The sequence below is a fragment of the Chryseobacterium sp. Mn2064 genome (assembly GCF_049319685.1).
GTDB lineage: Bacteria > Bacteroidota > Bacteroidia > Flavobacteriales > Weeksellaceae > Chryseobacterium.
In genome coordinates this window covers 1211096-1268766 of record NZ_JBMOUE010000001.1, presented here as the reverse complement: position 1 = coordinate 1268766, position 57671 = coordinate 1211096, and the positions used below count along the sequence as shown (strand labels likewise).

General features: G+C 35.6%; 56 protein-coding genes (2 of these 56 running past the window's edge). 28 read left to right on the top strand and 28 right to left on the bottom strand.

The features are described 5' to 3' along the window. The 3 genes from ACL9RH_RS05505 to ACL9RH_RS05495 form a co-directional block, all read right to left on the bottom strand. A protein-coding gene (locus tag ACL9RH_RS05505; RefSeq protein ID WP_422692336.1) for a sialate O-acetylesterase crosses the window boundary here: on the bottom strand, window positions 1-595 show its 5' portion. It extends 254 nt beyond the left edge of the window; the window shows 595 of its 849 coding nt (coding positions 1-595); it begins with the start codon at window positions 593-595; its stop codon lies off the left edge, out of view. Then, on the bottom strand, window positions 592-1161 hold the full coding sequence (locus tag ACL9RH_RS05500) for a TetR/AcrR family transcriptional regulator (protein WP_422692335.1): 570 nt from the start codon (window positions 1159-1161) through the stop codon (window positions 592-594). The genes ACL9RH_RS05505 and ACL9RH_RS05500 overlap by 4 nt, the downstream gene beginning before the upstream one ends. Window positions 1162-1369: 208 nt before the next feature. Next, window positions 1370-2551 carry a pseudouridine synthase gene (locus tag ACL9RH_RS05495; RefSeq protein ID WP_422692334.1) on the bottom strand — a complete coding sequence of 394 codons (1182 nt, stop codon included), beginning with the start codon at window positions 2549-2551 and terminating at the stop codon, window positions 1370-1372. A 102-nt stretch (window positions 2552-2653) separates the two neighbouring features. On the opposite strand from ACL9RH_RS05495, the gene aroB reads away from it, so the two are divergent. The 5 genes from aroB (at window position 2654) to ACL9RH_RS05470 (ending at window position 7958) form a co-directional block, all read left to right on the top strand. Continuing rightward, window positions 2654-3700, top strand: coding sequence for a 3-dehydroquinate synthase (aroB, locus tag ACL9RH_RS05490; RefSeq protein WP_422692333.1), 1047 nt, complete (start codon window positions 2654-2656; stop codon window positions 3698-3700). A 277-nt stretch (window positions 3701-3977) separates the two neighbouring features. Then, window positions 3978-4625 (top strand): porin family protein, encoded by a 648-nt coding sequence (locus ACL9RH_RS05485; RefSeq protein ID WP_422692332.1) that lies wholly within the window; start codon window positions 3978-3980, stop codon window positions 4623-4625. Window positions 4626-4848: 223 nt separating this feature from the next. Next, the gene (locus ACL9RH_RS05480; protein ID WP_422692331.1) at window positions 4849-5463 is read left to right on the top strand and encodes a porin family protein; all 615 of its coding nucleotides are present in this window, start codon (window positions 4849-4851) and stop codon (window positions 5461-5463) included. 274 nt (window positions 5464-5737) lie between these two features. After that, window positions 5738-6328, top strand: a complete 591-nt coding sequence (locus tag ACL9RH_RS05475) for a porin family protein (protein WP_422692330.1) — start codon at window positions 5738-5740, stop codon at window positions 6326-6328. Between the two features lie 919 nt (window positions 6329-7247). Next, entirely contained in the window at window positions 7248-7958 is a 711-nt protein-coding gene (locus tag ACL9RH_RS05470; RefSeq protein ID WP_422692329.1) for a porin family protein, read from the top strand. A gap of 82 nt (window positions 7959-8040) precedes the next feature. Here ACL9RH_RS05470 and purF read toward each other — a convergent pair whose 3' ends face one another. From purF to ACL9RH_RS05445, 5 genes are all read right to left on the bottom strand, one after another. After that, window positions 8041-9540 carry an amidophosphoribosyltransferase gene (gene purF, locus ACL9RH_RS05465; protein ID WP_422692328.1) on the bottom strand — a complete coding sequence of 500 codons (1500 nt, stop codon included), beginning with the start codon at window positions 9538-9540 and terminating at the stop codon, window positions 8041-8043. A gap of 134 nt (window positions 9541-9674) precedes the next feature. Further along, window positions 9675-10397 carry a phosphoribosylaminoimidazolesuccinocarboxamide synthase gene (gene purC / locus ACL9RH_RS05460; protein WP_422692327.1) on the bottom strand — a complete coding sequence of 241 codons (723 nt, stop codon included), beginning with the start codon at window positions 10395-10397 and terminating at the stop codon, window positions 9675-9677. Between the two features lie 36 nt (window positions 10398-10433). Then, window positions 10434-11129: a DUF3307 domain-containing protein gene (locus ACL9RH_RS05455; protein ID WP_422692326.1), complete on the bottom strand. Its 696-nt coding sequence runs from the start codon at window positions 11127-11129 to the stop codon at window positions 10434-10436. Between the two features lie 2 nt (window positions 11130-11131). Then, window positions 11132-11737 carry a SatD family protein gene (locus ACL9RH_RS05450; protein ID WP_422692325.1) on the bottom strand — a complete coding sequence of 202 codons (606 nt, stop codon included), beginning with the start codon at window positions 11735-11737 and terminating at the stop codon, window positions 11132-11134. 432 nt (window positions 11738-12169) lie between these two features. Then, window positions 12170-14044, bottom strand: a complete 1875-nt coding sequence (locus ACL9RH_RS05445) for an endonuclease (protein ID WP_422692324.1) — start codon at window positions 14042-14044, stop codon at window positions 12170-12172. A gap of 192 nt (window positions 14045-14236) precedes the next feature. Here ACL9RH_RS05445 and ACL9RH_RS05440 point away from each other — a divergent pair, with 192 nt between their 5' ends. From ACL9RH_RS05440 to ACL9RH_RS05395, 10 genes are all read left to right on the top strand, one after another. Continuing rightward, window positions 14237-15376: an acyl-CoA dehydrogenase family protein gene (locus tag ACL9RH_RS05440; protein ID WP_422692323.1), complete on the top strand. Its 1140-nt coding sequence runs from the start codon at window positions 14237-14239 to the stop codon at window positions 15374-15376. Between the two features lie 25 nt (window positions 15377-15401). After that, complete coding sequence (locus ACL9RH_RS05435) at window positions 15402-15899, top strand: DinB family protein (RefSeq protein WP_422692322.1); 498 nt, start codon at window positions 15402-15404, stop codon at window positions 15897-15899. 206 nt (window positions 15900-16105) lie between these two features. Continuing rightward, on the top strand, window positions 16106-19039 hold the full coding sequence (locus tag ACL9RH_RS05430; RefSeq protein WP_422692321.1) for a reprolysin-like metallopeptidase: 2934 nt from the start codon (window positions 16106-16108) through the stop codon (window positions 19037-19039). Between the two features lie 585 nt (window positions 19040-19624). Beyond that, a complete protein-coding gene (locus ACL9RH_RS05425) occupies window positions 19625-20341 on the top strand; it encodes a hypothetical protein (RefSeq protein WP_422692320.1) in 717 nt (238 codons plus the stop codon). 11 nt (window positions 20342-20352) lie between these two features. Further along, window positions 20353-20763: a hypothetical protein gene (locus tag ACL9RH_RS05420; protein ID WP_422692319.1), complete on the top strand. Its 411-nt coding sequence runs from the start codon at window positions 20353-20355 to the stop codon at window positions 20761-20763. Between the two features lie 115 nt (window positions 20764-20878). Further along, complete coding sequence (locus ACL9RH_RS05415) at window positions 20879-21616, top strand: energy transducer TonB (RefSeq protein ID WP_422692318.1); 738 nt, start codon at window positions 20879-20881, stop codon at window positions 21614-21616. Window positions 21617-21714: 98 nt separating this feature from the next. Further along, on the top strand, window positions 21715-22182 hold the full coding sequence (locus ACL9RH_RS05410; RefSeq protein WP_103292548.1) for a nucleoside triphosphate pyrophosphohydrolase family protein: 468 nt from the start codon (window positions 21715-21717) through the stop codon (window positions 22180-22182). Between the two features lie 6 nt (window positions 22183-22188). Further along, window positions 22189-22752 (top strand): TlpA family protein disulfide reductase, encoded by a 564-nt coding sequence (locus tag ACL9RH_RS05405; RefSeq protein ID WP_422692317.1) that lies wholly within the window; start codon window positions 22189-22191, stop codon window positions 22750-22752. 3 nt (window positions 22753-22755) lie between these two features. Next, a complete protein-coding gene (locus tag ACL9RH_RS05400; RefSeq protein ID WP_422692316.1) occupies window positions 22756-23361 on the top strand; it encodes a DUF4230 domain-containing protein in 606 nt (201 codons plus the stop codon). 83 nt (window positions 23362-23444) lie between these two features. Then, a complete protein-coding gene (locus tag ACL9RH_RS05395; RefSeq protein ID WP_422692315.1) occupies window positions 23445-23633 on the top strand; it encodes a hypothetical protein in 189 nt (62 codons plus the stop codon). Window positions 23634-23727: 94 nt separating this feature from the next. Here ACL9RH_RS05395 and leuB read toward each other — a convergent pair whose 3' ends face one another. From leuB to ACL9RH_RS05375, 4 genes are all read right to left on the bottom strand, one after another. Then, entirely contained in the window at window positions 23728-24852 is a 1125-nt protein-coding gene (gene leuB, locus ACL9RH_RS05390) for a 3-isopropylmalate dehydrogenase (RefSeq protein ID WP_422692314.1), read from the bottom strand. Beyond that, window positions 24833-25441, bottom strand: a complete 609-nt coding sequence (gene leuD / locus ACL9RH_RS05385) for a 3-isopropylmalate dehydratase small subunit (RefSeq protein ID WP_422692313.1) — start codon at window positions 25439-25441, stop codon at window positions 24833-24835. The genes leuB and leuD overlap by 20 nt, the downstream gene beginning before the upstream one ends. Before the next feature lie 214 nt (window positions 25442-25655). Next, window positions 25656-27044: a 3-isopropylmalate dehydratase large subunit gene (gene leuC / locus ACL9RH_RS05380; protein ID WP_422692312.1), complete on the bottom strand. Its 1389-nt coding sequence runs from the start codon at window positions 27042-27044 to the stop codon at window positions 25656-25658. 32 nt (window positions 27045-27076) lie between these two features. Next, window positions 27077-28240, bottom strand: a complete 1164-nt coding sequence (locus tag ACL9RH_RS05375; RefSeq protein ID WP_422692311.1) for a 2-isopropylmalate synthase — start codon at window positions 28238-28240, stop codon at window positions 27077-27079. A gap of 148 nt (window positions 28241-28388) precedes the next feature. On the opposite strand from ACL9RH_RS05375, the gene ACL9RH_RS05370 reads away from it, so the two are divergent. Together ACL9RH_RS05370 and ACL9RH_RS05365 are read left to right on the top strand one after the other, a co-directional pair. Beyond that, the gene (locus ACL9RH_RS05370; RefSeq protein WP_422692310.1) at window positions 28389-29933 is read left to right on the top strand and encodes a hypothetical protein; all 1545 of its coding nucleotides are present in this window, start codon (window positions 28389-28391) and stop codon (window positions 29931-29933) included. 196 nt (window positions 29934-30129) lie between these two features. Further along, the gene (locus ACL9RH_RS05365; RefSeq protein WP_422692309.1) at window positions 30130-31539 is read left to right on the top strand and encodes a hypothetical protein; all 1410 of its coding nucleotides are present in this window, start codon (window positions 30130-30132) and stop codon (window positions 31537-31539) included. Between the two features lie 311 nt (window positions 31540-31850). Here the strand turns inward: ACL9RH_RS05365 and ACL9RH_RS05360 are convergent, their stop codons facing one another. Both ACL9RH_RS05360 and ACL9RH_RS05355 read right to left on the bottom strand, forming a co-directional pair. Next, entirely contained in the window at window positions 31851-32420 is a 570-nt protein-coding gene (locus tag ACL9RH_RS05360; RefSeq protein ID WP_422692308.1) for a DUF4932 domain-containing protein, read from the bottom strand. A gap of 18 nt (window positions 32421-32438) precedes the next feature. Beyond that, entirely contained in the window at window positions 32439-33038 is a 600-nt protein-coding gene (locus ACL9RH_RS05355) for a hypothetical protein (protein WP_422692307.1), read from the bottom strand. A 92-nt stretch (window positions 33039-33130) separates the two neighbouring features. On the opposite strand from ACL9RH_RS05355, the gene thrS reads away from it, so the two are divergent. Continuing rightward, the gene (gene thrS / locus ACL9RH_RS05350) at window positions 33131-35050 is read left to right on the top strand and encodes a threonine--tRNA ligase (protein WP_422692306.1); all 1920 of its coding nucleotides are present in this window, start codon (window positions 33131-33133) and stop codon (window positions 35048-35050) included. Window positions 35051-35200: 150 nt separating this feature from the next. Beyond that, a complete protein-coding gene (gene infC / locus ACL9RH_RS05345; RefSeq protein ID WP_027372223.1) occupies window positions 35201-35701 on the top strand; it encodes a translation initiation factor IF-3 in 501 nt (166 codons plus the stop codon). 99 nt (window positions 35702-35800) lie between these two features. Here the strand turns inward: infC and ACL9RH_RS05340 are convergent, their stop codons facing one another. After that, the gene (locus ACL9RH_RS05340; protein ID WP_422692305.1) at window positions 35801-36361 is read right to left on the bottom strand and encodes a hypothetical protein; all 561 of its coding nucleotides are present in this window, start codon (window positions 36359-36361) and stop codon (window positions 35801-35803) included. Between the two features lie 158 nt (window positions 36362-36519). Between ACL9RH_RS05340 and ACL9RH_RS05335 the strand changes: the two genes are divergently transcribed. Continuing rightward, entirely contained in the window at window positions 36520-37599 is a 1080-nt protein-coding gene (locus ACL9RH_RS05335) for a resolvase (RefSeq protein WP_422692304.1), read from the top strand. Between the two features lie 159 nt (window positions 37600-37758). After that, entirely contained in the window at window positions 37759-38253 is a 495-nt protein-coding gene (locus tag ACL9RH_RS05330; RefSeq protein ID WP_422692303.1) for a hypothetical protein, read from the top strand. Window positions 38254-38335: 82 nt separating this feature from the next. On the opposite strand, the gene ACL9RH_RS05325 is transcribed toward ACL9RH_RS05330, so the two are convergent. The 4 genes from ACL9RH_RS05325 to ACL9RH_RS05310 form a co-directional block, all read right to left on the bottom strand. After that, a complete protein-coding gene (locus tag ACL9RH_RS05325) occupies window positions 38336-38965 on the bottom strand; it encodes a response regulator (protein WP_422692302.1) in 630 nt (209 codons plus the stop codon). Window position 38966: 1 nt separating this feature from the next. After that, window positions 38967-41177, bottom strand: coding sequence for a tetratricopeptide repeat-containing sensor histidine kinase (locus ACL9RH_RS05320; protein WP_422692301.1), 2211 nt, complete (start codon window positions 41175-41177; stop codon window positions 38967-38969). Window positions 41178-41378: 201 nt separating this feature from the next. Further along, complete coding sequence (locus ACL9RH_RS05315; RefSeq protein ID WP_422692300.1) at window positions 41379-41831, bottom strand: SMI1/KNR4 family protein; 453 nt, start codon at window positions 41829-41831, stop codon at window positions 41379-41381. A gap of 72 nt (window positions 41832-41903) precedes the next feature. After that, the gene (locus tag ACL9RH_RS05310; protein WP_422692299.1) at window positions 41904-43385 is read right to left on the bottom strand and encodes a hypothetical protein; all 1482 of its coding nucleotides are present in this window, start codon (window positions 43383-43385) and stop codon (window positions 41904-41906) included. A 246-nt stretch (window positions 43386-43631) separates the two neighbouring features. On the opposite strand from ACL9RH_RS05310, the gene ACL9RH_RS05305 reads away from it, so the two are divergent. From ACL9RH_RS05305 to ACL9RH_RS05275, 7 genes are all read left to right on the top strand, one after another. Then, complete coding sequence (locus ACL9RH_RS05305) at window positions 43632-44453, top strand: alpha/beta fold hydrolase (protein WP_422692298.1); 822 nt, start codon at window positions 43632-43634, stop codon at window positions 44451-44453. Between the two features lie 188 nt (window positions 44454-44641). Continuing rightward, the gene (locus ACL9RH_RS05300) at window positions 44642-45217 is read left to right on the top strand and encodes a hypothetical protein (protein WP_422692297.1); all 576 of its coding nucleotides are present in this window, start codon (window positions 44642-44644) and stop codon (window positions 45215-45217) included. A gap of 129 nt (window positions 45218-45346) precedes the next feature. Further along, window positions 45347-45544 carry a 50S ribosomal protein L35 gene (gene rpmI, locus ACL9RH_RS05295; protein ID WP_034694453.1) on the top strand — a complete coding sequence of 66 codons (198 nt, stop codon included), beginning with the start codon at window positions 45347-45349 and terminating at the stop codon, window positions 45542-45544. Between the two features lie 122 nt (window positions 45545-45666). Further along, the gene (gene rplT, locus ACL9RH_RS05290) at window positions 45667-46011 is read left to right on the top strand and encodes a 50S ribosomal protein L20 (protein ID WP_034694451.1); all 345 of its coding nucleotides are present in this window, start codon (window positions 45667-45669) and stop codon (window positions 46009-46011) included. A gap of 249 nt (window positions 46012-46260) precedes the next feature. After that, window positions 46261-47439: a M28 family peptidase gene (locus ACL9RH_RS05285; RefSeq protein WP_422692296.1), complete on the top strand. Its 1179-nt coding sequence runs from the start codon at window positions 46261-46263 to the stop codon at window positions 47437-47439. A 61-nt stretch (window positions 47440-47500) separates the two neighbouring features. Further along, window positions 47501-48679, top strand: coding sequence for a M28 family peptidase (locus ACL9RH_RS05280; RefSeq protein WP_422692295.1), 1179 nt, complete (start codon window positions 47501-47503; stop codon window positions 48677-48679). Window positions 48680-48863: 184 nt separating this feature from the next. Then, a complete protein-coding gene (locus ACL9RH_RS05275) occupies window positions 48864-50042 on the top strand; it encodes a M28 family peptidase (protein WP_422692294.1) in 1179 nt (392 codons plus the stop codon). 153 nt (window positions 50043-50195) lie between these two features. Here ACL9RH_RS05275 and ACL9RH_RS05270 read toward each other — a convergent pair whose 3' ends face one another. The 9 genes from ACL9RH_RS05270 to hisG form a co-directional block, all read right to left on the bottom strand. Further along, window positions 50196-51227, bottom strand: a complete 1032-nt coding sequence (locus ACL9RH_RS05270) for an RNA ligase family protein (protein WP_422692293.1) — start codon at window positions 51225-51227, stop codon at window positions 50196-50198. A 106-nt stretch (window positions 51228-51333) separates the two neighbouring features. Continuing rightward, window positions 51334-51921 carry a bifunctional phosphoribosyl-AMP cyclohydrolase/phosphoribosyl-ATP diphosphatase HisIE gene (gene hisIE / locus ACL9RH_RS05265; RefSeq protein WP_422692292.1) on the bottom strand — a complete coding sequence of 196 codons (588 nt, stop codon included), beginning with the start codon at window positions 51919-51921 and terminating at the stop codon, window positions 51334-51336. After that, window positions 51918-52670, bottom strand: a complete 753-nt coding sequence (gene hisF / locus ACL9RH_RS05260) for an imidazole glycerol phosphate synthase subunit HisF (protein WP_422692291.1) — start codon at window positions 52668-52670, stop codon at window positions 51918-51920. The genes hisIE and hisF overlap by 4 nt, the downstream gene beginning before the upstream one ends. Then, window positions 52663-53385 (bottom strand): 1-(5-phosphoribosyl)-5-[(5-phosphoribosylamino)methylideneamino]imidazole-4-carboxamide isomerase, encoded by a 723-nt coding sequence (hisA, locus tag ACL9RH_RS05255; RefSeq protein ID WP_422692655.1) that lies wholly within the window; start codon window positions 53383-53385, stop codon window positions 52663-52665. The genes hisF and hisA overlap by 8 nt, the downstream gene beginning before the upstream one ends. After that, on the bottom strand, window positions 53385-53966 hold the full coding sequence (gene hisH, locus ACL9RH_RS05250; protein WP_422692290.1) for an imidazole glycerol phosphate synthase subunit HisH: 582 nt from the start codon (window positions 53964-53966) through the stop codon (window positions 53385-53387). The genes hisA and hisH overlap by 1 nt, the downstream gene beginning before the upstream one ends. Window positions 53967-53968: 2 nt before the next feature. Further along, on the bottom strand, window positions 53969-55063 hold the full coding sequence (gene hisB / locus ACL9RH_RS05245) for a bifunctional histidinol-phosphatase/imidazoleglycerol-phosphate dehydratase HisB (protein WP_422692289.1): 1095 nt from the start codon (window positions 55061-55063) through the stop codon (window positions 53969-53971). Next, entirely contained in the window at window positions 55060-56091 is a 1032-nt protein-coding gene (gene hisC / locus ACL9RH_RS05240) for a histidinol-phosphate transaminase (RefSeq protein WP_422692288.1), read from the bottom strand. Before hisC ends, hisB begins: the two co-directional genes overlap by 4 nt. Further along, window positions 56081-57370: a histidinol dehydrogenase gene (hisD, locus tag ACL9RH_RS05235; RefSeq protein ID WP_422692287.1), complete on the bottom strand. Its 1290-nt coding sequence runs from the start codon at window positions 57368-57370 to the stop codon at window positions 56081-56083. Before hisD ends, hisC begins: the two co-directional genes overlap by 11 nt. A 26-nt stretch (window positions 57371-57396) precedes the next feature. After that, window positions 57397-57671: the 3' portion of an ATP phosphoribosyltransferase gene (gene hisG, locus ACL9RH_RS05230; RefSeq protein ID WP_422692286.1), read on the bottom strand. Its footprint extends 583 nt past the window's final position; only the last 275 of its 858 coding nucleotides appear in the window; the start codon falls outside the window, past its right edge; it ends in the stop codon at window positions 57397-57399.

Sequence of the window (57671 nt, the reverse complement as noted above, 5' to 3'; positions counted from 1 at the left end):
GTCCTTTCGCGGTAACAAAATAACAGTTCGCATGGGCTTTTGCAAATTCTTCCAGTGCCCGATTCACCAGAGGGTATGAAGTAAAATATTTCCCGAAGATTCCACTGGATAGAAAATCTCCTAAGCCACCTATTATAAGAGGAACTTCCGGAATATTAAGCTCCTGGCGCAAGGTTTCCGTTATTACAGAAAATTTTTCGCTATATCTCTCGGCTTTTTCCGGAGAACAGTCATTTTCCCCCTGATGCCAGAGAATGCCTGTAATCCGGCTTGTTCGTTGTGCCAACTTTGCCTGTGATATAGCATTTTCAAATAAAGCACCTCCTACCGCCCAATCATCAAGGCTGGTTCCTCCGTCAGCACAGGGAATCAATCCTATTTCGTCTTGTTGATGGTCTAGTCTCCAGGAGGCAGCAAATGAAGCGGCAAGTCCCACACCGGCATTGGAACGGTCAAAATTAATTGGCTCAGACATAATCTGCCATAATCCGTTTCTTTGCATTTTAATATGTTCATCGTAGATAGCCGGAACTTCTTTGGCGTAACCCCTACCAGCCATATTGGACTGGCCTATCATTAAAAAGGAATGTATCATTTTTTATTTTCTTGTATACCAATACTTCTGCTGAATGAATACCAGGCCAGTTTTTTCACTTCATTCTGAGCAATATCTCCGGATCTGAACGCCGTAATCGTTGCAGTGATCACACTTGTGAAAAGAATTCTTATCCAGGGTAATGGAAGCTGATTACTGATCACTTGCTGCTTTTGTAATTCCTGAATGGCATCAAATAATTGATTTCTTCTTTTTAAATAGACCTCACTTTGACTGTTTTCGTCAATTGTTGAAGAAAATTTAACATGATCATTAAGTTTAATAAGGAAAGCATACTTTGTTCCGCTGTCAATTCCTGCATATAATAAATGCTCAAGCTGTATTAAAGGATCTTCTGAGCTGTCACAAACTTTAAGAGTGGCAGATTCCCATGCTTCCATCATATTCCTGTTACATTCTTCCAGCAGTTCATTCCGACTTTTAAAATATCGGTGAATCGTTCTTCTGTTAATACTGCAACTTACCGCAATATCTTCAAATGTTGCTGAAAAATTCTCGTTCAAAACGGATATTGCCGCATCAATAATTTTCTGCTTGGTATTCATATCTTTTTTATTGACTCAAATATACGACAATTGTCTCAACTTTGAGACAATTTAATTTTTAAATAATAAATCCATGTAAAATGAAACCGCATTTTTATCCTATTAATACAACAAAAAAGCGCAGAAACAATTTCTGCGCTTTCTATTCTTTACCATAAAATGATTTCAATCAAAACCCTGAATCTGAAATTCAAAGGTTGTCATTGTTCTAAAGCATTTTAAGGTTGTTTACTTCCAGTTCTGAAAGGATTCTCCAGTGTCCTCTTTTGATGTTCTTCTTCGTTAATCCGGCAAACATTACTCTGTCTAAAGATTCTACCTCGTATCCTAATCTTTGGAATATTCTTCTGATCACACGGTTCCATCCGATATGGATTTCAATTCCAATCTCATTCTTCGGTTTTCCTTCGATATATGAAATCTGATCAACAACCGCTACTCCTTCATCAAGACGAATTCCTTCCGCAATAAGACGCAAATCTTCACCTGTAAGTTTCTTATCCAGTGTTACGTGGTAAATCTTTTTAGCATCGAAAGAAGGGTGAGTAAGTTTTTTCGTCATATGGCCGTCATTCGTCAACAAGATAACTCCTGTTGTTGAACGATCCAGTCTTCCTACTGGGAAAAGTCTGTAAGGAGAAGCATTGGCTACAAGATCCATTACAGTTTTTCTGGCTTTGTCATCCTTAGTAGTAGAAATATAACCTTTTGGCTTGTTCAAAAGTACATATACAGGTTTTTCCGGTGTAATGCTTTGTCCGTCAAACACTACTCTATCTGTTTTTTGTACCTGATAACCCATTTCGGTTACTACTTTTCCGTTTACCTCTACAAGTCCCTGAGTGATCAGCTCATCAGCTTCTCTTCTGCTGCAGATCCCTGAGTTGGCAATATACTTATTCAAACGGATGCTGTCTTTGTGGACATCCTTTTCGATTTTGTTCAGCCTTCTTTTCTGTACAAAAGATTTTGCTCTGTCATCATTTCTTTCTTCGCCGTTGGATGGTCTTCTACCATATTTTAGGCTGCCTCTTTCGTACTTATCTCTTGTATCAAAATTTTTTCCACCTCTTTTAGGTTTTCCAAAAGATTTTCTCTCAAAGCTCTCACTTTTGTTCGTAATGTATGGCTTACGTTCAGATCTTGAGCCAAAATCTTCATTCGAGTTTTCAGAACTTTCTGTATTTCTCTTAAAAGGTTTCTTTTCAAATTTTGAGTTGGACCCTTGATGTTCCGGGCCTTTTCTTCCTCCGTCTTTAGAGAAAGGTTTTTTAAAAGGTTTTGATCCTGAAGAATTTCCAGATCTGGAAGCACGAGAATCATCAGAACTTTTCTTGGTTGAAATTCTTGGTCTCTTTGGTCTGTCTGAATTATTATTATCTCTGCTCATTCTAAAAATTTCTGCAAAGATAGTAATTTAGTTATGAGTTAAAAATTAAGAATCATAACTTTGCAATATAGTTTATGTTTTTAACTTTATATATCAACTAAGATGATAACAATATTAAATGATAATTTTTCTCAGCTTAACGACTTTCTTCACGAAAAATCATTCAGTAAGATTTTTATACTGGTAGATGAGAATACTCATGAATACTGTCTTCCTGTTCTTTTAGGAAACATGGAAACAGATCTTGGGTTCGAAATTCTGGAGATTGAAGCCGGAGAGGAGATGAAGAATATCCAGACAGCCAATCAGCTGTGGGAAATTCTTACGGAAATGCAGGCAGACAGAAAAGCATTGGTTATCAACCTTGGTGGCGGCGTAATTACGGATATGGGAGGCTTTGTTGCTTCTACTTATAAGAGAGGAATAAAGTTCATCAATATCCCAACTACCCTTTTATCGATGTGTGATGCTTCTATAGGAGGCAAAACGGGGATTGATCTGATGCATTATAAAAATATGGTGGGAACTTTCGCTTTCCCGGAGCAAATTTTTATTTATCCTAAGTTCCTGGAAACATTACCTTTTAAAGAATTAAGAAGTGGCTTTGCAGAAATGCTGAAACATGGGCTTATTGCAGATAAAGCGCATTGGGAGCAGCTGATCCAGATTTCAAAGCTTGACGTAGCTTCTGTTACCCCACATATCCAGACTTCTATGGATATCAAACAGGAAGTTGTAGACAAAGACTTCCATGAGCAGAATATAAGAAAAACATTAAATTTTGGACATACAATAGGACATTCTGTTGAAAGCTTATGTCTGCAGCAGGAAAATCCTATTCTTCATGGAGAAGCAGTAGCTATGGGAATGATCGCAGAAGCTCATCTGGCTTATCTTGAAAATCTTATCTCAGCAGAAGATTCAACCATGATCATTGAAAATATTCAGAGATATTATCCATATTTGGACATCAGTGATTTCACAGATGAAGATATCACAGCTTTATTAATGAATGATAAAAAGAATACCGACAGCAAAATCAATTTTTCTTTACTTTCGGGAATTGGTTCTTGTACTTATGATCACCAATGCACCCAGAAAAATATTCTTGAATCCATTCATTTTTACCGAAAATTGAATGATGCATAATACAAATCGCATTCAAATATTCAGTTTTTTAACCCTATTTTTGACAAAATTGTCAATTTAGATTATTTATAAACAAATGTTTATTTAATTATATAAAATACTGAAATCCAATTATTTATACATAAAACCACTTATTCTTTAAGTGGTTTTTTTATTGATTTTACTCATAAAAAAGAATTTTGGCAAGCAATTTGGAAGATACTCAGCGTTCAACTGAAAATGTTGACAAGTAGTAAAATTTAAAATTAAGAAAGAGTAAAATTAAAAAATTAAAGTTATGAAAAAGTTAATTTTAGGATTAGCAGTAACTGCAGGAACATTAGCATTCGCTCAACAAACACCTAGCACTTCTTCCAATCCGGTAACATTCGGTGTAAAAGGGGGTATGAACGTATCTTCACTATCTAACGGAGCTGACTTAAGTGATTCAAAATCAAAAATCGGTTTTAATGCAGGTGTTTTTGCAAACATTCCATTAGCAAGTTCTTTCAGTGTACAACCAGAGGTTATTTATAATGACTTAGGTTCAAAAGTAACCAGAGAATATTCAGCTCTTGGAAACACCTATAGAAGTGAATATTCAAGAAACTTAGGATATGTTGCAGTACCTGTAATGTTCCAATATAACGCAACTCCAGAATTCTTCCTTGAAGCAGGTCCGGAATTTGGATTCTTAGTAAGTGCTAAGGATAAATTCAAAAACTCAACCAACAATAACAACAATACTCAGGTTGCTACCCTTAACAAGGATGATTTCCAAACATTCAACTTTGGTATCGGAATCGGAGCAGGTTATTATTTCCTTCCTAACCTAGGGATTACCGCAAGATATACAGCTGGTCTTACAGATATTTACAAAAATAACAATGGAGACTCTGTAAAAAACAACGTATTCCAGGTAGGATTAGCTTATAAATTCAAATAAGCTTTCCCTATACATTCACTAACAAATTTTTATATTCAATAAAGAGGTCAGACTATTTTCGGTCTGATCTTTTTGTTTTCTTCACAAAAGAGTGAATAGAGGTGTTAATTTAAGAATTCATCTCATGTGTTAATAAAACGCTAATGTCCATCAATAAAGGGCTGGTGGCATATTGTTTGTTCCTTATCGCGGGTTAATCATATATAAAAATAACTTTTAACCTATGAAAAAGATTTTCTTCAGTCTGGCACTTGTTGCAGGCTCATTTGCTTTCGCACAAAGCACTTCTAACACCACCACCACTCCATCTCCTTCCTCTTCTCCTATCAAATTCGGATTAAAAGCAGGACTCAATGTTTCTACCGTTTCTAATATGGATATGAAAGCAAAAGCTGGGTTCTATGGTGGTATATTTGCTAATATCCCCGTAACTAAAGATTTCTCCGTTCAGCCGGAAGTAATGTACAGCGCTGTGGGAGGAATATTAAAAGAAAACAGCAGTACTAAGCTCAACTTAGAGTATTTATCCGTTCCTGTAATGTTTCAATATAATGCTCTGCCTAATTTATATATTGAAGCCGGACCACAGTTTAATTTCTTAATTGATGCCAGATTAAAGAAAACTGCCTCCACAGGAGCTTACAAAAACGGAACAAAGTCATTTGATTTTGGGATCGGATTGGGAGCAGGATATTATATTACCCGTCACATTGGTGTGAATGTAAGATATGTTGCAGGTTTATCTGATATTGTAAAAACAAGATATTATTATGGATACGATAATACCAATGCTGTAAAAAACGGAGTATTCCAGATAGGTGCATCTTATAAATTTTAAATCTGAATTCTATTTTTAGATAAAAAACTTTAGATTAAAAGAATATATTCGGCTGTTTCAGTAATTGAGACAGTCGTTTTTTTTCTACATATCTTAAAATGTGTTAACAAATGCTAACGTGTTGAATTGAAAATTTCAAATTAAATCTATAATTAAAGTGCAATAAAGGCTGTATATAAGCTTATTAAATTAAAATCTCTATATTCTGGCATACCATTTGATAATAAAAAAAGTGTTAAATAAAACTTAATAACCCAACATTAAAGAAAATACTATGAAAAAGATTCTTTTAGGCCTTGCCCTTGTAGCAGGTACTTTCACTTTCGCTCAGAAAACATCAACTTCAACTCCAACAGGTTCAGCAAGATTCGGTTTGAAAGCGGGTCTTAATATTTCTAACCTTTCCGGTGGGGATTTTAATTCAAAAGCTGGATTTTATGGAGGTGTATTTGCGAATATTCCAGTAGCACAGGATTTCTCTTTCCAGCCCGAAGTTTTGTATAGTGGAATGGGCGCAAAAACTAAAGCAAATAGTGATGTAAAAGCCAACCTTGACTATATTTCAGTTCCATTAATGATTCAATATAATGCTCTTCCTAATTTATATGTAGAAGCAGGACCTCAATTTAGCTTTTTGGTAAATTCTAACATAAAGTATAGATCAAACTCTACAGATGGTAAGGATGTATTTAAATCATTTGATTTTGGAATTGGATTAGGAGCTGGGTACTATTTCACTCAGAACATTGGAGTTACTGCAAGATATGTTGCAGGTTTAACGGATGTTGCCAAAAATAGACCTGATCTTTCTACAGACAAATCTAAAAATGGTGTATTCCAGGTAGGTTTAGCTTACAAATTCTAAGCAAAACTGATTATAAATTATAAGGCCGGACTATTAATTAAGTCCGGTTTTTTTTATGCGTTAAGATTATTTCTGTTAATGAAATTTATCTTTTTAAGAATCAGCTTCTAAGAAGAAAATGAGCTGTGTTTTCACAGTTCAATTTATTTTGGCAAGAAATTTGCGTATAAAGTAGTGATTGTATCCTTATTTCGAAATATATCCAACCTACAAATTTCTGATATTAAGATAAAATGTTTACTGATTTTGTTTAGAATCGGTTTTCATTTCAAAATCAGGTGTACTTTTTTTAACCTAAAATTGAGTGGTACCTTGTAGAGGAAAATATCGGAATACTGAGCTATAATCCTGTAAAATAAAATACATTTTGATTTCAATAGAAAAAGTCAGGCTTATTTGTTTAAGTCTGACTTTTTCGCTTTTTGTAAGCCAATCAATTACTTTCAACAGGTAGTTAACTCTGGAAAATGTTTTTCTTTTAAAATAATTGTGGATTAGTTTAATCAAGTAGAGATATTTATTATTTTTCAAATGTATGCCAGACCTTTTTGAGATCTGGCATTTTATTTTTAAAAGCAAATTATTAAATTTTGGAGTCTAATAAATAATATTCCTCCGAAATTTTTCGTCATTGAGATCATTTGTTGTCATTAAATTCAGGCTGGGATTGTAAATTATGGTTAATATCAAAATACGAAAAAATTCTCTTTATAGCTTGTGAAATATTCCCTAAAAAGTGATTTTTATGATATCCTTTTTAATAAATCATTTAAAATCACAAATACAAAACATTTCATAACCTGGCTTAAAAGCCCTTTAAATAAGGATTTTTCAACTTTGGCAAGCAATTTGCAAAATAATTCAAGTCTGATTGAGAAATCATTCAAAGACACAAATAGTAAAATTAAAAGATAAAATTATGAAGAAGTTATTTTTAGGACTGGCTTTAGCAGCTGGTACTCTAGCTTTCGCGCAGGAAACACAAAAAACTGAAAAAGTAAATCCATCACCGCTAAAAAAAGATGTACAGCCGGTTAGATTCGGGATTAAAGCAGGAGGAAACTCAGCGTACTTCAGTCAGCAGAAATTCGGTATCAATAGTCAGCAATTAGGCTTCCATGCCGGAGCATTTGTTAATATTCCACTTTCTAAACAGTTCAGTTTACAGCCAGAGGTTTTATATAACCAGATGGGTGCAAAAGATGTCATTTATTCTACAGAAACTGACAATGGAGTAACGAATGTAAAGACTAAAGCTCAAAGCAGAGTAAAAATGGATTACATTTCCGTACCATTAATGGTTCAGATGAGACCTGCAGATAATTTTTATATTGAAGCAGGACCTGAATTCAGTTATTTCATCACTGGGAAAAATAAAGGAGAAACAACTGTAGCAAGTACTACCGGAGGTATTACGACAACTACAACAAGTTCTCACTCTGCGGATATCGACAAAGACCAAATTAACAGATTCAATGTTGGGTTAGGTCTTGGTTTAGGATATGATATCACTTCCAATATCGGGATCAGTGCAAGATATGTAAACAGTTTGACAAAAATTGACAAAAGCATGACTGCTGCTCAAAATAACAACAGAGTATTTCAGTTAGGTCTAAACTATAAGTTTTAATAAATAGAACCAATTTTTTAACCCCAATAGAAAGAGCCAGATGTATTACACCTGGCTCTTTTGTATGTTTGGATCAGTATGATTAATTGAATAATTCTACCTCCTCTCCTTTTCCTACCGGATATTCTTCAGTGAAGCATCCAAAGCAGTGATTGGAGGATCCTAAAATGACTTTCAGGTTATCAATACTTAAAAACTCTAGTGAATCAACACCTAAGTAATTTTTAAGCTCTTCTGTAGACATATTTGCAGAGATCAAATCATCTTTTGAAGGCGTATCAATTCCCAGATAGCAAGGAGCAATAATGGGCGGAGAAACACTTCTGAAGTGAATTTCCTTTACTCCTGCATCTTTAAGAATTTTAACCAATCTCTTAGAAGTTGTTCCACGAACAATGGAGTCATCAATGATGACAACTCTCTTGTCTTTCATTTCAGAGATAATCGGGTTCAGTTTCAGGTTGACTACTCTTTCTCTCATTTCCTGGGTAGGAACAATGAAACTACGTCCAATGTATCTGTTTTTAATCAAAACAGGACGGAAAGGGATTCCTGATGCCTTTGAGAAACCAATAGCTGCCGGAACTCCGGAATCGGGAACTCCAATAACAAGATCAGCTTCTACAGGAGCCTGTTCCCAGATTTTTTCTCCGGATTTTTCTCTGATCTCATACACATTAATGTTTTCTAAGGTAGAGTCAGGTCTTGCAAAATAGATGTATTCAAAAGAACAGATTCTCTGTTTTCCTTTGGCTTCATCCATCATATAAGAGTGAAGTTTTCCGGGCTCATTTTCGTTGGTATAAATGATCTCACCAGGAAGAATATCGCGTACATATTGAGCTCCAACAGCGTCTAATGCTACGGATTCTGATGCTACCACGTAAGATTTCTCATCAATAGCACCCAGTACTAAAGGACGAATTCCGTTGAAGTCTCTGAACGCAAAGAATTTATTCCTTGTCATTCCTACTACAGAATACGCACCTTCGATCTTTTCCATGGTTGCTTTGATGGCTCCACGAAGACCCAGATCCAGGTTTTTTTGAATCAATCTCAGAATAACTTCTGAATCGGAGGTTGCTCTGAAGACCACGCCTTCAGCTTCCAATTCAGCTTTTAATTCTTTCGCATTGGTAAGGTTACCATTGTGTGCTATGGAAAGTATAATCTGGTCATATTCGTTTTTAGCGAAAAATGGCTGAAAATTATATTTCTTTTTATCTCCTGCAGTTGTATAACGGGTATGTCCGATTGCAGAATTTCCCATAAAAGTTTCAGGTTCCTGAATGTCTTTATAAACGTCCAAAACCAGCCCTTCGTCTTTCATATTGGTAATTCTGCCTTCTTTCAAGACGGAAATACCACACGCTTCCTGACCTCTGTGCTGTAATGCGAAAAGGCCAAACTGCGAAAGAGAGAATGTATCCAGATCATTATCTGAATACAATCCGAAGATTCCACATTCTTCGTTGGGAGCATCTAATCTTTCCTCTTCCTGAGTTCTGAAAAGATTCCTTCCGTAAACCTGGTTTTCAAACTGTTTTAAATATTCACTTTTATGAATGTCTAAACTTTTCATTTCTATTTTTTCTAATTGTAGATCTTAGAAGTCAGATTTCAGATCTCAGACTAAAAGCTAACTTCAAATTTTAATTTTGTTTTAACGAACAAAGTATTTTCTGTATTAACATCTGAAATCCGGTATCTGAAATCTTATTTCTGTAAAAGATTTTTCAGACGGTTATAGATTTCTACGTAAGCTTCCGTTACTTCTCCAAGATCTCTTCTGAATCTGTCTTTGTCTAGCTTCTTCATTGTATCTTTATCCCAAAGTCTGCAAGTGTCTGGAGAGATTTCGTCTGCAAGGATGATCTCACCTGTCGAAGTTTTACCCAATTCAATTTTGAAATCTACAAGGATAATGTTGATTTTGTCGAACAAGTCGATAAGGATCTCGTTGATATCTGAAGTAAGCTCATACATTTCATCAAGCTCTTCATAAGTAGCTGCACCTAAGAAAACAGCGTGGTGATCGTTGATAAGCGGATCTCCCAATTCATCTTTTTTGTAGCAGATATCGAAAATAGTTACCGGAGATTTGATCCCTTCTTCAACCCCTAATCTTTGTGCCATGCTTCCCGCAGAATAGTTTCTTACCACCATTTCTAAAGGAATAATAGATACTTTTTTTACCAACTGCTCTCTTTCATCCAATTGTTTGATGAAGTGAGTTTTAATTCCTTTTTCATTTAAATATTCAAAGATAAGAGTTGTAATAGCGTTATTCATCTCTCCTTTAAGATCTACCTGACCTTTCTTTTGAGCGTTAAATGCTGTAGCATCGTCTTTGAAACGTACTACTACTTCATCTGGATTATCGGTAGCAAATACCTGTTTCGCTTTACCCTCGTACAACATTTCTTTCTTTTGACTCATAATTTTACTTTCTAAATTGTAGTTAGATTTATTGATTTATTTTATTATTATTCCTGTTAAGGCAGCCAGCCCAAAACTCAAAAGCGTACCTACCAGTACATATTCTGTAAGTTTTCTCTGTTTTGCTTGTGCAAGGTCGCTGAACCTGAAAACAGATTTTGCAGCCACCATGAAACCTACGCCTTCCCAATGATTCACCGTTATAAAAGTGAAAACCAGCAGGCGTTCTAAAATTCCGATATATTTTCCGGCACTTGTTAAAGATTCGGTTTGAATAGCATTAGGGCCATCCGGAGCGGGCGTCCATGATGACAATAGAATTTTGATAATAATAGAAGCAGGTGTTGTAAGAAACAAAACTGCCATCAGTATTTTCAAAAATTCCTGATCCTGTAAAAATCCGAAGCTGAATTCTTTGAAATAAAAAGAAACTCCGGCTATGACAAGAACATGAAGCAACTGATCGATGAAAAACCATTTTTTCTTAGTTTTTACATTTTGGAAACTCAGTTTCGCAGCATCAATAATGAAGTGGGTAATTCCTACCAACACAGCTACCCACCAAAGTTCTATGTCCCAAAGAAAAATAAGACTTAAAACAATGTGAATCAGAATGTGAAGATATAAAAACTTACTTTTCAGTATATGGTTTTCCTTATCTGCAACCCATGAATTTGGCTGAAGTATAAAATCTCCGAGTAGATGTGCCAATATGAGTTTGATAAAGATCATGCTTATAATTCTGAGATTTTCTTTCTGAAATACTGGTTGGTTTCCACGATGAGCTCATAGTTGGCTCGTTTCAGTCTCTGGCTGATAGAGGACTGTGAAATAGCAAATCTCTTGGCAAGATCTTCCTGGGTAATATCCTGATTCATAATCATCTCATGAATAATCTCCGATGTAGCCATCGTCCAGTTATCAAAATCTTTTGATGACCACTTCAGCAGAATATTCAGATCTCTGTCTACCGAGTCGCTGGAAGTTTTGATGGCAACAGTGTGACCGTCATTTTTAAGGTCATTCAACAGTCTGCCTGAGTTGACGTAAGCTGTTCCGTTAGATTCTGTGATTTTTTCAGAAGAAAAACTTTCTTCACCGATTCCTATGGCGATTCTTACGTCCAGATTTTCTTGACTTTTAATAAGAGATTTTATGGCTAGGAAGTGCCAGAAGACAGCATCAATACTACACTTGAACTGAAACTCGTCTCCCCTGTAGATTTCCCATGTGCCGGGAGCGCTTCCCCAGGTTTCGAGAAGATTTTTAAGCTTGGTAATCCAAACTTCAGTATCCGAATGTTGTGAATTTATAATATCACCGGTAATGACCGCTATCATACTGCAAATATAAGCATAATTACTTATAAATAAAAAATATAAGCAAAAACCCTTATAGATATTGATTATTAGTGAATCTGCTTATATCAATCATCCAGTAAATATAAGGCTTTTAGGACTTTATAGAAAACTAAAAAAATAACGAAATGATAGAAAATGAATGAAAATTTTATAACAATATTTACTTTAACTCTACTTTTTTCACTTTTTTAAGATGAGAAGCTGTTCCTGCTATCCACCCATACTCCTCACTTCTCTCCTTTTTCTCTTCTGTTGCGGGGTAACCGCTGCTATCAGGGCTATAATAATCATACTATATATTTCTTTTATACATTGAGAAATTATGTTAAAAAAAATAAACCTCACAGATTTTTAAAATCTGTGAGGTTGGGTTTCTCATCGAAACAATAGTGTTTAAATTCTTAGGAACATTTATTTTTTTATAAACGGGTGGGTTTTCTCATCAAGTTTTAAGAAGTACATTCCGGTAGGAATTCCTTGTACTGATATATTTTTTTTATTCTTGAAAGGATCTTTTTCAGTATAAATTACCTTTCCTGAAACATCTATAATTTGAGCTGTTGTTACTTTTTCTGTTGCTCCGTTTACGTAAAGGTTATCATACACCGGATTTGGATAAATAGTAAACCCATTGTTAGCAGCAACCAGTTCTCTGGTAGACAATACACCTCCAAGGTCCTGACAATAATTGGATGCGTAAGAATCCCACTCATTGATATCAAAAGTACTATTCGGCTGGTTTACAGATCCTTTTCTATATAAAGAAACATTGCTTAAGGTAGAAGTATTGCTCTGACTTTTCGCACCAATCGCATCAATGGTCGTAGACTTATATCTCAGTTCAAGATATTGACTTCCGGTAAAGGTCATCTGAGGAGCAGCAGTCACAAATTTTGCCTGATTTATTGTATAGCATGAAAAATTGGCTCCAGGGTTTAGAATAACAAAGGATTCATTATTCTGAACAGTTCCTTCCAATTCATAAGGTGCAGGGAAATAGTAATTACCACCGCTTGGGAACTGAATAGACAGCCTGTAATCGCTAAGATTCACTGGGTGACCAGTTTTATTTGTAATCTCAATTCCTTTATTATTAGAAGATCCTTTTAAATACTTAGAAACATAAAGATCTTTTGCATATACGTCAGAAGCTAAGGTAGTAACAGGTACTATATTGCTGTCAGGAGAAAGCAAATAACCGCTATCGTATGCTTTTACAGTAAAATTATAGGTTGTAGACGGGGTAAGATGATCGATACTGATAGACGTATTTTTAGTAGTTGCCACTAAAGTTCCATTCTGAAAAACCTGATATCCAATAACATCTGCATCCGAACTAGCACCCCAGCTTAATGTTGTAAAATAAGCGCTATTCTGTGTAGTAATCAAATTGGAAGGAGTTTGCGGAGCTACTGCATCAGCCGTTTGTCCCCAGATTATATTAACCCACCCTGGATTATCTATAAATGGATTTCTGTTTTTCTGAAGAGCATACACCTTATTATTCCTGTCAATTTCTCTTTGCGAAACCGGATCCTGCTGATGCCATTGCAAAAGCATAGCTATATAAGCAGGTTCAAATGCTCTTTCTTCCGTTCCATCCAATGGGTTGGTATCAGAAGCAGGATTAGCATTGTTATTATAATTGAAGGTACCTAATTTACCTTCATATCTTACCGCGAAATACAATAAACTTCTAGCCACATCTCCTTTAAACTCGTCAATAGGTTCATAAACACGCCCTGTATACACCCAGTTAGGGATAGCACTTTTACCGATCTTAGAGGTATTGGTAAAATTATAGTAGATGTTAGAAGGAGTTGTCGTAGAAATACCATAAGGGTAATTACTTCTCAACTGGTTGATTCTTGCATCTGTAGGAATTACATAAAACAGATCCGAATACATAGGATAATTACTGTAGAAAGTACTTTGAGGCATCATGTGCTCTCTGTTCCAGCCCTGCCCTTCTGCAGAAGCACTTCCAATCATCTGTTGGCTGGTATATTCATAAGCATCTGGTCCGCTTGGGATCTCAGAATAAATATCCAGAAGCAAAGTGGTATTGCTGGTATTATGATCATAATAAATATCCAAATCTGTCTGATTATAATAATCCTGAAGATCACTGTAATTCCAGTTTACATTCTTTTCTGAAATGATGTCATGCAGTTTAGATTTCAGAGCATAACCTGTCAATCCAGCTGTTCCGTTATAATATCCGGCAGGAACTTGCGCAGAAATATAAGAGGAAATTAAAATAATAGGAAGTAGAATTTTTTTCATGCCTTAAAAATTGGGCGACTAAAATAGTAAAATAAAAACCGTTCAACGATGAAAATTTTATTAACAAAACATTAATTATAAAAATATAAAAAATTGAAAATTAAACGCATTCACCCTGAAATACTATGAATGTAATAATTTTTTTTAGCATTCCATCAATTTGGTTATCTTTGGGAACTAACTATTATCTATATGAACACAGAGACTATTGACAACATCAAAATGATAGCGGAGACAGCTAGAGAATTTGCAGAGAAGAATATCCGTCCGAATATTATGGAATGGGATGAGAGCCAGACGTTCCCTAAAGAACTTTTCCACCAGTTGGGTGAAATGGGCTTTATGGGAGTTGTAGTTCCTGAGCAATATGGAGGTTCCGGTTTAGGATATCATGAATATGTTACCATTCTTGACGAAATTTCTCAGGTAGACCCTTCTATCGGTCTTTCTGTAGCAGCACACAATTCACTTTGTACCAACCACATTTATGAATTTGGTAACGAAGAGCAGAGAAACAAGTGGCTTCCTCAGTTGGCTACCGGAAAAGTAATCGGAGCTTGGGGGCTTACAGAACACAATACAGGTTCAGACTCAGGAGGAATGTCTACTACTGCAGTAAAAGATGGTGACGACTGGATCATCAACGGTGCGAAAAATTTCATCACTCACGCAATTTCCGGAGATATTGCCGTGGTAATGACAAGAACTGGGGAAAAAGGAGCCAAAAATAATTCTACAGCTTTCGTTTTAGAAAAAGGAATGCCTGGCTTCTCTTCAGGAAAAAAAGAAAACAAATTAGGAATGCGTGCTTCAGAAACCGCAGAACTTATTTTTGACAATGTACGTGTGCCAGATTCTCACCGTCTTGGAGAAGTAGGTGAAGGTTTTAAACAGGCCATGAAAATTTTGGATGGTGGTAGAATTTCTATTGCAGCTTTAAGTTTAGGTACAGCAAGAGGAGCTTATAAAGCAGCTTTAAAATATGCTAAAGAAAGACAGCAGTTTGGAAAATCGATCTCTGAATTCCAGGCGATCAACTTTATGCTGGCTGATATGGCTACAGAAATTGATGCCGCAGAACTTCTTATCCAAAGAGCTTCTACCCTGAAAAATGCGAAGCAGAAAATGACAAAAGAAGGCGCCATGGCAAAACTATATGCTTCTGAAGCATGTGTAAGAATTGCTAACAATGCCGTTCAAATCTTCGGTGGATACGGATATACAAAAGATTTCCCTGCTGAAAAATATTACAGAGATTCAAAACTTTGTACAATTGGTGAAGGAACTTCTGAAATCCAGAGACTGGTAATCGGAAGAGATATTACAAAATAAATTCAATTTTTTAAAACATACACAAATGATTAAACAAGCCTTATTAGGTGAGTTTCTGCATGAAGCAGAAAACACAAGAAAAATTTTAAAAGCAATTCCCGACAGTGCTTTAGATTGGAAACCGTCTGAAAAAAACTGGACTACAGGTCAGTTAGCTTCTCACATTGCAGAAGTTTATAACTGGTATGACGCCACTTTTAATCAGGATGTTTTTGATATGGGTGCTTATCAGTATGACAAAGGAGATATTTCCAAAGCAGAAAATATTGTTGCCAGGTTTGAAGAAAATGTAGCGAAAGCTCAAAAAGCTCTTGAGACTTCTGATGAAAACAATTATTTTAACGAATGGAAAATGGAAATGAACGGTAATGTTCTCTTCCCTCCAATGCCAAAAGTTCAGGTAGTAAGAGCTTTTCTATACAATCACTTGTACCATCACAGAGGGGAACTGGTTGTTTATTTAAGATCAACAGGAAACAAAGTTCCGGGACTTTATGGACCTACTGCTGATGATAATATGTAATTATATATAACATTATATCAAGTCAAAAAGAATGACATATACTTCGGTATGTGTCATTTTTCTTTTAAAGAAAGGCCTTTTCAATTATACCTAATGCATTACATAATACATTAAACAGATAGTCTAAAATTTTCTTAAAAAATTTTATTTTCAATAACATATTTTTTATTAGCTTTGATATTCCACAATCAAAATCTATATTTAATATGAAAAAACAACTAACCCTGATCGGAATGCTTCTTATGAGTGGCATTTCTTTCGCTCAGACTGATCGTCTATGGTCTGAAGGCTCCAGAAAATCTCCATCAGAGATCTTTGAAAACAAGTCAGGCATTGCTAATCCTAAGGTTTACAACCTAAATATTGAAGGATTAAAAAATGTTCTGGCAAAAGCTCCTAAGAGACTGGCAGCCGGCGAAAAATCAGAAATTATCATTTCTTTCCCGAATTCTGAAGGAAAAATGGAAAATTTCAAAGTAAGGGAAAATTCTAACTTCGCACCGGAACTGGCCGCGAAATTTCCGGAGATCAAATCTTATGTAGGCCAAGGCCTTGATGATCCAAATTCTACTGTTTACTTCAGTGTTTCTCCTCTTGGTTTATCTTCAATGGAAATTTATGGAGACAAATCTGCAGTATTCATTGAGCCTTATTCTAAAGATCTTTCTACCTATGTTGTATACAGAAAGTCTGATAAAAAAGATGATCTGAACAAATTCGAATGTACGGTAGTAGACGCTGCTCAAAAAGGGGTTGCCAACTCGTCACTGGCAGCAAGACCTAACGCCGATGATGCTAAATTAAGAACCTTCCGACTTGCATTATCATGTACAGGAGAATATACTACTTATTTCGGAGGAACAAAAGCTCAGGCATTAGCCGCAATGAACAATACAATGACCCGCGTAAACGGTGTTTTTGAAAAAGATTTTGCTGCAAGAATGGTTCTGATCGCCAATAATGATGCTGTTATCTACACCAACGCTTCTACCGACCCTTATTCTGCCGCTTCAGGAATGAGCAGCTGGAATTCTCAGCTACAAAGCACCTTAACATCAGTTATTGGCGAAGCCAATTATGATATCGGACATTTGTTCGGAGCTTCAGGAGGCGGAGGAAACGCAGGATGTATCGGCTGTATCTGTACCAACGGATCCAAAGGAAGCGGATATACTTCTCCTGCAGACGCTATCCCTTCAGGAGATAATTTTGACATTGATTATGTAGCCCATGAAATGGGACATCAGTTCGGTGGAAATCATACTTTCTCTATGAATAATGAAGGTACAGGTGCGAATATGGAACCGGGCTCAGGATCAACCATCATGGGATATGCAGGAATTACCAGCCAGGATGTTCAGCCTCATTCTGATGCGTTTTTCCATGCGATAAGCATTCAACAAATCACTAACAATATTAAAGCAAAAACCTGCTCTGTTAACACAAGTACCGGAAACTCAATTCCTACAGCAAATGCAGGTTTAGACTATACCATTCCAAAAGGAACTCCATTTGTACTTACAGGAACAGGAACAGATGCAGACGGAGATTCTTTAACTTATATCTGGGAGCAGATGGATAACGCTTCATCTTCTCAAACAGGCGCCAGCTCTGCTGCCAGTGCGACGAAAGCTTCCGGGCCTAACTTCAGATCATGGACTCCAACCACTGTTCCGGTAAGATATTTCCCAAGAATGGCTTCTGTGCTGGCGGGTGCAACCACTACAGCAGGTTCAGAAATCACTGTTGAAGCACTATCTTCAGTAGCCAGAACATTGAATTTCAGATTTACTGTACGTGACAATAAAGCCGGTGGTTCAGGAAATAATTCAGACGATGCCGTAATCACAGTAAATTCTACAGCAGGACCATTTACCGTAACGTCTCAAAACTCAGCAACTACTTACACAGGAGGAAGTTCACAAACCATCACCTGGGATGTAGCTGGAACTACAGCAAATGGTGTAAATACTGCAAACGTTGATATTCTTTGGTCAACCGACAGTGGAAATACATGGACAACTCTATTGGCAGGAACTCCTAATGACGGAACACAGGCTGTAACGATTCCTAATGCTACCACCACTACAGGAAGAATTATGGTAAAAGGTTCCAATCATATCTTCTTTGATGTAAACAATGCCAATATTTCCGTAAATGCAGGTTCAGGATCAACCGATACTGTTGCCCCTACCGCTCCTACCCTTGCCGCTTCTGGAACAACCTCTAGCACAACCAACCTTTCATGGTCCGGAGCTACGGATAATGTAGGCGTTACAGGCTATGATGTTTATCAAGGAGCTTCATTAATTGGCTCTACAGCTTCTACAACCTATACAGTGACAGGATTGAGCCCGTCTACAACGTATTCTTTCTCCGTTAAAGCAAAAGATGCTGCAGGAAATACTTCAGTTTCAAGTAATACAGTAAGTGTAACTACACTTGCAGGCGGAGGAACAGTAACCTATTGCTCAGCTTCTGCATCCAATACAGCTGATGAAAGAATTGGAAATGTGAAATTCGGAACCATCAACAATACATCAACAGGAACAGCAGGTTATGAAAACTTCACATCAATATCTACGAATGTAACGAGAGGAAACGCTTACACAATCTCTATTACGCCTTCATGGACTTCAACGGTTTACAGTGAAGCGTATGCAGTGTATATTGACTACAACGGAAACGGAAGTTTTGCAGACAGTGGTGAGCTAGTATGGTCTAAAGCCGGTTCTACTACAACGCCTGTTACAGGATCAGTAACCATTCCGTCAACAGCAACTATAGGCTCAACAAGAATGAGAGTAATGATGAAATACAGCTCAATTCCTACTTCATCTTGCGAAGCTTATACTTACGGTCAGGTTGAGGATTATACAGTGAATATCGTTTCTTCCGGAAAGGCCGAACTTTCTAATACAAAAGATCTGATCACAGATATTAAACTTTACCCTAACCCAGTGAAAGATATGTTATCTGTTTCAAATACGACTTCAGAAGATTATAAGATCTTCGATATGGGTGGAAAACTAATTGACTCAGGAAAACTTCAGAGAGGTTCTGTAAATGTAAGCGGTCTTATTAAAGGAGCTTATATGATACAGATCGGTGAAAACTCCAAGAGATTCATTAAAAACTAATTCCCTTTAAAATTAAACGATGCGATAACAAGGCAGTCTCAGAAAGAGACTGCCTTGTTTTTTTATAATCAATTTGAGAAAGGGTACTTTAAAATATTTCAAAAAATAGCAAACAAGTGTTTCCGATAACCGCTGCAATTAAGACATACAATATCAAAACATTAGCACGCTATCTTTTTTAAACTTTCGAAATATCTCACTTTTAGATATGTTTTAAAAAAGTAATTATTTTAATAAATATTTCATTTATTGGAAATTATATTCATTGATAATTAATTATATGGAATTATTTTACTGATATTTAATATTTTTAATTTATTTTTATCACTCAATATTCACCCATATTGTACTGTTTACTCAGCTGGTATTAAAGGCACAGAAATCACTTTCTACGATGGATGACCTTTTATGTCTTTATTGATTGAATTTCCCTGAATCTTACTGATGGGAAATCAAAAAATCAATACGCCTTTTTTCACAAAAGCAGTACTGATCAACTATCCCAAGAATCGTGTTTCATAAAAGGTACTAAAATCGGATGTCCTATAATACCTCATTGAATTGAAAACAATTTAATTTTTTTATATGAAACATCTATTTAAGTACTTTTTTGTATTAACCATCGCTTCCCTTTCGGTAGCGTGTAGCTCAGACAGAGAAGAGGAAATCAGCAATCCACCTAGTGAAGTCACTACTGTATTCTACAAAAACGGTGATGAACTTGCAGCAACCTATGATCCCGGAAATACCGTAAATGCTACTCTCAGAAGTCAGATTTACGATCTATACAAACAGGGGAAATGGAGTGAGCTAGAAGCACTTTTCAAAGCTAATAATCTGAATGGTAATTGGCCACCAGCAAACGGCGGCTATAACATTGTTGATGATGTTCCTTTACAAGCCGGACAAAAATTCGACAGATACAGCGGAGCTGTTGGTAATTATAACGGAACAGGCGTACCTACTTTGGGAGGAAGCTTCACAAGCCCTATTATCAATGGATATGTGTATACTTTCACACAAAGAGCTCTCAATCAGTCAGAAGATAAATACGATTTCTACTATGAGATTGATGTTTTGAACAATGCAATGCAGTTCAAAACTCAAACAGCAGATATCATCCCTTGGTTCAACCAGACAGGAAAAGGGAAACAAACCATGTGGAAAATTCCTATCGACATCAATACCGGTTACCAGAAAACATGGAACAAACTGGCAGAAGAAGGTTATATAAAAGTTACTATTAAGAAAAGTCCAAGCGGAAAATATCCTAACTTAGTAGGCACTGTAATTCAGCCATAAATTGTATTCAAATGTATTCAATTTCAAGAAAAATAACCCTTGTTAAAAAAGCTATCGTCGGCAAAAATTCTTTTATCAATAACGAAACGAGTCCTTTTGCCAACACCACTTTTACGTGCTGTGACTGTCATCATGAAAATACAATTGAAATAATTCCCTATCAGTCAGGATTTCCAATTTCCCAGGTCTATCATGAAGATAAAGTAGTATCTGGAAGCATATTATTGGAACAGAAAATAGTCAACAGAACCTCCCAAGGAATGTCTCATTTTGGAGAGTTGACGGTGAATAATTTACCTACTTTATATTTTGGCATCGACTGCTCTTCCTGTTATTCCCACTATTTCTGCGTATTCAGCTATGGAGAAAAACAACCGGGATTAACGGTACTGACCATTTCCGGAATCTGGAAGTACGAGTAATTGGAATACTTTTTACCTTATATTAAAAGTCCACAATTTAGAATTTGTGGACTTTTTTCTTACTTTAGCAATAAAATTAATAACACGATCAACAACCGTGAAAGCACGTTTAACAATGAAGAAAATAACCTTATTTCTTTCTATGCTGTGTTTTGAATCAGCATTTTCACAAAAAACACTTGCTCAATATCCTGACGGACAATCACCTTACAAAGGAGGTACCGTTAAAATGGCTTCAGATATACAAGATTATTTTTTAAAAAGCGGAGCAAAACCCTGCGATAAGGATGAAATGTATTTTGTTGCCTTAAAAATTGATGAAAATGGTAAACCATCTTTAGTCAAGAAAAAAAGCGATGACAGTCGTATTGAAAAAAATAAATGCGCTTTTAATCTCGCAGTTAAATCTTTGGGAAATCTAAAAGATTGGCAACCGGCAGAAGAAAATGGAGAAAAAGTTATTGCTTATTATGACTTTCCGTTTTTTCCACAGGACTTTTTTCAAAATTACAGATCCGATTACGACTTATCAAAACTATATCAGTACCCTATGCTGACTGGAGGTATGTCCGAATTAAGAAAAGAAATCAAAAAAGAACTTGAAAATTATCAGGACACAGAATCTTATAAAGCCAAAGGAAAATTTATTATTTCTTTTATTATAGACCCTGAAGGTGCGATCTCTGATGTAGATATTGAACCTAAAGTAGAAAATAGTGACCGCTTTTTTGAAGATATAAAATCTGCAATAAAAAAAATTAAACCGAAATGGAGCCCTGCAAAAATTAAAGGAAAACCTGTAAGCACCAAATTCAGAATGCCTTTCAATTTTGCAACTAGGAATTTAGATTAAAACGCTTTATAGCCTATCCTTTTTAACGGTGTATTTTGTTTCTGTACATTTCCCATTTTACAAATCCTTTTCTATCTTTGTAGGAAATAAAAAATTTCATGGATAAAATTGATAGTCTGAACCAAGTAGCAGAATTCCATACTACTTTCAAAGCCCCTATTTTAGATACCCCACAAATTCCTTCTCCAGAAAGATGTAATCTTAGAGTAGAGCTTCTTCAGGAAGAATTAAACGAATTAAAACAAGCCATTGCAGACAATAATATCGTAGAAATTGCTGATGCACTTTGCGATTTGCAATATGTTTTGAGTGGCGCGGTACTTGAATTCGGACTTGGCAATAAATTTGTAGAGTTATTCAACGAAGTTCAGCGTTCTAATATGTCGAAGGCATGTGATAATGAAGATCAGGCAAAAGAAACAGTTGAATTTTACAAAGAAAAAGAAGTAGAATCTTTTTATGAAAAGTCTGGTGAAAAATTTAATGTATACAGACAGGCCGATCATAAAGTATTGAAAAACAAATACTATTCTCCTGCTGATTTAAAATCAATTATTGAGAAATAATACAATATGAAGAAATTTATTACAAATCTTGTTGCCTTTTCAAGCATTTTTTTCGCCACCCAGCAGTTGAGCGCACAGAAAGTGGTAGTAAACCGCGAGGTAGACACTCAGAAAGATGGCAAAATGCTTTTGGGACACCAACTGAAAGAACAATTTTTAAAAGCTCCTTATGCAGATTGGTACGTAAAGGAACATGATGAATACGCACTTGATCAAAAAGCTGTAAGCGAGCTGAAAAAAGAAAAGATCGGGTCTTATGATGTTATCGTTTTTATGGGAACATGGTGTGAAGACAGTCACAGAGATTTTCCAAGATTAATGAAAATTCTTGAAGCCACGAACTATCCGGACAGCAAACTTACTATTATTGCTGTGAACCGTAAAAAAGAGTCACCTTCAGGAGAAGAAAGCCTTTACAATATACAGAAGGTTCCGACAATCATTCTTAAAAGATACGGAAAAGAAGTGGGAAGAATTGTAGAAATGCCTACTTCCGGCTATATTGAAAGAGATTTGGCAGAAATTTTGAAAAAAAATGATTCATCAGTTATCAAAGAAATTTTTAAATAGATTTTGAGAAATAATAAAACAATCTTATCCTTTGTTGCCGGAGCCGGAGTAATGGTACTTCTGTTTTTCGGATTGAAATCCTGCCTGAACCTTGGTGGAAAAACGGAGCAGTCGGATTATTATATTCTGACCAACCAGATCTCCAAGATGAATAAGATGGTAGTAATGGAACAGAACACTTCCAGCATGCAGAAAACCAAGATGGGTTATGAAGTATTTGGAAAAGAAGTTTCAAGCAATAGTATTATTACATACACCAAAACCAACGCTCAGGTTTCTTATGATCTTAATAAAATGAAGATTGAGGTAGATTCCATCAACAAAAAGCTGGTGATTACCGAACTTCCTGATGCAGACATAAGAATCACTCCAAGTGTTGAAATACAGTCACTGGACGATTCGTTTTTCAATAGAATTACTGAAAAAGATATTAAGGGCGTAACCGAAAAAGCAAAGGAAACGGCTGTGAAATCTATTGATCAGAACCAGTTGAGAAGCGAAGGCCGTAAGCAACTAATGGAAAATCTTAATAATATTTTCGTTTTAGCTAAAGCTTTAAATTATACCATTGAGGATAAAACCGGGAAAATTGGTATTTTAGGGCTATAAGAAGAATAAATTCTGATCAATCCGTTTTTGGCAAACACTTTGAATGATATTATCCATATTCTTGATATTAAAAACTTAAAGTTATGGATGCAAACGGAAATAGCAAAAAGAAAGAATCTGCCAACACTGCAGAAACTAAAAAGCAGAATCAGGATTTCCAGGATATTCCTGCTTCATCAAAAAAGACCAACCCGCCTGATATTGATAAAGAAGATATTCAAAAAGCTTCCAAAAACAAATCAGGAAAAACGGATAATACTAAAAATAAATAAGGCATAAAGCTTTCTTATTTAGAAAAAAACAGAAAGGTTCCGTCTCATACGAGGCGGAACCTTTCTTCTAACTATCTAATTGAACTTTTTGTTTCTATACAATGGTTGATTTTCCGATTTTTACATTTTCAAAATTGTAATAAGACTTTTCGGAATATCTGATATGATCGGCAATAAAACTTCCTACTTCACTGGTACTGTAATATTGCTTTGTGTTAAGATCTATTGTTACATATTTATTCTCGATAGCGTGTTCTACAGACTGCCTTAGCTTACTTGCTGCCGACTGCAGATTAAGATGATCCAACATCATAGCCACACTTAGGATAGAAGCAATAGGATTTGCAATTCCTTTCCCTTTTGCCTGTGGGTAAGATCCATGAATAGGTTCAAACAAAGCATTTTTATCTCCAACAGACGCTGAAGGAAGCAACCCGATAGAACCACCGATAACACTTGCTTCATCAGAAATAATATCTCCAAACATATTCTCTGTCAAAATAACATCAAACTGCTTAGGATTAAGGATCAGCTGCATGGCTGCGTTATCTACAAACATATAATCCAGCTGTACTTCAGGATATTCAGGAGCTATTTCCTGACAGATTTTTCTCCAAAGTCTGGAAGTATCCAACACATTTGCCTTATCAATAAGGGTAAGTTTTTTATTTCTTTTTTGTGCTTCCTGAAATGCCATATGAGCAATCGGAATGATATCTTCTCTGCTGTATTTACAGATATCATAAGCATATTCACCATCAGGATCAGTATACTTTTCCCCGAAATAGATCCCGCTTACCAATTCTCTGAAAATTTGGATATCAGCCCCTTCAATAATCTCTCTTTTAAGCGGGCTTTTTTCAATTAATGAGGCATAAGTCTTTAAAGGACGGATATTGGCAAACAATCCCAGCTCCTTACGAAGTTTCAAAAGTCCTTGTTCCGGTCTTACTTTCGCTTCCGGATTGTTGTCAAATGAAGGATCACCAATCGCCCCGAAAAGAACCGCATCAGACTCCTTACAAATTTTTAACGTTTCGTCAGGTAAAGGGTTCCCTGTTTTAAAAATAGCATCTGCGCCTATCAATCCATATTCAAAATGAAATTTGTATTGAAAAGCCTCTGCAATTGCATCTAATATTTTGATGCTTTCACCAATGATTTCCGGACCTATTCCGTCTCCTGGAAGAACTGCAATGTTAAAATAATTGTCGCTCATTTGCTTTTTGTGTTTTTTGTTCAAACTCTGTAATCGCCTGTTTTCTACTGATTAGAAAATCAATATCATCATACCCATTTAAAAGGCATATTTTTTTATAGGAATCAATCTCAAAAGTTTCAGTAGTATCTCTAAAACTAATGGATTGTAGCTCTACATCAATAGCAATTTCGCTATCAGGATTTTCATTAATTCCTTCTAAAATTTCTTTTAAAAATTCTTCAGAAACTTCTACAGGAAGCAGCCCATTGTTTAAAGCGTTTCCTTTAAAAATATCAGCAAAATAACTGGAAACAATTACTTTAAAACCATAGTCTGTTAAAGACCATGCTGCATGCTCTCTACTGCTTCCACAACCGAAATTATTACCGGCTACCAAAATTTCTCCTTTGAATTTCGGGTTATTGAGAACAAAATCAGGATTAGGTTCTCCCGTGTGGATATTGAACCTCCAGTCTCTGAATAGATTCTCTCCAAAGCCTTTTCTGTCTATACTTTTTAAAAATCTTGCCGGAATGATCTGGTCCGTATCTATATTTTCTGCAGGCAGTGGAACTGCACTGGATTTTATAACAACTAATTTTTGCATGTATTTTATATTATTTGGACTTAGAACCACAAAAGGACACAAAAGAGATTTCAATTTATTTTAAGAGATATAAAAGACTTCATATAAGAAGTTCACATAAGAATTAAAATCAAAAAAATCTTCAAAAAGCGTAAGGCTCTTTTTGGCAAGCAAATGGAACTTTCTTTTTACTTACGGATTATCTCTTTCTGTGTCTTTGTGGTTAAATCCTTTTTTAATTTAAACTTTCAAAAGCAGAGATTCTACCTTCTATTGCTGCTTTTGCTGCTGTTAACGGACTCGCGAGAATCGTTCTTGCTCCCTGCCCCTGTCTTCCTTCAAAGTTTCTGTTAGACGTGGAAACACAATACTCCCCTTCCGGAATTTTGTCATCGTTCATGGCAAGGCACGCTGAGCATCCCGGCTGGCGAATCTGGAACCCTGCATCACTGAAGATTTTATCCAGTCCTTCTTCATAAATCTGTTTTACAACCTGCTGAGAACCGGGTACAATAAGGGCATTAACTGCTTCAGATTTGCTTTTTCCTTTAATATATTGTGCTGCAGAACGGAAGTCTTCTATTCTTGCGTTGGTACAGCTTCCAATGAAAACATAGTTCACTTTTATACTGGAAAGAGCCTGTCCGGCTTCCAATCCCATATATTTTAAAGCTTTTTCCTCAGATTCATTTTGAGGAGCCGGAATCGTTTCGTGAAGAGAAATTCCCATTCCCGGATTGGTTCCATAAGTAATCATCGGATAAATTTCTGAAGCTTCGAACGTAAGTTCTTTATCAAAAGCAGCATTTTCGTCTGTTTTTAAAGTATTCCAGTAGTTTACTTTTTCATTCCATTCCTCGCCTTTGGGCGCGAATTCTCTTCCTTTTACATATTCAAAAGTAGTTTCATCCGGGGCAATCATTCCTCCTCTGGCTCCCATTTCAATACTCATGTTGCAAACGGTCATTCTACCTTCCATCGACATTTCTTCAAAAACGTTTCCGGCGTATTCACAGAAATATCCCGTTCCTCCATCGGTTCCTATTTTGGAAATGATATAAAGAATAACATCTTTAGGCTGAACATGTTCATTCAATTTACCGTTTACAGTAATTCTCATAGATTTCGGCTTATTCAGAAGCAAACACTGACTGGCAAATACCTGTGCAACCTGGCTGGTACCGATTCCAAAAGCAATTGAACCAAATGCTCCATGAGTGGAAGTATGGCTGTCTCCACATACAATACTCATTCCGGGTTGAGTAATGCCCAACTCTGGAGCAATGATATGTACAATGCCTTGATACTGATGTCCTAAACCAAACAGTTCAATATTGTTTTTCTCACAGTTCTGTGTAAGCTGCTGCACCTGATTTCTTGAAAGATCATCACGAATCGGTAATTCCTGATCTAAAGTAGGAACATTATGGTCAGCTGTAGCAACAATCTGCTCTGGTCTGAAAATATTCAAATTTCTGGATTCCAACTCTGCAAATGCTTGTGGGCTGGTTACTTCATGAATCAAATGTTTATCTATATAAATGATTTGGGGTCCGTCGGGAATAATTTCCACAACATGGGCGTCCCAAACTTTATCAAAAAGCGTCTTTCTATTATTCTTCATTTTTTCTTTTTCTCAATGTTAGATCAAACCTACTACCCTATTTTTCTGCTAAAAGTATCCATCATAAGACTTAGATCATCATTACATACTTCTTTTTTAAGATCGGCAATCTTTAAAAATTCCTGATATAGGAAATCAAGTTCATTCTTGGTTACTTCATAGCCGATATGCTTGAATCTGTACGCCAGTGCAGAACGACCACTTCTGGCGGTAAGAATGATAGATGAAGCATTTACTCCTACTTCAGCAGGATCGATGATTTCGTATGTTTCTCTATTTTTGATTACACCATCCTGATGAATTCCTGAACTGTGTGCAAAAGCATTCGCTCCAACAATGGCTTTATTAGGCTGTACAGACATTCCCATCAGATCAGAAACCATCATGCTCATTTCATTCAACATCCTGGAATTGACATCGGTATACAGGTTTAGGTCTCTGTGCTGTTTTAAAATCATCACCACTTCTTCTAAAGCTGTATTTCCTGCTCTTTCTCCCAAGCCGTTAATAGTACATTCAATCTGACGGGCACCGTTGATTGCCCCGGCAATAGAATTGGCTGTTGCCAGGCCTAAGTCGTTGTGACAATGGCAAGACAAAACCGCTTTTTCGATGCCTTTTACATTTTCTTTCAGGTATTTTATTTTCTGGCCGTACTCTTCAGGCAGACAATACCCCGTTGTATCAGGAATATTGAGAACCGTAGCTCCGGCTTTGATCACAGCTTCACATACTTGAGCCAAATATTCATTATCTGTTCTTCCGGCGTCCTCTGCATAAAACTCTACATCTTCCACATATCTTTTGGCGTATCTTACAGCTTCTGCTGCACGCTCAATAATATCTTCTCTTGTGGAATTGAATTTATATCTGATATGCGAATCAGAAGTTCCGATTCCTGTATGTATTCTTGGCCTTTTGGCAAATTGTAAAGCTTCTGCAGCTGTATCAATATCTTTTTTATTGGCTCTTGTCAATCCACAAACCTTTGCATTTCTTACCAGTTTTGAAATTTCTGAAACAGATTCAAAATCTCCAGGGCTGGAAATAGGAAATCCTGCTTCAATGATATCAACTCCCAGCTCATCAAGCTTTTCAGCAATAATCAGTTTTTGTCCCGTATTCAGTTTACATCCCGGAACCTGCTCCCCATCTCTCAGTGTAGTATCAAAAATTTCAATTTTTTCGGAATTCATAAATGAAGTTTTTTACTTAATTTTGATTCAAAACTACAGCTTGCAATATTTTTTTATTTTCGCTTTTTCTGAAAATTACAATATCCAATAGTTGAAGAAATACCCATATTTATTTGTTAATCAATATTTTAATAATTAAAAATTTACAATGGCAGAATTGCAGAAAGATTTTTTGTTTGTACTGGTAAAGTCATTGACCACCTCAGAGAAGCGACAGTTTAAGCTTTATGTCAACCGTCTCGGAATCAACGTAGATGCCAAATTTCTCCTGTTATTTTCAGAAATAGACAAGATGAAGGAGTATGATGAAAGCATTATTATCGAAAAGAAAATTTCGACAAAGCAACAGCTTTCCAACCTGAAGGCGCACCTTTATAAACAAATTCTGGTCAGCCTCCGCATGAACCCGAGCCATCAGAATTATAGAATTCAGCTTCGCGAGCAGCTTGATTTTGCTAATATTTTATACCAAAAAGGGCTTTATAAACAGGCTTTGAAAATCCTGGATAAAACGAAACAATCGGCTCTTGAACTGGATGAAAAAAGCATTGCATCCGAAGTCATTGATCTTGAAAAAGTAATTGAATCACAATTTATTACCCGAAGTATTGAAGGTCGCGCTGATGAGCTTATCCGTGAATCTCAGGAAATAAGCCGACAGAACCGATACACGACAAAACTATCTAATCTTTCGCTGAGATTATACAGTGAAATGCTTACTCATGGTTATGTAAAAAATGATACTGATCGTGAGGAAGTTCTTGAAATTTTTAACTCTCAAATCAAAAATATTACATTTGATAGGCTTAATTTTACAGAAAAACTTTGGTATTTTAAAGCTCATGTCTGGAAAAACCAATTGCTTCAGGATTATAAATATACCTTAAAATATGCCTATCAATGGGTTGATCTTTTTCATAAAAAACCGGAAATGATTTTCAGTCATCCTGTGTGGTATATTAAAGGAAACACTTATTTGCTTAAGATTTTGTTTCTGTATGGAAATATTGATATTCTTGAAGAACACTTTGAAAACTTCAACAAAACGGTTCATGCCGAAAGTTTTGCCCAGAATGAAAACCTGCAGTCTCTGATTTTCCTTACCCAGTATAATACATTGATGAATATTCACTTTGTAAAAGGAGAATTTTTCACGGGTACAAAGCTGATCCCGGAGATTGAACTCAAAATGGAAAAACTGAGAGAACGCATTGATGAACACCACTTTATGATTCTTTATCTTAAAATGGCGGCTATGTTTTTTGGAAGTAAAATGTTCGAAAAATCAATTGAATATTCGACAAGAGTATTGGAATCTAAAGGAAATGTTCAGGAAGACCTGCTTTTCCATACCAGAATATTGATCTTAATGGCTAAATATGAATCTGGGCATGACGAAGATTATGATGAATTTATTGCTTCTACTTTAAAATTTGCTAAAAAGATGAAAAAACCAGAAGAATTTCACTTCGAAAGCATACAGTTTTTTAAAAATCTGAATAACCAGGTTCCGGATCAGAGGCAAAGTGCATTTGAAAAATTCGATAAGAAGCTTGATGAATTTTCTCAAAACGAATATTACAGAAGATCACTCTTTTACATCGACATTCATGGTTGGATACAGTCTAAGGTTCAGAATGTAGATGTTATTGAAATTATAAAGAAAAAGGTGAAATATAAAAGAAAAAATTAGCCTATTGTTCATGTAGAAAGTACTTTCCTCTCAAATCTTGGCTATATTGAACATATTCATGAAGTATAATATGTGAAAATTAACATTCTACAACTACTTAATTAATACTTTATCATATGTTTCAAAAATATAAAACACTAATAATCAAAAATATAAAAATCAAGTATCTATTGCGTATCTCATTATTTGATTAAAAATGCTACAGTTTGTTTCTTTACCTTCCAATTTTGAACAAAAACAAGTGATGAGAAAAACATTTTTACCTATGGTTGCTTTTTCTATAAGCTCCATGGTCTACAGTCAGGTAGGGGTTAATACTACAACTCCAAAGACTTCTTTAGATGTCAGCGGGAAAAAGAATGCGTCTGGAATTTTACTGGCAACAGATGCTACTGGCTTACAGGCACCCAGGATTACAAGAGAAGAACTTACGGCAAAAGGAAATACTCTTTATGGAGTCGATCACAAGGGAGCATTGGTTTACATTACTGATTTATCCGGAGGAACTGCTTCTGGCCCTAGAATAAATATTACGGCAATAGGATATTATTATTTTGATGGAAGCGTTTGGGTGAAATTAGTTACGAACTCTGAAACCCCAACCATTACAGCTAGTAATGGACTTACAAAAACAGGTGATAACATAAAGTTAGGGGGTACATTGACAGAAACCACCAATATTGCAACCGCAGGCTTTAGTACCGCTTTGACAGGTACAGGAAAGTTGGGTGTAGGAGTTTCTTCTCCAATAGAGAAATTGGATGTGGATGGCAATGTAAGATTCAGACAGGTGCCCACTTCTGCAACATTTGCTGCAACTGATCAGGTAATGGTTCTTGCCAGTGACGGTACGGCTAAAAAAGTAGCAGCTGCATCACTGGAAACAACTACTGCAAGCAACGGTCTTACAAAAACAGGTAGCAACGTAAAGTTAGGGGGTACATTAACAGAAAATACTACCATTACAACCGCAGGTTTTGATACCGCTTTGACAGGTACAGGAAATGTAGGGATAGGCGTGGCTTCACCAGATACAAAATTACATATTGATAGTGGTGTTTCAAACACTTCAGGACTTAAATTCTCTAACCTAACATCTGCTTCTCCTGTTACTGGTACAGGTCAAACTATTGGTGTTGATAGTAATGGTAATGTTATCACAATGCCAAATGCTGCTCCTACTACGGCCAACTCTTTTACTGTTAATACAACAACAGGTAATAGTTTTACAGTTAATGATACGTCAACTAAAATGATTCCCGGTACATCACAAACGATAACCATACCAGCCGGAGGAAAAGCACTTTTTATTAATTTTATGCTGGGTATAGATTACTCTTTACCTCCTTCAGGATCCGGTTATGCATATTATGAAGCGAGACTTTATATTGACGGAGTGGCAACGGATTGTTATATGCGGACTCAGGAATATGGAGAAGGTGGTCTTAGCGCTCAATTTACGCTTAGTACGGTGAAATTTTTGACAGCGGGGAATCATACAATTGATATACGGATGAGAAGAACTACTAATATTGGGACTGTTTCTGGGGGAAATATGACTTGTAATCCGATATCAATGTCTTTTAATGCAACTTATTTGAATTAATTTTTGTAAATCACGTTTTTTGTTACTTTTTGTAAAAATATTTTTACAAAATTTGAATTATGACAAAGACTCGCATCAAAACATTTCTATGGGTTTTTATTATACAACAAAGGGCTGCAGAGTTCGGGATATTTCTATCCCGAACTCTGTAATTTTTTTAAATGTTAAATGCTTAGAAAAAGAAGTGCAAAATATATAAAAAAGCAAACCAAATTACCTATATTTCATCGATATAAAACGAATTTAGGAGTGTAATTTCTGATGCTTTACACAATATTTATCATATTCATATTTAGGATATAATTGGGTATTTATTTTTTTATTTTGCTAAGCTCACTATTGATAAACTCCACGGAGCTGTTTTCAAAAACTTTCAATAATTGAGGAACAAACTCACCAAATGTCTTATATTTTTTTCGGTTAACATTGTATTCTTTCAGCTTTTCCTGTAATAAGGGAATGAAAATAAAGTTATTCTTCAAATGATAAGCATCCAGCTTTTTTGCCCTTTCACCATCTTTTTGAATTTTCGCTGTCTGTATTTCTCCCAATCTCACAAGATGTTCAGCAACACAGGTCTGATAGTCTCCATATCCTCCCGTTTTGATCATCGTTTCTTTTAATTTTGATTGCTCAAACAGGTCTTTGAACCTACTCAATTGATCTTTGTTGGCATACACTTCTTTATTTACAAAAGAATGCCCAAACTCATGAACACTTAAAAACCTCGCCTGAAACTGATTATCGTAACCAAACTCTCCAGGTTTTTCTACTTTCATAAACGGACTTGCAATTTCGTAAATATCCTTTTTTCCTGATTTCAGAATCATTTCTGTCGCAATTCCTCTTCCCTCATTATCTTCAATAGGCCACATCATCATAGGTGAAATCAGAATTGTTTATTTATTAAAGCTTTCTCCGTAGAATTGTTCCATAGCATTGGTAAATCCTTCAGGAATCTGTCGGTTGTATTCTTTGATTCTGCCCATGTAAAAGTCTTTATTTTCAGCAAAAAATTGAGAAATATTTTCTTCTGTATAGAATTTTGAAAGTTCTGAAAGATAATTTTTGATTAAATCTGTTGCTTCTTTATTTTGTTCCTGGGTCAAATTATTATTGTCAACCTGATATTCATTCAGCCAGTCTACGGCAGGAAATTCATGGTGATACATTAATGGTTTCATCAAAATATCATTTCCCATACCGTATTTTTCAAGTAAAACATCGTTCAGTTCGGCTGTTAAAACAGCTATTTTTGAATTCTTCAATCGCTCAAATTTCTGTAAAGCGCTTTTAACAATAGGCTGATAGGCAGAACATTCTTTGATCTTATAGAGTTCAAAATCCTTATTTATCTTCCTGTGATCTGCAGAAAGGATCTCAGCAAGGAAGTAAGTCTCAATATTTTTGTTGTAAGAAACAGAAAATTTTGAACTATTTTTCTGTGAAAAGCCGAATATGGAACCCAACGAGATAAAAACAACGAGTATCTTTTTCATTTTTAATATTAATTCTCATTCTAAATATAGGCTAATATAGTATTTTATGTAAAAAATGCGTATTTTTGCCTCTTAAAATTTCTTAGTAAACAATGATAAAAATTACACTTCCAGACAATAGTGTCAAAGAGTTCGAGGGAGCAGTTACTCCCCTAGATGTGGCAAAATCTATAAGCGAGGGATTGGCTAGAAACACCATTTCCGCAATTGTTAATGACAAACAAGTAGAAACGACCACACCTATAACCACGGATTCTACGGTACAACTTTTGACCTGGAATGATGATCTTGGAAAGAAAGCTTTCTGGCATTCTTCTGCCCACTTATTGGCGCAGGCAATCCTTGAGTTTTATCCTAATGCTAAGTTGACCATTGGTCCGGCAATCGAAAGCGGATTCTACTATGACGTAGATTTCGGGGATGAAAGCTTATCTGAAAAAGATTTTGAAAAGATTGAAAAGAAGATCCTTGAAAATGCAAAGAAAGGTTCTACATTCTCTTTATATCCGGTATCTAAAGAAGATGCTTTAAAAACATATGCAGACAATCCGTACAAAGTAGAATTGATCTCTAATCTTAATGATGGAGAAATTACTTTTGTAACCCACGATAACTTCACCGACTTATGTCGTGGTGGCCACATTCCTAATACAGGAATTGTAAAGGCTGTTAAGATTTTAAATGCTGCAGGAGCTTACTGGAGAGGAAATGAAAAAAATCCTCAGTTAACAAGAGTATATGGTATTTCTTTCCCTAAGCAAAAAGATCTTACAGAATATCTTGAAAGATTAGAGGAAGCAAAAAGAAGAGATCATAGAAAATTAGGTAAAGAACTTGGAATTTTCGCGTTCTCTGAAAAAGTAGGTGCCGGCTTACCACTTTGGTTGCCAAAAGGAACTGCTTTAAGAAGAAAATTGGAGAATTTCCTTTCTGATGCTCAGAAAAAAGGAGGGTATGAATTTGTAATGTCTCCACACATTGGAGCAAAAGAATTATATGTAACTTCTGGACACTGGGATAAGTATGGAGAAGACAGCTTCCAACCTATCAAAACGCCAAATGAAGGAGAAGAATTCTTGTTGAAGCCAATGAACTGTCCTCACCACTGTGAAATTTACAAAACTTCACAATGGAGCTACAGAGACTTACCAAAAAGATATGCGGAATTCGGAACCGTTTACAGATATGAGCAAAGTGGAGAACTTCACGGGTTAACAAGAGTTCGTGGATTTACTCAGGATGATGCTCACCTTTTCTGTACTCCGGATCAGCTTTCTGAAGAGTTTGAAAAAGTAATTGACCTTACTCTTTATGTATTCAAATCTTTAGGATTTGAGGACTTTGTGACTCAGGTTTCGTTAAGAGATCCTGAAAACAAGCAAAAATACATCGGTTCTGATGAGAACTGGGAAAAAGCTGAAAGTGCAATCATCAACGCGGCTCAAAAGAAAGGCTTAAAAACTGTAATTGAATACGGTGAAGCTGCATTCTATGGCCCTAAGCTTGACTTTATGGTGAAAGATGCTTTAGGAAGAAAATGGCAGCTTGGAACCATCCAGGTGGATTATAACCTTCCGGAAAGATTCGATCTTCACTATATTGGAAATGATAATGAGAAGCACAGACCGGTAATGATCCACAGAGCACCATTTGGTTCTATGGAACGTTTCATCGCTATCTTACTAGAAAATACAGCAGGTGACTTCCCATTGTGGTTGAGCCCGGATCAGTTTATAATTCTACCGATCAGTGAAAAATATGTAGATTATTCGAAAAAAGTTTCACAATTTTTGGAAAATCACGATATTAGCGGTCAGATTGATGACAGAAACGAGAAGACAGGTAAAAAGATCCGTGATGCTGAATTGAAGAAAATTCCTTTCATGCTTGTTGTAGGAGAAAATGAAGAAAAAGAAGGCACGATTTCTGTAAGAAGACGTGGTGAAGGAGATCTTGGAGTAATGAAAATGGAAGATTTCGTAGCTTATTTCAAGAAAGAAGCAGCCATTTAGAAAAAAAGAATTAAAGTATTGAGAGATGAAAATCAGTAATCTCTCAATATTTTACATAAATAGAAAGTTAACCAATAAAATTATAATACAATAGCACAAAGATTTAACAACAGGGGCCCACAGAGACGTCCGGTACAAGAGGACTTACACTTGATCAACGATAAAATTCGTGTGAGAGAGCTTCGTTTAGTGGGCGATAACGTAGAGCCAGGAATTTATCCAATTGACAAAGCAAGACAAATTGCTGCGGAACAGGAATTGGATTTAGTAGTAATTTCTGACAAGGCAGAACCATTTATTGCAAGAGTATTGGAATATAAAAAATTCTTATACGAGCAAAAGAAAAAACAAAAGGAACTTAAGGCAAAACAAGTAAAAGTGGTGGTAAAAGAGATCCGTTTTGGACCTCAGACTGATGATCACGATTATGAATTTAAGAAAAAGCATGCTGAAAAATTCCTTGAAGAAGGTTCTAAGCTAAAAACCTACGTATTTTTTAAAGGACGTTCGATTATCTTTAAGGATCAGGGAGAAATCTTACTTTTAAAACTTGCCCAGGAGCTGGAGCACGTTGGTAAAGTAGACCAACTTCCTAAACTTGAAGGAAAAAGGATGATTATGATGATGAGTCCTAAAAAACCAGCAAAATAATTAAGTCATTATTTTATATAAAAAGCCTCAAATTACTTTGAGGCTTTTTTTGTATCATTTTTTAAGCTTAACCGAGCTTATTTTCTACTAAAAACTGAATTATCCTTCAAAATCGCCACAATCATGTTCTTTGAAAAGAGGCAAAGCTTTCTTCGTGGTAAAATATTTGGAAATTCTTTTGTTAACTAATTCCAGTTTCTGACCTTCTATCACAAGTTCATAAACCGGTGCTTTGTCTATCTGAGTCAGAATATAAGTTCTTTCTGCTGTTTTGATAGTGACTTTCTTCCCTTCAACAGAAAATGTAAAATCATGAACTTCGAAAGTGTCTTTTTCATCACAGATATTGGTCCAGGTCATCTTATTTTTTGTGATAGATAAACCTGCCAAGTCACATGAATAGCAGTTTCCAGAAAATTCAATCCCATATTTTTCAAACACATTGGTACTTTTACTTTCTAACACATCAATAGGAACTAATGATGAAAGCTCGTCAGGAATTTCAGATTCTTTAACCTCTTTCTTTTCCGGAACCGATATAGAAATTGAATCCGTCTTTACGCTTTTTGAAACATTTTCCACTGCTTTCTTTTCCGAAGAAGGTGAACAGGAAGCCAATAAGGCCATTACAACCGAAAAGTTGATAATTACATTTTTCATGTTAATAAAACAATTTACAATATTTTAGTTTTTCTTTGGTAAAATTCTTCAAAATCTCACATTCAAAATATCCCTGTTTTCAGCCATTTATTGCCTATTTCAGGGTGTTTTGTTGGTTGCTGCAATAGATACTGATACCTTTACCTAAAAAATATGCAATGAGAATATTCAATCAATTCGTCATATCCTCTATACTTATTGTTTTGGTGGGATGCAATCCAAAAGATAAAACTACGGTAAATACCCCGTCAAAATCTGAAGATACACAAAAAAAGATAACATTTGCCGATTTTAAAAAGATAAAAGGAGTCGATAATATACAAGATGTACCCTTTCAGGTATTTACTAAAATGGATTCTGTACAGTTTTTTGTGTCTCCAAATAAAAATGCGCATCATCTGAAGATCGCCTATAATAAACTTGATAAATATTATGGGTTCGAAGAATTTGACGACTTCTACTCTATTCATTACAGCATTAATAATAATATTTCGAACAGTATTGAAGCTTTCGTGTTAAAATCAGAATTTCAGGCTGCATTTGAACTGACTTTAAAAGGAGTCAATCTTTATGAGATCAGAAGCAGTACGTTTAAAGAATCCGATGACTTCAAAAACAAATCTTTTGAAAAATTCGGTAGAATTACTGAAGTTTCAGAGCAAGAATTTAAAATGGCTTCAAAAAAGAGGATTGATGAAGTATTGGTGAAAAATCCCCATATAATAGTGAAGGATAACAATTGGGTATATACTGAAAATGGTAAAAATGAATTCATTACACAGTACGAAAGCGTATCCACGGAAACTGGACTACTCGCTAATGAATACATAGGACGATCCCCACATTTGGGTATGGAAGTTTTTAAAGAACATTCTGACGAAGTAATCGCTTCTTATTATTCTTTTTTCAATGTAAAAAATGTAGTCACGTATGACTTGGGAACAGAGGGCTATCCACAAATTATTCCTACTAAAAACTGGGTATCCGCTGTCTCATCCAATAATGATGTTGGGAGTAATTTTGTGATTAGCACCTATATTCTAGCCACTAAAAAGCAGGACAATCTTTTGTATGTTAACTTTACCAATTTCAAAATAGCTGATGATAAAAAAGCATTCTGGACCGATAATGATAATTATTATGCAGAAGTATATCCATTGAATTCAGAATCGGCTCACCATAAAAAGCGAAAGGCTGCTTACATTAAAATTCAACTGAAAGCGAATCTTTTTAAATAATAAAAAAGAACAAAAACCCCTGAAACCAGCCAGTGTTTATGGAACTAAAGTCGAATATCTTTGCAGCAGATATTTTAAAAATATACAATGAAAAGAATAAGTTTAGCAATCCTTTTTTGTTTATTAAGTTGTTTGACTTTTGCACAGTCATTAAAAGTTATGATCAAACAGGATGGAAAAGTAGTTGAGCCTGTAAATAATGTTTATGAGCTGAAAAAATCTCCCTTTCAATTCGAAATTACCTCTACAGGTCTTGAAGGTTTTTTAATCGGAGCTACCACGAATAAAGATATTTATACTTCGGCTTCAGGCCTTTACAATGCTGAAGTTCCGTGGTTTCAAAACACAGGGATGGCGGAAGAACTTTATAACAAAGACAAAGAAATGTTTCTGATGGATCAGGCGCCTTCGTATTGGTACTACACCGATGCAAAAGATCACAGATTTGATAAAACACCTAAAGGAAATATAAAACAATGGACAGCGACCCGCACAATCACAAGGTTCTATGATATTATGACTGATCAGGCAGTCCATTTAAAAGATTTTAATGAAAATGCTTATATTCTGATGTATGAACCAACATACAACGATGAATATGACCTGATAGGAAAGAAAAATCTGTTTCAGGCTACATTAAAATTCAACAATTGATTATTTCAGACACCGAATTTATTTGATTATATAAAAAAAGCCTGCTTACATCACGTAAGCAGGCTTTTTTGCTGTATCTATATTATTCAATAATCAAACCGTATTCTATGGCCAGCTTAATAGCCGAACTAAGGTTGGAAGTCTGAAATTTTTCAATGAGGTTCTTTCGGTGACTTTCTACTGTATGCGGGCTGATAAAAAGTTTTTCTGCCATTTGATTGGTAGTAAGCCCTTTCGCTGCCTCGGCTAAAATTTCTTTTTCTCTTCGTGTCAGCTTAGGGACCTGGCTCAAACCATCCGAGGGTTTCTTATCCAAAACTGACTTCGTTTGTGAGCATAAAAACTGCGTCCCGGAATATACCGTACTGATGCCTTCCAGAATTTCGGAAACGGAGGCATTTTTCTGAATATACCCTAATGCACCTTCCGCAAGAGTACTGTTGATAACAGGCAGCTCATTGTGAACACTCAGCATAATAATCTGAAGATTATTGTATTTTTTCTTTAAAGGTTTAATAAGCTCGATACTGTTGATATCTGCCAGGTTAATGTCCAGCAACAAAATGTCAATGGCCTGTTTGGCTAAGCCTGTATTCATTTCGGTGACATTTTTAAAACAATCTACGACATCTATTGTATCATTGTTTCCTAAAATATTTTTCAGACCTTCTAATAGAAGTGGATGATCGTCTGTTATGGCTACTTTTATCATATTAATGAATAGGAATTTGAAGTTCTATACTGGTCCCAATATTCACTTCGGAGGCGATATTCATCGTTCCTTTTAAAAATTGAACCCTCGATTCTATATTGTGAAAACCAGCTGTTTTTTTCATATTCAGACTTCCAGAATCAAAGCCGTTACCACTATCTTCAACGGTAATATTAAGTACCTTTTCTTCTTCGCTTATCTGAATAATAATTTCTGAGGTATTGGCGTGTTTTATAGCATTGTTAACCAATTCCTGGATGATCCTGTACACAATAAGCTGTTTCTCTTCTGAAATGGAATTGCTATAATTGATGAATTCGGTATGGATGTTCAACACATTCGTCGACATTCGGCTGGCAAACTCTTTGATGGCGGCTTCCAAACCGTATTTCATTAATAAATCGGGCATTAAATTGTGTGCTACGCGTCTCAGTTCTTCTACTGCGCCATCAATCTGGGTGATCGATTTCGAGATTCCCTTTTCTATGGTTTCTGATTGATGAGGATCAAGATAAGACAGCTGCAGCTTGGTTCCGGAAAGTAAACCTCCCAATCCGTCATGAAGGTCCCGGGCTAAACGGCCACGCTCCTGCTCCTGCCCTTCTAATAATGCTGTAAGAGTAGATATTTTTGTGTTCTGCTTTTCTTTTTCCATGGCTAAGGCATGCAGTTCGTCTCTTTGTTTCATAGACTTTACACGCTGTTTATAACCATAAAGCAATAAGATGATCAAAACAATAAAAATGATGATGAATATAAAGTAATAGGTATTGATCTTTTCTTTGAATGTCAGCAGCTCTTTATAATTCTTAATGTCGTTGTTCTTTCGTTCGGTTTCCAGTTTTGCCAAACGAAGCTGCTGAGCTCTTTTTTCAGATTCGAGTTCAGAAAACTTTAATCGTTCACGCTGATTTTCTTCTGTCAGTTTTAAATTGTTATAAACCTGTTCGCGTTGTGCGCGTAAGATATTCATCAACTTGATCTGCTGTGCCTTTTTATCACTTTCCAGCTGGAGCTTTATATATTTCTGTTCCTGTCTTTCTTTTTCAAACTGGGATTCCAGCCTTTTGGTAATATCCAGCTTTTCCTGATCGTACACACTTTTGTATTTGTCTACATAACTTTTATAGTATATCAATGCTTCTTTATAATTACCTTGCTGTTCACTGATTTCGGAAAGAGATTCAAGGATGGACAGTTCAATATTCTGATCTCGAACGGGGCTTTTTCCAATCTCCATAGATGCTTTTAGAAAGTAAGACTTTGCTAAATTGTAATTTTTATCCTGTATAGCCAGTTCTGCTAAAATCCCAAATGAAGAAGCTATATGAATAGCCTCTCCCGTTTCCAGACTTATTTTGTTGGCCAATTGGGCGTAATGCATGGCTTCATCTCTATTAAATCCGATATACAGATTAGCCAAATTGATTGCAGCATACGATAAATTGCTCTTGTTGAGCATCATTTCTTTGCTTTTGTTGAAAGTAGTAACAGCCAGCAGATAATATTGTTCTGCTTTATTTCTAAATTCAATATCTGATGGGTTTTGAGCATATTTCTGTTCGTATACATAGCCCATTCTCATATAAGCATCGAAGGTCAGGTTAGGATCATTTTGCTTTGAGGCGAGTAGCAAAAACTGTTTACTGTACTTTTCTTCAAGCTGATATTCATTTAGGTTAGAATATACCGTAGAAAGCTCTTTAACTGCAGTGGCGAATCTTCCGTATAGCGTTGAAGTGGTGGGTGAATTTTCGTAATAGTTAATTGCTTTCAGGTAAGCTGCTACAGCATCAGTTGTTTTGTTATTACGTGAAAGAATCCAGCCTTTTGCGTACTGCAGATATCCTTTTGCTTCATTACTGTTTGTTTTTGTGCTATATACATTAGCTAAATCCAGACTTTTCAACGCTTCAGAATGTTTATTATCCAGCCGATAGTTCATAGCCTGTACCGCATACAAAATCGTAGCATACTTCCCATCAGCCTGCTTTACAGCGATAGGAATATTCGCTTTTAAAATCTGGTAGGATTTCTCTTTATTATTTTGCAGAAATAATGCTTTAGCATACTTTGGAGCCAGATTGAGCTGCTCTGTTGGTGAATTTGAAACATTGTTATATTCCTTTTCTAATTTGGTTAAAACATCTTGTGCTTTGGTAAAAAAAGGAGAAATAAGTAAAGTAAATATAAATAGTAATCTGTAGACCAAACCTTTATATCGATTAAGTTGTATTATAATAAAGAACGTAAATATAGGCAAAATACATGCTAATTTACGTCAAACCCATGCTGTTCAGCGAAATACTTTTAATTTTTTTCATTGAAATGTATAATTCTATGTTTTCTGTTTTTACAAGAACTTATATCCATAGTTTCTTAGGTTGATCCGAGATTTATGTAGTGATTTATTTTAATATTCTTCAATCAAAGCATCCCATTCTGTCAGAAGATAATCTTCAAAGCTCGAAAATAATGTTGAGCTTCTATTTTTTGATATCATCTCATAATGGTAAATTTTTCCGGACTGACCATCTAAAACCAAAACGTCTGATGGGAAACTCGAATTAATCACCAAAAAGTTATCTGGTAAATGAAACCTGTGCCGTGCGAAAACAGTGGCACCAAACAGTGTACCTCTATTTTCACTCAACGGATTATCGGGTAAAATTCCATTGGTATGCAATAGCTCGGGAATTCCGCCGCCACCAAATTCTAATAAGTAGGCTTTCAGAAAATCATCAAATTTCAGGTGTAAGGCGTCTTCAATTTTTGAAATATTTTCTTGGGAATTCGCTCCGTAAAACTCTGGTTTTTCGCCCAGTTTTTCTATTCTTCTAATGAGTTCTTTGAATTTTTCAAGCATATTTAAATCAAGTATATAAACTATAACAAGCTCAAAAAAGCTGGTTTACAATTGGATAAGAAATTCCAACAATCATTCTTTATATTCTTTTCCGGAATACATATCGATATAGTAATAAATAGTTTTCCCGGAATCTATTTTAACAGTCACCAATCCATCTGAACTAATGGATTTATACCCTTTCGATCCAATATTTTTCCTATTCTTATGATCATAAAGCAGATACAATCCTTCTTCTTCTTTCTGAAGAGCGTAGATCTGTTTTTCCGGATCCAAAACAGAAATATCATGGTATTCAGGCTGTATTTCCCATTTTTTTGTATTCCGATTCCATACACCTATCGTTCTCTGTTGTTTTTCGTTTTCAATTCTTATCAGATATGAATCATTCATTCCCTGGTACCAGTTTATCTTTCCAAATTTCCAGTTTTTGCCAACAAACTGATCGGGCAAAATCATTTTTCTGTCCGGCCAAACCAAATTTCCTACCTGATCCAAAACCTTAAAATCATAGGTTCCGATAGAATCTGTAACATTTCCCTTGGTATCAAGATAAAGCCAGCTGTAGGCCCATACATCCTCGTCGTAATTAAAAACACCCAATAAAAAGTAAGGTGAATTGGTTATAGAATATACCAAAGACACTTTTTTAATAAAATCAATCTGTTCAGCCGTAGCCTTTGTAATTTCTTTGGGAACTTCCTTTTCATATTGCGGAAATGCGAATACATTGTTGTTTTTTTCTTCTGTTAAGAGTTTGGGAACTTCAGGCTCATACCGTTCTTTATTAACTTCTTTCAGTGTTATTATTTCTTTTCCAAAACGAAGAGAAAGTGTTTCTGTTCCTTTTAACTTGCTATGAACCGCCTTTTTCTGGTTGAGTTCATAGATAAAAAATGTTTCATTGGAAGGTTTGATAAAGCGTTTGTTTTCCAACAGTTCTGTAATATTATCATCTATCTTATTTAAGCGGCCTTTTTTGATTTCGTAAAGATTACCGTTCCAAAAAACATGATTTTCATCTATCGAAACAAAGTTCAGAGCATACTCATCCTCCAAATAGGGAACATCTTCATTAAGTAGAATTTGTTTGGTTTCTACAACGCCGATCTCTACTTTATGATAGGTCTGCTCTTTTTTAATGCCACTTCCTAAAATATTCCAATCCCATTTCCAGATGGGCATTTTCTTTTCATATTCTACTTCTCTTTTATAAAAAGTAAGGCCATTGATAACATTTATATTGATCTCATCTGCTGAAAAATCCAGTACTATTCTTCCTTTTTCGTCTATAATGGCAGATTCGCCTTTTTCATTTCCCACAATGGCAAAACCCGTAGGGGTAAATAATGATGCTCCTTTGAATTTCTGTTTGATGACAGGCTTTAAAGTTACTTTATCTACATACATAAAATCATTCTGTTGGGTGAGAAACGGAATGCCGTTGATCGTTTTCATATTTAAAGAAATTGATGCTGAATTATCCTTTTTTTCCTGTGTACAGGCTATGAAAGACGTAAGCATAAAAAAGCTTCTCAATAGTACTGTTTTCATATGTCGAAATATGAATCAATATTAGAGAGAAATGAAAAATAAGACAATCCCGATTATCAGCTATATTTTAGAATAAGTAGATTCTTTTTAACCCAATAAGCTGTTAAATTAACGTTAATAATATTTATTTACTATTTATATTTTTCTATCAATTATTATCTTAGATCAAGATATTATAAAGATATTCTATCCAAATTTGTGAATATAAAAATCCAAATATACAATCCATTAATAAAAATAAATATAATGAGTACACTTAGATTAAAAGACGGAACAGAGATTTATTACAAAGATTGGGGAAAAGGCCCTGCTATTTTCTTCCATCACGGATGGCCATTATCCAGTGATGATTGGGACGCACAAATGTTCTTCTTTCTTGAACAGGGATACAGAGTTATCGCACACGACAGAAGAGGTCATGGAAGATCCGAGCAAACACCTTACGGACACGATATGGATACTTATGCTTCAGATGTTGCGGAAATTGTAGAGGCTTTGGGTCTAAAAGAGGTAATCCATGTTGGACATTCTACCGGTGGCGGAGAAGTTATCAGATATGTAGCCAAACACGGTAACGGAAAAGTGGCCAAAGCTGTTCTGGTAAGTGCTGTAACTCCTATTATGGTTCAGAATGAAAATAACCCGAATGGCGTTCCTATTTCAGTTTTTGATGATATTCGTAATAATACCGCTAAACACAGACAGCAGTTTTTCATTGATATCACGTTCCCTTTTTATGGTTATAACAGAGAAGGAGCTAAAGTTTCTGAAGGAATTCAGAGAAATTGGTGGAGACAGGGAATGAGCGGTTCTATAAAAGCACATTATGATTGTGTAAAGGCTTTTTCTGAAACAGATTTCACAGAAGACCTTAAAAGTGTAGACGTTCCTGTACTGGTAATGCATGGTGAAGATGATCAGATTGTTCCTTTTGAAACAACAGGGAAAGTAGCTGCTACTCTTCTTAAAAATGGAAAATTGATTTCTTATCCAGGTTTTCCTCATGGGATGCCTACAACGGAAGCTGAAACCATCAACAGAGATCTTTTAGCGTTTTTTCAATCATAATTAATTATCCTACTATATTTAAAAGGTGCAATTGAATTCAATTGCACCTTTTTTATTATTAAACACCAAAAAGTGTATTAAATAAAATCGTAAACATCCATTAATAAACACTTTAACTAAATTAAAATTTCCTTAACTAGTGAATTAATATAATAAAATACTATATTTGCCTCGTCAAAAAATAACCTATGAAATTAAAATTAATGACTTTCTTAAGTCTTTCGATGCTATTGGCATCTTGTGCTCAGGATGAGACCCGCGACAATGTAATGTCAGCTGAAAAACAAGTTGCAGTAAACGGAGCTGATGCTTCACGTATTGGTACGACTACTGTAAAATTAATCAAGGAAGAATTTCATACTTCTGTATTAAATGCTGGAGAGGCCATTACTTTAGAGGATCATGGTATCAAATACCAACTTGTAATGCAGCATGATAATAATCTTGTATTATACAAATATTCAGGAAGCTCCATTTTTGTACTATGGAAATCTAACAGTTACAAACCTGCAGGGGGTTCTACACAGCTTATTGCACAAAATGACGGAAATATGGTAATCTATAACAATGGAATTCCTCTCTGGAATACCAATAAAACAGTTAACTTTTTTGTCAATGACCCTCATATGAAGCTCCAGTTATTTTCAAAAACCAATATACTAGGTTTCTCAGGATATAGAATTAAATTTGTTTTGGGAGGGAACAATCAAAATCTTAATGATGTATTTCAGGTAGATTTTGAAGATACGACGATTCGTTTATAAATGCAATAAAATCGCAAATTATAAAAATTTGAATTGATTTTTTTTGTATCTTTGCAAACTATTATTCCTAATGTCTTTAGGAGTAGCCAATACAGATATTGATAACAAAAACAATAAAAAAGCAAAACAATGCCAAAATTAAAAACGAAATCAGGTGCTAAGAAACGTTTTGCTCTTACTGGAACAGGTAAGATCAAAAGAAAAAACGCTTACAAAAGCCACATCTTAACTAAGAAAGAAACTAAGCAGAAGAGAAATCTTACTAGCACTTCTTACGTAGCTAAAGTGGATGAGAAAAGCGTTCAACGTCAATTAGCAATTAAGTAGTTTTTATAAATCTATATTCGGTTTATAAGAATTCAAAACAAATTCAAAATTTTAACCCTGAAATGGTGCAGCTAAGTGCAATGAAACAGATTGCCGCACATTTCAAAAAAACAATTTAAATTATGCCAAGATCAGTAAATGCGGTAGCTTCAAGAGCTCGCAGAAAGAAAATTTTTAAGCAAGCTAAAGGTTTCTTCGGAAGAAGAAAGAACGTTTGGACTGTAGCTAAAAACGCGGTAGAAAAAGCAATGCAATATGCTTACCGTGGTAGAAAAGAGAAAAAGAGAAACTTCAGAGCACTTTGGATCACTCGTATCAACGCGGGAACTAGAGAGCACGGAATGTCTTACTCTCAATTTATGGGAGCTCTTAAAAAGAACAACATCGAGCTTAACAGAAAAGTTTTAGCAGATTTAGCAATGAATCACCCTGAAGCTTTCAAAGCTGTTGTAGATCAAGTAAAATAATGTAGAATACTATTTTTGTTATCAATATAAGTCCCGGGTTTTCCCGGGATTTTTTTGTTGTTATTTTAAACCTTCGATAAATATCAGAGCTTCCTTTTATTTCATGAGCTTCAGTCTGTTATAATGATAAATTTTATAATACGAATGTTTGTTATTGAAATACTAAACAATATAGAATTAATGATCTTAATTAGTAATAAAAAATAGTGATTTATTATTATATTAGCAATCTCTAAAGATTAAAAATAAATGAAAAGAATTGCAGCGTTACTGCTGACTTCCATTGCTGTGCAAAGTATTGCTGCACAAAGCTTTATTCAAACTTATAAAGATAGAGCGAATATGGTTACCCAAGCCAATATTACCAACAACCTTCAGGATTTTGCGGGTTTTGGAGTAAAAAAGACAGGAACAGCCGCTAACAATAATGCTGCCGATTGGATAAAAAACAAGTATCTGTCTTACGGATACGCAGCCAGTACGATTACTGAAGATGCTTTTACTTATGGAAGTGCTAATTCCAAGAATTTAATCATTACCAAAACAGGAACAGTATATCCTGACAAATATGTGATTGTATGTGGTCATTATGATACCATTACAGGTCCCGGTGTTAGCGATAACGGAAGCGGAACTTCTATTATTCTGGAAGCAGCAAGAATCCTGAAAAATGTTCCCACTGAGTATTCTATTAAATTCATTCATTTTTCTGGGGAAGAACAAGGACTTGTGGGAAGTACTCATTATGTAAACAATGTTGCTTATGAAGCAGGCGTACAAAAATTAGATATTAAACTGGTTTTAAATATCGATCAGGTAGGTGGCCTTATAGGAAATAACAACAATACGATTACCTGCGAAAGAGATACAGGAGGAGTATCTTCCAATAATGTGGCATCCAATACTGTAACGCAGGAACTTATGAACTGCACTACCCTCTACTCTCCTCTTCAGACTAATCTTTCTTACGCCTATAGTTCGGATTATATGCCCTTTGAAGCAAAAGGATACACCATTACAGGATTTTATGAATATCTAAGAAGTGAAAATGAGCATACTGTAAATGATACTTTTGCGAATCTTGACCCTGTATATGTACTTAATGTAGGAAAAGCTACCGTGGGAGCATTACAACATTTTGCAGTGGCCTCTACCGTGAATAATTTATTAGGAACCAAAGAAACCTCTCAGGCACCATCAGAAAACGTTAGAATTTACCCTAATCCGGCAAAAGATACAGTAAATGTTGAATTTTCACAAAAAGTGAATCAGTTTAAAGTTGAAATCACCGATATGGCGGGAAATATGCTTTTGCAGTCCGAAAATCAACAAAAAATAAATACTTCCGGCCTTAAAAATGGAGTATATACCATTACTATAAAAACGGAGAAAGGAAATACCACAAAAAAGATAATCATCAATAAATAATGCAAAATATGACCTGCTGATCTGAATGTATTTTCATCAATCTGCAAGTCATCATCTATATATGAGAAAAATCGCTGCTTTTTTATTAGCCACCATAGCCTGTCAGAGCATCAGTGCTCAAAGTTTTATTCAGGCTTATCAGGACAGAGCTAATATGGTTACTCAAACCAATATTATAACCAATTTACAGGAATTTGCCAATTTAGGGGTAAAAACTACAGGCTCTCAGGCAAACTCCAATGCATTAACGTGGCTTAAAAATAAATACCTCTCTTATGGATATTCTGCAACCCAAATGCAGGAAGATCAGTTTTCATATGGCAGTGCTACTTCTAAAAACCTTATTATTACAAAAACAGGAACCGTATATCCCAACAAATATGTTATTATATGTGGGCATTTTGACAGCATCACCGGAACAGGCGTAAATGATAACGGAAGCGGGACTTCTATTATCCTGGAAGCAGCAAGAATTCTGAAAGACATTCCCACGGAATATTCTATTAAATTTATTCATTTCTCAGGAGAAGAACAGGGACTTGTGGGAAGTACCCATTATGTAAACAATGTCGTGTATCAAGGAAATAATCGCGTTCTTGATATCAAACTGGTTTTTAACCTTGATCAGGTAGGTGGTGTTATGGGAAATAACAACAATACGGTATACTGTGATCAGGATTTGGGAGGCCTTACTTCTAATAATACAGCTTCCGCTACTGTTACTCAGGAGTTAAGAAACTGTACGGCGCTTTACTCTCCTCTTCAAACTGCTGTAGATCCTGCAGAAGATACCGATTATATCCCTTTTGAACAGAAAGGCGAAGTCATTACCGGTTTTTTTGAAAGAATAAGAAGCAGCTATCCTCACACCGTTAATGATACCTTTGCCAATACAGATCCTGTATATATCTATAATATAGGAAAAGCTTCTGTAGGAGCATTACAACATTTTGCGGTGGCTACCACCAGTACGCTTGCCACCCAGGAAACTGCTGTTAAAAATGCTTTGGAAAGTTTAAGGATCTACCCTAACCCGGTAAAAGATATTATTAATCTTGAACTTCCGGATTCCCAAGTGAAAAATTACAGTTTTGAAATTACAGATTTTGCAGGAAGATCTATCCTTAAAACGAAAAATGAAACCAAAATTAACGTTTCAGCCTTAGAGAACGGTGCTTACATCGGTATTCTAAAATCAGGAGACCAGACTGTAGTAAGGAAAGTTCTTATTGAAAGATAATCGACATCTGTGATTCATAAATAGCTAAACTTACAATACAAACCTTTGAATTTATTTTCAAAGGTTTTTTTATTTACACTTACCAATCAATAATATATACAATTTACTATGCATTTCTTATTATAGTAAACACTTTATTGTGATTTATTCATTACATTCGTGCTACCAAAACAAAATAAATAATATGAAAAAATTCACCACATTACTATGTGCTGCTATGGCTATGCCAACCATTGGAGCTCAATCTTTCATTCAGGCTTATAAAAACAGGGCGGATATGGTTACCCAAGCCAATATTACCGCCAATTTGCAGGATTTTGGCAATTTAGGAGTAAAAACAACCGGCTCCCAAGCCAATGCCAATACCTTAAACTGGATCAAAAACAAATATCTGTCGTATGGCTATACCGCCAGTCAGATTGAGGAAAATCCATTCACTTATGGAAGTACAAGCTCTAAAAATCTCATCATCACTAAGACCGGAACCGTTTACCCTAATAAATACGTGATTATTTGCGGACATTTTGATACTATTATTGGTCCCGGAGTCAATGACAATGGCAGTGGAACATCTATTATTTTGGAAGCTGCCCGAATACTGAAAAACATTCCTACAGAATACTCTATCAAATTCATACATTTTTCCGGTGAAGAGCAAGGATTAAGAGGAAGCACCCATTATGTAAACAATGTGGTGTATCAGGGAGGTGTAAGAAAGCTAGATATCAAATTGGTATTCAATCTCGACCAGGTTGGCGGGGTAAAAGGTAACAACAACAATACTGTTTACTGTGATGAAGATCAGGGTGGAGTTTCCAGCAACAATGCGGCATCTGCTGCCATCACTCAACAGCTTAGAAACTGTACTGCGCTGTACTCTCCTCTTCAAACGGCTGTAGATCCAGCAGAATCTACCGATTATATTCCTTTTGAACAGAAAGGCGAAGTGATTACCGGTTTTTTTGAAAGAATAAGAAGCAGCTACCCTCACACTTCTAAAGATACTTTTGCTAATGTAGATCCTGTGTATGTTTATAATATTGGAAAGGCTACTGTAGGTGCTTTACAACATTTCGCCGTTGCCTCTACTACCACTTCTCTCACTGCAAAAACAGCACAACAAGAATCTCTGGAAACAGTAAAAATTTACCCTAACCCTGCGAGCAGTATTTTGAATATTGATCTTCTGGATCTCAAAGGATCCAACTTCAGTTTTGAAATCACAAATTCATCAGGAAGATCGATGTTAAAGACAAACAATGAAACAAAGATCAATGTATCTGCATTAGAAAATGGGGTCTATATTGGAGTTTTAAAAGTAGGTGAACAAACAGTCACAAAGCATATTTTAATAGCAAGATAAAAACTTCCTAAAAATAAATAATGAAGAAACAGAGCAAAATTGCTCTGTTTCTTCATTATTAAAGTGTTTTTTAAACAAATAAAATCAAAATATTATAAAACAACTACATATATAAATTGGTTAAAGTTAAATTAAACCCGAAATTGCTCCAAATTATGATTGAGCTGCAACCAATACTTTTTGAATATCGGATTGAATTCTTTCTGTGATCCAGTTCATATCTTCCTGTTCCAATTCTGTAAGAAGGTCGCTGTTATTTTCATTGAAATCTGTAAGAACATCCTGCAAAAACTCTTTCTGAATTTCCAAAAGACGCTGAGGATTATTAAAATCAAGAGCTCCAACTTTAGAAATCACACTCTCCAATCTATTTGGAGATACATAGGTTTTTATTTCAGAAGTGATAAAAGACAGATCCTCAGATTTAGAAGAAATATTGGGTACAAATGACCATTTTTCAGCCTGATGAAATTTTTCTTCTTCCTCAAATTCAGGATTTTTAATCTTAATAATGGGACGTTTTGAAAACAAAAAGTTGTCTTTCTGATAAGGCTTTACTACAATTCCTTCTATCAGATTATGTTCCAACTCAGGAAGTCCCAATTCTTTTGGAATCGGAGAATTAATTCTGATGTTGAAATTAACAGCTTCATTAAATTTACCTATAAATAAAGGTTTTACATACGGAACACCGAATTGTTCAGCATACGATATCACAGTTTCATAATCGAGATAAGATTTATTTCCTGCCTCGTCCACCACGGCAATGTCGAAGGCACAAAAATGAATATCAGGAGCATAATAAACCCCTGTCTGAATAGCCTGTAGATTTTTATTTGTTATTTCAACCTCAGAATGAGGATATTTTCCACCAAAAAGTTCTCCATAAAGAATATATTGATTTCCTGTGATCCTATTGCTCACATGCTCAAATAATCGAAGAACAGCGTCTTCCAGTTTGCTCACAACAAGTTGAAAACCAAAGAAATCGTCATTCCAAGACAGATATTCTCTTCTTTTGGAGTATCTCAGTTGGCCATCCTCATATGAGAAGCTAAAATTAGCCCCATGAATTTTTTCTGTCGCCACCCATTTCAATTTATCCATATTTGATAAATCCTTTTCGTTAAGTCCTGTTTTTTTTAAGGAATCGGGCATTTTTTCATAGCCTGAGAAGTCGCTCATAAGAATGGTTATTTAGTATCAGAGGACAAAGATAGATAATATCATTAAGATTTGCTTAGCGATAACATCCTATCCCATAGACCTCTTTTGAATTTTTTTTAAAATTTTATTTGTTTCTGTCCTGAAGAGTCTGCTCAATTTCTTCCAATGAGAAGCCTTTAGTTTTCAATAAAATAAGGAAGTGATAAAGAAGATCAGCTGCTTCATTTTTAAAGAGATCTTCGTTATTATCTTTCGCTTCTATTAACAATTCTACCGCTTCCTCTCCTACTTTTTGAGCTACTTTATTGATTCCCCGCTGGTACAAAGAATACGTATAAGATCCTTCAGTTTTCTGATCAATCCTTTGAGATATTTTTTCCTCCAGTTCGTATAAAAAGCCTTTCGATTTCTTTTCTCCAAAGCAACTGAAGCTTCCTGTATGGCACACTACATTCTTGGGAGTAACTTTGATCAAAACAGTATCCTGATCACAATCTATTTCAATGCTTTTCACTGTTAAAAAATTGCCGGATTCTTCTCCTTTTGTCCACAATCTGTTCTTGGAACGGCTGAAAAATGTGACGATTCCTTCTTTCTCTGTTTTTTCAAAGGCTTCTTCGTTCATATAACCCAGCATAAGAACCTGCAATGTTCTGTCATCCTGAATAATCACAGGAACAAGTCCTTTATCTTTATTAAAATTAATTTTCATCGGATCTCTATTTTTTGATTTTTTAATTCTTCTTTTAATTCCTGAATACTTACTTCATTAAAGTGGAAAATACTGGCTGCCAGACCTCCCGTAGCCTTCGTTTCCAAAAAGACATTCACAAAATCTTCTGCACTTCCGGCTCCTCCTGAGGCAATAACTGGAATGGTAACATTTTCGGAAACCAGCTTTGTAATGCGCAGATCAAAACCTTTTTTTGTTCCGTCGCCATCCATTGAAGTTAAAAGAATTTCTCCTGCTCCCAGGGAAACAGCCTGTTTTGCCCATGCTACCGTTTCGAGATCTGTTGCCTGTCTGCCGCCTTTTATATGAACAAGATCTGAATTTCCTACCTGTTTTGTATCGATAGCCACCACGACACACTGGCTTCCAAACTCGTTGGCCAGATCAGAAATCAGCTGCGGATTTTTCACTGCCGAAGAATTAACACTGATTTTGTCTGCCCCTGCTTCCAGAAGCTTCCTTACATCTTCTACCGAAGAAATTCCGCCTCCCACTGTAAATGGAATACTGAGTTCTTTTGCAATCTCTTTTACCAACTCTACAAAAGTTTTCCGGTTCTCAATGGTAGCCGTAATATCCAGAAAGACCAATTCGTCTGCACCATCCCGTTCATATTTTTTAGCCAACTCTATAGGATCACCTGCATTTTTAAGATCTTCAAAATTGATTCCTTTTACAGTATTTCCATCTTTGATATCAAGGCATGGAATAATTCTTTTTTTAAGCATTTTCAATAAAATTTTGAAGTTGTGGAAGGCTTATTTTTCCTTCATAAATAGCTTTTCCTATAATTGTGCCGGAACAACCGATATCTTTCATTTTATACACGTCTTTGATGCCTGAAATCCCACCACTTGCTGTAAGCTGAATTGCAGTTTTGTATAAAATCTCAATATATAAACCTGTTGATGGGCCTTCCAGCATTCCATCTTTTGAAATATCGGTACATATCGCATTTTGAATCCCTTTTTTCTGATATTGAAGAATAAAATCAATAATGTCCTTATCGCTTTCTTCCAGCCAGCCTGAGGTCTTAATTTTTCTGTTATCAAAATCTGCTCCCAAAATAATCTTTTCCACACCATACTTTTCGATGGCATTGTAGCAAAATTCCGGGTTCTGAACAGCGATACTTCCTAATGTGATCTGTTTTGCTCCAGAATTAAAAGCAGTTTCTATATCTTCCTGTGTTTTTAATCCACCCCCAAAATCAATGTGCAACGAGGTTGAACCGGCTATATTTTCCAGGACTTTCTGATTAACGATGTGTTTTGATTTAGCTCCATCGAGGTCTACCAAATGTAGAAATTGGATTCCAAAGCTTTCAAATTCTTTTGCAACTTCCACTGGATCTTCGTTATACACTTTCTTGGTATTGTAATCTCCTTTTGAAAGACGGACACATTTTCCGTCGATAATATCAATGGCTGGTATAATTTTCATCATGACAAATTGATAAAGTTATTGATGATTGTACTTCCTATATCTCCTGACTTTTCCGGGTGAAACTGTACCGCATAAAAGTTATCTTTCTGCAAAGAAGAACTGAATGGCAAAATGTAATCACAAACCGACGTTGTGTACTCGGACAACTCACAATAGTAACTGTGAACAAAATATACATCGCTCCTATTTCCGATCTCTGAAAATAAAAGAGAGTTCTGTCCGGAAATGGTATTCCAGCCCATATGAGGGACAATATCTATGGAAGGAAATTTTCTGACTTTGATATCAAAAATCCCAAGTCCTTCTGTATTGCCTTCTTCATTTTCTTTGCACATCAACTGCATTCCCAGACATATTCCCAGTACAGGTTGTTTCAGCTGCGGAATCAGCAGATCAAGTCCTTTTTCTTTCAGAAGCTTCATTGTTGAAGAGGCTTCTCCAACTCCCGGAAAAATCACTTTATCAGCTTTCATAATAAGTTCAGGGTCATCTGTCACTACGGAATCAACTTTTAACCTATTGAGAGCATTCTGAACAGAGCTTACATTTCCGCCGTTATATTTTATTATTGCGATCATTGTTATAAACTTCCTTTTGTGGAAGGTAAATTATAATTGGTATCTGATTGGTTTACTGCCATTTTCACAGCTTTTGCAAATGCCTTGAAGATAGATTCTATTTTGTGGTGCTCATTATCTCCTTCTGCTTTGATATTGAGATTACATTTGGAAGAATCTGTAAAAGATTTAAAAAAGTGAAAAAACATTTCTGTCGGAACATCTCCAACTTTTTCTCTTTTAAAAGGAGCGTCCCAAACCAGCCATGGTCTTCCTCCGAAATCGATACCCACCTGAGCCAGACAATCATCCATTGGAAGCAAAAAACCATATCTTTCAATACCTTTTTTCTTTCCTAATGCTTTAACAATAGCTTCTCCAAGAACAATTCCGGAATCTTCAATCGTGTGGTGCTCATCTACTTCAAGATCTCCGCTTACTTTAATGGCAAGGTCCATATTACCGTGTCTGGCAATCTGATCCAGCATATGATCAAAGAAATGAAGTCCTGTGGAAATTTCTGATCTGCCTTGGCCATCGAGATTTACTTCAACCTCTATTTGAGTTTCATTCGTTTTTCTGGATACTTTGGCTTTTCTTATTCCTTTTTTTAAAAACTGATAAATTTCTGCCCATGAAGTAGTGGTGAGTTCTGCCTTATTATTATCATTCTGATTGATAAAAATAGATTGAGTGCCCAAATTTTCAGCCAATTGGATATCTGTGATACGATCTCCGATTACGTATGAATTTTCCAAATCATAATCACCATAGATGTATTTGCTTAGCATCCCTATTCCGGGCTTTCTGGTCGGAAGATTTTCATGTTCGAAACTTTTATCTATAAGAATATCACTAAAAATAATTCCTTCATTTTCGAAAGCTTTCAGCATTTTTTCGTGAGGTTGGCTAAAATCTTCAAAAGGAAAACTTTCTGTTCCCAAGCCATCCTGATTGGTCACCATTACCAATTCATAATCCAGTTCATTGGCAATTTTAGCAAGATTCTGAAATATTCCCGGATAAAACTCAAGTTTCTCTAAAGAATCTACCTGAAAATCGGTAGGAGGTTCAATAATTAATGTCCCATCCCTGTCTATAAAGAGTACTTTTTTCATGACTGGATATTTTTTAAAAGATCAATCAATATTTCATTTTCCTGTCGGTTTCCTACGTTAATTCTTATACATCCCGGAATCGCAGGATCTCTTCTACTCGTAAGGATTTCTTTTTCCAGCATTTTCCCATATACCTGATCAATGTTTTTCATCCTGATCAGAAAGAAATTAGCATCTGTAGGAAATACTTTTTCAATACAATCTATATTTTCAAACTGATCCTGTAACCAATTAACTTCTTTCAGAATCATGTTAACATTTTCGGAGAGAATATTCTCATCGTCAAGTGTTTTTAAAATCAGTTCCTGGCTCAGGACATTCACATTATAAGGAGCTTTTACTGTGTTGATTAAGGTGATGATTTCTTCTGAAGCATACGCCATTCCTACTCTGGCCCCTGCAATTCCCCATGCTTTTGAAAAAGTCTGAAGAACAATCAGATTGGGATACTGATCGAGAAGCTCAATACTTGATTTATTTCCTGAAAACTCAATATAAGCTTCATCCACTACAACAATTCCGTTAAAATTCTTAATAAAGAACTCAACATCTTCCACACTGTTTCCGGTAGGGTTGTTGGGTGAACAGAGAAAGAACACTTTTATGTCTTCTTGATTTACAATTTTGAGAAAATCCTCTTTTATAATATTGAAATTTTCATCCAGATCAAGCTTTAAAACCCTGTTTTCATTGATGGTAGCATAGAAGCCATACATAGCAAAGGAAGGGTTCATCATCAAAATGGAATCTTTTTTCGGCTCACAGAAGATTTTGATGATCAGATCAATCAATTCATCACTTCCGTTTCCTACTGCGATCTGGCCAGATGATAGTTTTTTAAGCTCAGCAAGGCGATTTTTCAACTTTCTCTGTGTAGAATCCGGATAACGATTACATTCCCCGAATGGACTTTCATTGGCATCAAGAAGTACAGGTGAGCTAAACTCATTATGATCCCTGAAGCTGATGTAAGGTTGTAATTTCAAAATATTTTCTCTTACTAAAGTCTTTATACTGTTATTTTCCATTGTTTTCTTTTAATCTTATTGATACTGCATTTTTGTGAGCAAGCAGTCCTTCTGCTTCTGCCATAAGTTCTATTGTTTTTCCTAAGTTCTGAAGTCCTTCTTCAGATAAGTGCTGGAAGGTTATTTTCTTTACAAAGCTGTCGAGAGACACTCCGCTATAGTTTTTAGCATACGCATTAGTTGGAAGCGTGTGATTCGTACCGCTTGCATAATCTCCCGCACTTTCGCAGGAATAATTTCCAAGAAAAACAGAGCCTGCATTCTGAACCATAGGAATATATTTCTCAAAATCGGTTACCGCTAAAATAAGGTGTTCCGGAGCGTATTGATTACTGAACTCCAACGCTTCTTCCAAAGAATTGATAACAATAAACGAACTGTTTCCCAATGCTAATCCAGCCATTTCATTTCTTGGTAAATCCCTGATTTGTTGTTCAACAGCATTGATTGTCTCATCAAAAACTTTAAGATCTGTTGTCACAAAAACAACCTGGCTATCACTTCCATGTTCTGCCTGGGAAAGAAGATCTGCGGCACAAAATTCAGGAACTGCATTTTCATCTGCAATAACGAGAACTTCACTGGGGCCCGCCGGCATATCGATCGCAACCCCAAAACGTTGTGCATATTCTTTTGCAGCAACTACAAATTGGTTTCCCGGACCAAAAATTTTGTATACTTCAGGAACACTTTCAGTTCCTAGTGTCATGGCAGCAATGGCCTGGGCTCCTCCTGTTTTGAATATCTGAGTAATTCCACAAAGTTTTGCGGTATACAAAATAGCAGGGCTGACATTCCCTTCCTTATCCGGCGGCGTACACAGTACTATTTCTTTACATCCTGCCAGATTGGCGGGAACAGCAAGCATCAATACGGTTGAAAATAAAGGAGCTGTTCCTCCCGGAATGTAAATTCCTACTTTTTCTACTGCTCGGTTTTCTCTCCAGCAAACAACCCCTTTTGTTGTTTCAACTTTCTCAATTTCAGTTTTTTGTGACTCGTGAAATTTGGAAATATTGTCTTTAGCCTGCTGAATGGCTTTTTTCAGTTCTTCTTCAATCTGATTTTCAGAACGTTCAATTTCTTTTGGTATTACAGCGATGCTTTCTGTTTCAGCTTTGTCAAATTTTCTATTAAATTCGATGAGAGCCTGATCTCCGTTTTTCTCCACCTCATTAAAGATGTCTCTGATAAGATCTGAAATTTCCTGCTGTTCAAGAACAGGGCGCTTCACCAGCTCTTTCCAGGTATCTTTTGTAGGATATTTATAGATGTTCATTGTATATTTTAGTATAATTTTTATTTTCAGATAACCATTTTATCAATTGGAATGATTAAAATATCCTGAGCTCCGTTGTCTTTCAGCTCGTCAATAACATCCCAAAAGCGCTCTTCATTGATGACGGAATGAATACTACTCCAACCTTCTTCTGCCAATGGAATGACTGTTGGGCTTTTCAGAACAGGAAGAACTTCAGCTACTTTCTGAATCTTATCATTAGGAACATTCATCAGAATATATTTTGAATTTTTTGCTTTTAAAACGGCTTTGATCCTGAAGAGAAATCTTTCAAGAATAA

Excerpts from the sequence above, each read along its gene's own strand:
- ACL9RH_RS05500 (WP_422692335.1), bottom strand. The coding sequence starts at position 1,161 with ATGAATACCAAGCAGAAAATTATTGATGCGGCAATATCCGTTTTGAAC.
- ACL9RH_RS05495 (WP_422692334.1), bottom strand. The coding sequence starts at position 2,551 with ATGAGCAGAGATAATAATAATTCAGACAGACCAAAGAGACCAAGAATT.
- aroB (WP_422692333.1), top strand. The coding sequence starts at position 2,654 with ATGATAACAATATTAAATGATAATTTTTCTCAGCTTAACGACTTTCTT.
- ACL9RH_RS05485 (WP_422692332.1), top strand. The coding sequence starts at position 3,978 with ATGAAAAAGTTAATTTTAGGATTAGCAGTAACTGCAGGAACATTAGCA.
- ACL9RH_RS05480 (WP_422692331.1), top strand. The coding sequence starts at position 4,849 with ATGAAAAAGATTTTCTTCAGTCTGGCACTTGTTGCAGGCTCATTTGCT.
- ACL9RH_RS05475 (WP_422692330.1), top strand. The coding sequence starts at position 5,738 with ATGAAAAAGATTCTTTTAGGCCTTGCCCTTGTAGCAGGTACTTTCACT.
- ACL9RH_RS05470 (WP_422692329.1), top strand. The coding sequence starts at position 7,248 with ATGAAGAAGTTATTTTTAGGACTGGCTTTAGCAGCTGGTACTCTAGCT.
- purF (WP_422692328.1), bottom strand. The coding sequence starts at position 9,540 with ATGAAAAGTTTAGACATTCATAAAAGTGAATATTTAAAACAGTTTGAA.
- purC (WP_422692327.1), bottom strand. The coding sequence starts at position 10,397 with ATGAGTCAAAAGAAAGAAATGTTGTACGAGGGTAAAGCGAAACAGGTA.
- ACL9RH_RS05455 (WP_422692326.1), bottom strand. The coding sequence starts at position 11,129 with ATGATCTTTATCAAACTCATATTGGCACATCTACTCGGAGATTTTATA.
- ACL9RH_RS05450 (WP_422692325.1), bottom strand. The coding sequence starts at position 11,737 with ATGATAGCGGTCATTACCGGTGATATTATAAATTCACAACATTCGGAT.
- ACL9RH_RS05445 (WP_422692324.1), bottom strand. The coding sequence starts at position 14,044 with ATGAAAAAAATTCTACTTCCTATTATTTTAATTTCCTCTTATATTTCT.
- ACL9RH_RS05440 (WP_422692323.1), top strand. The coding sequence starts at position 14,237 with ATGAACACAGAGACTATTGACAACATCAAAATGATAGCGGAGACAGCT.
- ACL9RH_RS05435 (WP_422692322.1), top strand. The coding sequence starts at position 15,402 with ATGATTAAACAAGCCTTATTAGGTGAGTTTCTGCATGAAGCAGAAAAC.
- ACL9RH_RS05430 (WP_422692321.1), top strand. The coding sequence starts at position 16,106 with ATGAAAAAACAACTAACCCTGATCGGAATGCTTCTTATGAGTGGCATT.
- ACL9RH_RS05425 (WP_422692320.1), top strand. The coding sequence starts at position 19,625 with ATGAAACATCTATTTAAGTACTTTTTTGTATTAACCATCGCTTCCCTT.
- ACL9RH_RS05420 (WP_422692319.1), top strand. The coding sequence starts at position 20,353 with ATGTATTCAATTTCAAGAAAAATAACCCTTGTTAAAAAAGCTATCGTC.
- ACL9RH_RS05415 (WP_422692318.1), top strand. The coding sequence starts at position 20,879 with ATGAAGAAAATAACCTTATTTCTTTCTATGCTGTGTTTTGAATCAGCA.
- ACL9RH_RS05410 (WP_103292548.1), top strand. The coding sequence starts at position 21,715 with ATGGATAAAATTGATAGTCTGAACCAAGTAGCAGAATTCCATACTACT.
- ACL9RH_RS05405 (WP_422692317.1), top strand. The coding sequence starts at position 22,189 with ATGAAGAAATTTATTACAAATCTTGTTGCCTTTTCAAGCATTTTTTTC.
- ACL9RH_RS05395 (WP_422692315.1), top strand. The coding sequence starts at position 23,445 with ATGGATGCAAACGGAAATAGCAAAAAGAAAGAATCTGCCAACACTGCA.
- leuB (WP_422692314.1), bottom strand. The coding sequence starts at position 24,852 with ATGAGCGACAATTATTTTAACATTGCAGTTCTTCCAGGAGACGGAATA.
- leuD (WP_422692313.1), bottom strand. The coding sequence starts at position 25,441 with ATGCAAAAATTAGTTGTTATAAAATCCAGTGCAGTTCCACTGCCTGCA.
- leuC (WP_422692312.1), bottom strand. The coding sequence starts at position 27,044 with ATGAAGAATAATAGAAAGACGCTTTTTGATAAAGTTTGGGACGCCCAT.
- ACL9RH_RS05375 (WP_422692311.1), bottom strand. The coding sequence starts at position 28,240 with ATGAATTCCGAAAAAATTGAAATTTTTGATACTACACTGAGAGATGGG.
- ACL9RH_RS05370 (WP_422692310.1), top strand. The coding sequence starts at position 28,389 with ATGGCAGAATTGCAGAAAGATTTTTTGTTTGTACTGGTAAAGTCATTG.
- ACL9RH_RS05365 (WP_422692309.1), top strand. The coding sequence starts at position 30,130 with ATGCTACAGTTTGTTTCTTTACCTTCCAATTTTGAACAAAAACAAGTG.
- ACL9RH_RS05360 (WP_422692308.1), bottom strand. The coding sequence starts at position 32,420 with ATGATGATGTGGCCTATTGAAGATAATGAGGGAAGAGGAATTGCGACA.
- ACL9RH_RS05355 (WP_422692307.1), bottom strand. The coding sequence starts at position 33,038 with ATGAAAAAGATACTCGTTGTTTTTATCTCGTTGGGTTCCATATTCGGC.
- thrS (WP_422692306.1), top strand. The coding sequence starts at position 33,131 with ATGATAAAAATTACACTTCCAGACAATAGTGTCAAAGAGTTCGAGGGA.
- ACL9RH_RS05340 (WP_422692305.1), bottom strand. The coding sequence starts at position 36,361 with ATGAAAAATGTAATTATCAACTTTTCGGTTGTAATGGCCTTATTGGCT.
- ACL9RH_RS05335 (WP_422692304.1), top strand. The coding sequence starts at position 36,520 with ATGAGAATATTCAATCAATTCGTCATATCCTCTATACTTATTGTTTTG.
- ACL9RH_RS05330 (WP_422692303.1), top strand. The coding sequence starts at position 37,759 with ATGATCAAACAGGATGGAAAAGTAGTTGAGCCTGTAAATAATGTTTAT.
- ACL9RH_RS05325 (WP_422692302.1), bottom strand. The coding sequence starts at position 38,965 with ATGATAAAAGTAGCCATAACAGACGATCATCCACTTCTATTAGAAGGT.
- ACL9RH_RS05315 (WP_422692300.1), bottom strand. The coding sequence starts at position 41,831 with ATGCTTGAAAAATTCAAAGAACTCATTAGAAGAATAGAAAAACTGGGC.
- ACL9RH_RS05310 (WP_422692299.1), bottom strand. The coding sequence starts at position 43,385 with ATGAAAACAGTACTATTGAGAAGCTTTTTTATGCTTACGTCTTTCATA.
- ACL9RH_RS05305 (WP_422692298.1), top strand. The coding sequence starts at position 43,632 with ATGAGTACACTTAGATTAAAAGACGGAACAGAGATTTATTACAAAGAT.
- ACL9RH_RS05300 (WP_422692297.1), top strand. The coding sequence starts at position 44,642 with ATGAAATTAAAATTAATGACTTTCTTAAGTCTTTCGATGCTATTGGCA.
- rpmI (WP_034694453.1), top strand. The coding sequence starts at position 45,347 with ATGCCAAAATTAAAAACGAAATCAGGTGCTAAGAAACGTTTTGCTCTT.
- rplT (WP_034694451.1), top strand. The coding sequence starts at position 45,667 with ATGCCAAGATCAGTAAATGCGGTAGCTTCAAGAGCTCGCAGAAAGAAA.
- ACL9RH_RS05285 (WP_422692296.1), top strand. The coding sequence starts at position 46,261 with ATGAAAAGAATTGCAGCGTTACTGCTGACTTCCATTGCTGTGCAAAGT.
- ACL9RH_RS05280 (WP_422692295.1), top strand. The coding sequence starts at position 47,501 with ATGAGAAAAATCGCTGCTTTTTTATTAGCCACCATAGCCTGTCAGAGC.
- ACL9RH_RS05275 (WP_422692294.1), top strand. The coding sequence starts at position 48,864 with ATGAAAAAATTCACCACATTACTATGTGCTGCTATGGCTATGCCAACC.
- ACL9RH_RS05270 (WP_422692293.1), bottom strand. The coding sequence starts at position 51,227 with ATGAGCGACTTCTCAGGCTATGAAAAAATGCCCGATTCCTTAAAAAAA.
- hisIE (WP_422692292.1), bottom strand. The coding sequence starts at position 51,921 with ATGAAAATTAATTTTAATAAAGATAAAGGACTTGTTCCTGTGATTATT.
- hisF (WP_422692291.1), bottom strand. The coding sequence starts at position 52,670 with ATGCTTAAAAAAAGAATTATTCCATGCCTTGATATCAAAGATGGAAAT.
- hisA (WP_422692655.1), bottom strand. The coding sequence starts at position 53,385 with ATGAAAATTATACCAGCCATTGATATTATCGACGGAAAATGTGTCCGT.
- hisH (WP_422692290.1), bottom strand. The coding sequence starts at position 53,966 with ATGATCGCAATAATAAAATATAACGGCGGAAATGTAAGCTCTGTTCAG.
- hisB (WP_422692289.1), bottom strand. The coding sequence starts at position 55,063 with ATGAAAAAAGTACTCTTTATAGACAGGGATGGGACATTAATTATTGAA.
- hisC (WP_422692288.1), bottom strand. The coding sequence starts at position 56,091 with ATGGAAAATAACAGTATAAAGACTTTAGTAAGAGAAAATATTTTGAAA.
- hisD (WP_422692287.1), bottom strand. The coding sequence starts at position 57,370 with ATGAACATCTATAAATATCCTACAAAAGATACCTGGAAAGAGCTGGTG.